The following is a 57671-nucleotide window of genomic DNA, read 5'->3' on the forward strand; positions in this document are numbered from 1 at the left end:
CGTCAGGTCGGTTATCGTCGTCGCGGTCTGAGTTTTCTATTTCAACTTCGCTGGCAATCAGTACGTCGCCGTCGTATTGACCTTCCACTTCAACTATCAATGCTTCCTGCCCGTCAGCCAGAGCAACGAATCTTTCGGCTGTTAGTTCGCCGTCGTCAGAGTCAAACTCGGTACTGTCTGTGAATGAAATAGTGATATTGGCGATTGTCATTCCGTCCAGAGTGACGTTGCTCGCACGGCCTTTAACTTCGCCTTCGCGATCTTCTTGGTTAATACGTTTTACTTTCAGCGCAAGGGTATTGCCCTGGTTATCCTGACGTGAAATAACTTTAAGCCAGTCGTTCGCTGCAATATCATCGAAGGTGAACCGACGTTCGTTTAAATCGGACTCGTCTTCGTATTGTGTTTCAGGTGTTACGCTAAAGGTAGTGTCATTAATTACGAAGGTTTCGTTTTCAGCATTCACATTTGTTACTTGCCCTTCGGTCTTACTGCGTGCGTCTTTTGCTTTAAATTCAACTTCTTCCGCAATGACTTGATCGTTATCGAAGCGTCCTTCAACCTTAACGATAATACCGTTCGCTAAGGTATCTAAGCTGCCATCTTCAAACTCGGTCTCATCGTTCAGAGCAAACTCGTAGCGGTTAACGGTAAAGCTGCCTGCATCACTGTCATAATTTTTGACAATACCTGCAATGGTGACTTCGTCAGTATCAGCATCGATATCGTTGTCATCTTTATTTTCAACGCTGGTGGCCGTCAGAGTTTGTGTGTCACTGTCATACTGCTCGCCTTCTACTTTAACAAACAGGCCATTGGCAAGGTCAGTGTCTGTCATGTCATCAAATTCTGCTGCTGAATAATTGACGGTAAGTTCTGACAAGCTGAAGGTTTGGGCATCGGTATCCAGATTGGCGACTTCACCTTTTAGTTTAATTTCAGTTTCTTCGGTTTCTAACTCAATTAGGGTTGCGTAGAAATTACCTTCATCGTTGGTATAACCACTGACTTCGATAACATTACCCACAGCTAAGGTGTCGATATCGGTGTTGTCAAACTCTGTGAGTTCATCAAAAAGGACGGTTTGACCCAGGACTTCAATTTGCCCGTCACTTCTTCCAATGAAGGAGACTGGTCCCTGAAGGTGTTCCTCGTAACGAATTTGTTGTGCTTCCGGGTCTTCGCCGTTGTCTGATGCGGAGGCGGCTATGGAGACAACCATACCTATTTTCAATTGGGCTTCATCTGCTGCGGGTGAATCACCCACGGCAATTTCAGCACTTTCTGAACGGTAACGCTGGCCGTTTACATACACACTGCCAAAACCTGTGATCACACCTTCGCTGACCACCGTCGTCGTGGTTGAGGTGTCGCCGTTATTACTTCCACCACTGGTATCGTTGCTGCCTGAGTCGCTTGAGCTTCCGCCACACGCCGTTAGCGCGCCGGATATTGCTAAGACTAAAAGAGATTGTTTAAAACGCATGGAACTACCTCACTTTATTAAAATCGAACGAAATTGAGCATATTTTCGACAATAGCCGAAAACTTTGAGCAATGCTATTAACTATTTTGAATGCTTGTTCTGTTAGGTTCTTGTTATAAGAGTTTTGGGTAGGGCAGTGAAGTGAAGTAGCCTCACGTTTACGTCAGGAACGGTATCCCACCTGACATGAATGTCAGGCTACAAGCTTATATCAGCGATATCATCGGCACACGCTTGCAACTGCAGCGTGCGAGCCTGGATGTGCTCAATTAGTCGGGCGAGATAGTGTTGTTCTTCTTTTGAAATAAGCTGTTGTTGCTCAAGCTCTTCTGACAGGCTTTGTGTGTTGATTACCTGTAGAACCTTAGTCGATAATTCACGGATTGACTCGACCACAAGCTGGCGTTTTAGACCACAACTCTCTGCAAAGTCAGCAAGCTGGTAAGCCTGTATATGATCAGGCTCAAACTCATCACCTACAGCCATGGCCAGAGCCTGTTTAAACTGAGGAAACATGGCGACGTTAACTAAGTCGTAGCTTGGCGTGAAGTCACAACTGTTGCGACCCCAGAAAAATGACACGTTTTTAGCGTGACTGTCGTAGTTACTGATCATCAGGTTAAATAGCTGCCATTGCAGAAGTTGCATGGTGTTTTGCGCTGGACTGGGTGAAGCCTGGCAAAAGTTAAAAAGTTTTGTGAGGCTGGCGCCATCGCGAATATGTTTCACGTCGCGGCTATCACCGAAATTACGTTCGTACTTATACTCGCGGGGAAGATCGAGTGCCTGGCAGCCGTCTATAACGTGTCGACGCAATACTTTCTCCGCTTTAGCCTCGTAACGTCGGTCGAAGCGTTTCACCAGGAGCGCCGGGAATTGCTCAAAGCGCATAAACTGGGTTTCTGCAGTTGGTAAGCCAGAAAGCTTAGCCAACCGCATACAAATGAATTCGTTTAGCACCAAATGTGGCAAGTTGGCTTTTTCAAACTTGAGAATATGGGTTGAAGATAACGTCCCATCGCCAAAGCCAATTTGGCCGTCAGGGCTAATATAAACATTAAGTTTGTCCTGCACACCGGCAACACTCAAGCGGGGTTTGTCGTCCCAGTGCAGTAATCCAAAATCTTCTTTTTGCTCAAGCCGCCGTATGAGTTCTTTCGATGGAATCTCTCGAAAAGTTGGTTGGTTGGGAGTCTCCTGGCTACTAAATGTAAAGGCTCCGGATACATCCTGACCCAGAGCTAAAGTCTGAGCGAAGACATTCTTTTCGTTGACACCAAGGTTCTGCGCGAGTAGCTCTCTGGCTTTTCCCTCGGGGAGTAAGTTATCCAGGTAGTTATAGACACTAGCCGGTGAGTTAGAGCTTTGGAAGGAAAGTGAAGGTGAGATGGGGAAGCCGCTTTCCTTCCAGTGTTGCTGGTACTCTATGACAGGAAGGTTGGTTTCTTCACTAAGGCCGATATGGCCAATAACCTTTTCGCCATAGCGGATATTAACGGAATGCAGCATTTACACCCACTCCTCTGTTGAAGCGTCTGCTTTTGCTGTTAATTGGATACCCAGACCTTGTAGCACAGAAAAAGTTGCCGCCAGAGTGGTATTGGGGTTGCCACGCTCAAGGCGCGACAAGGTATTGATTCCAACGCCGCACAGTGCCGCGCAGTCACGAAGCTTAAGCTTCATTCCCGTACGCTTAGCTTTGATAAGCTGACCTAATAATTCTGGACTGGCAATTGCAGATGCATTGGGAGCCTCTGTTGCTTTAACGCGTTTAGGCATACCACCTCCTTTTATTCACCGGTTTAAGTGATTATAGATAGGTTTTGGCTTTTATCAATATAAATTAACTGATATCGGGTATTAATTGCTTTTGGTGTAATTAAAATTATAAATTACCTAGTATCGGTGATTTTATTTTTCTGCCGTTGCACATATAGAAAAACATGCGCAAACAAAAGCGAGTGAATGTGGATTTTCCTGAATGGATGCTAGACTCTTTAGATGAAGAGGCTGCCCGCATTGGAGTAACAAGACAATCTATTATTAAAGTCTGGTTAGCTGAGCGGCTTGAGCAAATTGAAAAGAACCTATAGGTGAAACACATGAAACTACTTTTAGCTTTTGCAACGACGGCGCTATTGGCTGGTTGTAGTATAGCTCAGTCAGCAACAGATACTCCGGTCACTATGGACGATATTAAAGACCTTATTGGTAAGCCGGAAGCGCAAAGTATAGATAGCTGTAAGGTACTGCCGGTGGGCAAAAGAGCCTGCGGTGGTCCAGCGAGTTATGTGGTGTACAGTAGTGAAACTATTACCGATGAGAGTAAATTGCTGAATGCTGTGCATCGTTATAACGAGAAAGCCGAAAAAGATGCTCAAACAGGCTATTCTACGTGTCAGTTTATTCCCGAGCCTGAACCACAGTTAAAAGCAGGCGTGTGCTGGATACCCTGATGTGCTCTGATAACGTAGCCTGACATTTATGTCAGGTTCGATACTCAACACCCCACCTGACATAAATGTCAGGCTACGAATGTGTCAGGAACGGAATCCATGTTTTGTCGCTTGCATTCCGTGCACTAAACGGGTAAAATCCACCCGCAACATGAATCCAGTCACGGAGTGTTGCACATGCTGCGAATTGCCCAAGAAGCCTTGACCTTTGACGACGTTCTGCTCGTTCCCGGTCATTCCGAAGTTCTCCCCCATACCGCTGATTTACGCACGCAATTAACGCGCGGAATTTCTTTAAATATTCCTTTGGTTTCAGCTGCGATGGACACCGTTACTGAATCGGCACTGGCAATTGCGCTGGCGCAGGAAGGCGGGCTCGGATTTATCCACAAAAATATGACTGCAGAGCAACAAGCCGCGCACGTTCGTAAAGTTAAAAAATACGAAAGTGGCATGGTCTCTGACCCGGTTACCGTAAAACCCACTACTACTATTGGTGAAATTAAAAAACTGACTGCCGAGCACGGCTTTCAGGGTTTTCCTGTGGTTGAAGGTAATGGCGATTTGGTTGGTATTGTTACCGGTCGCGATACGCGTTTTGAAGACGACGACAGCAAAGAAATTCGTCATGTAATGACCGGCAATGACCGCCTGGTAACTGTGCACGAAACGGCAGAAAGCGAAGAGATTCTTCAGCTTATGCACAAACACCGTATTGAAAAGATTCTGGTTGTGGATGACGCGCACAAGTTGAAGGGTATGATCACCCTGAAAGACTTTGAAAAAGCCGAAAACAAACCGAACGCCTGTAAAGATGAACTAGGCTCACTGCGTGTTGGTGCTGCTGTAGGTGTTGGCGCGGGCACGGAAGAGCGTATTCAATTACTGGTTGAAGCGGGCGTTGATGTATTGCTTATTGATACTTCGCACGGGCACTCTCAAGGTGTATTAGACCGCGTTAAGAAGACTCGTAAAGACTACCCGGAATTACAAATTATTGCCGGTAACGTAGCAACGGCGGCTGGCGCTAAGGCACTGGTTGAAGCGGGCGTCGATGCTGTGAAAGTTGGTATTGGTCCTGGCTCTATTTGTACTACGCGCATTGTTACGGGTTGTGGTGTGCCGCAAATTAGCGCCATTAGTGATGCCGTAGATGCCATTAAAGGCTCGGGTGTTCCTATTATTGCTGACGGCGGTATTCGCTTCTCAGGCGATATTGCTAAAGCACTGGCTGCTGGCGCGCATTGTGTGATGGTGGGTAGCATGCTGGCCGGTACAGAAGAGTCGCCGGGTGAAGTTGAGCTTTATCAGGGGCGCTATTACAAATCATACCGCGGTATGGGCAGCCTGGGTGCTATGAACCAGCGCAATGGTTCGTCTGACCGTTATTTCCAGAAAAGTGATGAAGCCGATAAGTTGGTACCTGAGGGTATTGAAGGGCGTATAGCTTACAAAGGGCCAATTTCTGCGATTATTCATCAGCAAATGGGCGGCCTGCGTTCAGCTATGGGCTTAACTGGTTGTCCGACAATTGACGACATGCGCACTAAGCCGCAGTTTGTAAAAGTGACTGCCGCCGGCATGGGCGAATCACACGTACACGATGTGCACATTACTAAAGAAGCACCGAATTACCGTAGTTCATAATTTGATTGACGTAGCCTGACGTTTACGTCAGGAACGATATAGCACCTGACATAAATGTCAGGCTACAGGGAACACGTAGCCTGATGTTCACATCAGGTGAGATGCACAAATAGCTGCGTATGTTTGAAATATCGATATAGCACCTGACATAAATGTCAGGCTACTAACAGGATGACTAATGACTAGAGATATCCACGACCACCGAATATTGATTTTGGATTTTGGCTCTCAGTACACACAGCTGATTGCCCGCCGTATTCGTGAAATTGGCGTTTATTGTGAGCTTTGGGCCTGGGATGTTGATGAAGCTGACATCCGCGAGTTTGCGCCGAAAGGCATTATCTTATCTGGTGGCCCGGAAAGTGTGGCTGAAGAAGGCTCTCCACGTGCGCCTGAATATGTCTTTAACGCCGGCGTGCCGGTGTTTGGTATTTGCTATGGCATGCAAACCATGGCCCACCAGTTGGGTGGTTCGGTGCAGTGCTCTATGGAGCGCGAATTCGGTTACGCGCAAATTGAACTGGTAGAGCAAAGCCCATTGTTTAAAGCTATTGAAGATGCTGTGTCTGAGTCTGGCGCGCCGTTACTGGATGTCTGGATGAGTCACGGTGACAAAGTTGAAATGATTCCTGAAGGTTTCCACACCGTAGCGAAAACCTCTTATTGTCCATATGCTGCTATGGCTGACGAAGAACGCCAATTTTATGGTGTGCAATTTCACCCGGAAGTGACTCATACGCGTCAGGGCATGCGTATGCTGGAGCATTTTGTCAGCGATATCTGCGGTTGTGAGAAGCAATGGACACCGGCGAAAATCATTGATGACGCTATTGAGCGTATCCGTGAACAGGTGGGCAGTGACAAAGTTATTCTTGGGTTGTCTGGCGGTGTTGATTCGTCGGTAACGGCTATGTTGCTGCACCGCGCTATTGGTGACCAGTTAACCTGTGTGTTTGTGGACAACGGCTTGTTGCGTCTGAACGAAGCAGAGCAGGTAATGGAAATGTTCGGCGACCACTATGGCCTGAACATTTTACCAATACGTGCAGAAGACCGCTTTTTAGATGCGTTGAAAGGTGAGAACGACCCAGAGAAGAAGCGCAAAATTATTGGTAACACCTTCATTGAAATTTTTGATGAAGAAGCCGGTAAGCTGACCGAAGTAGACTGGCTGGCACAGGGCACTATTTACCCTGACGTAATTGAGTCTGCGGGTTCTAAAACTGGTAAAGCGCATGTTATTAAATCGCACCACAACGTAGGCGGTTTGCCGGAAGACATGAAGTTAGGTTTGGTTGAGCCACTACGCGAGTTGTTTAAAGACGAAGTGCGTAAAATTGGGCTTGAGTTAGGCTTGCCTTACAACATGCTGTACCGTCATCCGTTCCCGGGGCCTGGTTTGGGTGTTCGTGTATTGGGTGAAATTAAGAAAGAGTACTGTGATTTACTGCGCCGTGCCGATGCGATTTTCATTGAAGAGCTGCACAACGCCGACTGGTATAACAAAGTCAGTCAGGCCTTTGCGGTATTCCTGCCGGTACGTTCTGTTGGTGTTATGGGTGATCAGCGTAAGTACGACTGGGTTATTGCCATACGCGCCGTAGAAACTATCGACTTCATGACCGCTCGTTGGGCACATTTGCCGTATGAGTTGCTAGAAAAGGTATCAAACCGGATTATCAATGAAGTGAACGGCATTTCCCGTGTCACCTACGATATTTCAGGTAAACCACCTGCCACCATCGAGTGGGAATGATATGTAGCCTGACGTTCTACGTCAGGTGAGATATTGAAGAAGGAAGCACGTAGCCTGATGTTTACATCAGGTGAGATATCCCACCTGACATAAATGTCAGGCTACGGAATCCTTGTAACCTGACGTAAATATCAGGCTACGAAATCCTTGTAACCTGACGTAAATATCAGGCTACGAAATCCTTGTAGCCTGATGTTCACATCAGGTGAGGTCCTGCACTTTTAGAAGTGGTAAGTCACGCCTAAATGTACTTCGTTGTCGATGCTGTTGAAGTTTCCGCGGAAACCGGCGTCAGCAGAGAACTGCTCAGTGAAAGCGTAACGTAAGCGCGCGCCAACTGATGCAAAGCCATCTAAGCCCCAGTCATAACCGGCGTCCACAATAGCTGTGGTTTGCTGGCTTAACTTAGTCATGGTGCCGATACCGGCATAAGCGCTGGTGTCGTCGTAGTTGCCAAAGTCATAGTGGCTAACACCGGCTTTCAGGAAAGTATTGAATTGCTTGCCTGCGCCCATGTCCATGAAGTATTTAGCACCAGCACGAAGTGAGTAGTCACCCATATCTTGTAGCTGTACTTCACCCACCCAGTTTGGGGCGATAGTTTTGGAGCCTTCTACGTAGAAATCGGAATCGTAGAAATCGGAGAAGCCGCCGCTAACATAGTTTAGATCATCAGCTTTGCTGGCTGCTGAAAACATAAGCGAGCCGCTTGCGAGTAGAGCTGTTGTTAGTATCAATTTTTTCATCGTTTGCCTCCTTGGATATGACATTTGTATTATGGCACCCAGAAGGCTAAATAGCAGCCCTTTAACTGTAAAGGTTCAGTAAAATAAAGGGCTGCAGGGTTTTTTGTGTGCTTACCGACATTATTTTTTGTGGCGTACATTGCTCGTGGCGATAAGATCTCACCTGACATAAATGTCAGGCTACAGGGCGTGCGTAGCCTGATGTTCACATCAGGTGTGATATGGTTCCTGACATAAATGTCAGGCTACAGGGCGTGCGTAGCCTGATGTTTACATCAGGTGAGGTGTTCCCACATTAGATCATTTAACGATATCCAGCCAGACCATGCGATGGTCGGAAGAGGCGCTGCGGTTTTGCATTAGCTTGCTGCCGGCTTCATCGCCGACAGGCCAGAACACGCCGGCGTCTTTAACGACTAAATCGTTAGACGGCAACACGTAGTCTATGCGCTTGCGCCAGGCCGCAGTATGATATTTTGAACCTTGTATGTCAGGAGAATGCTGTTCGCCACCGCGGCTTTGGGGCTTAACGTCATTTACCCGCGGGTGTTGCAGTAATTGCTCAATAGCACCATCAATACCGCCAGAGCCAGCTTCAGCGTTCATGTCACCCATAACGATAAAGCTTTCATCTTCGCCGAGCCCGCCACGCGTGCCCTTATCATCGTAGATGTAGTTATCACTCCCTGGTGTCAGGTAGTCGGCAAACAAGCGAATCTCATCGAAGTTACGCATGCCATTACTGTTTTCCGGGCCGTCGAATACGGGAGGTACAGGGTGTGCAGCCAATAAATGGATGACTTTATCGTCCACCTGTACGGGAATGTCCCAATGCGACTTTGAGCTTAAGGGATACTGCGCCATTATCTCGTCTGAGTACCACGGCTCGTCGGTAGGCTGTTCCTGTTCGTTCATTACGTAAGGAATGTGGCGGCCCGGCATGTCTTTCCACAAAAAGTGCTGAAAGGTACGGGCTTTATCCGTTAGTAACGGATATTTCGATAAGATAACCATACCGTATTGACCCGGATACCAACCAAACCCCCAGGCGTCGATGCCGGTGCCTTGTGTTTTGCCGTCGCGATTTAAGTCAAAAGGCGAGGGCACTCCTGTATTTACCGGAGCAATATACGCGTAGGGGTACTCAATTGCTTTCTGCCCGTTTTGCGAAACCGATAGGTACTTTTCCTGAAAGACATTGACGCCAATTTCTTTATCAACGTAGTCAAATTCGTTCAGTAAAACGATATCAGGTCGCACACGTTGCAGTATTTCGGCAATACCGCGAATTTGTTCATGATTCTGCTGTAACACCTCCGGTACAGGAGATTTTTCCGATTGCGGGAGCTCGCTATCGCTCAGGTAATTAGATGCGTCCATACTGACATTAAAAGTCGCAACCCGAATGGTTTCTGGTTCGCCTTTGCCGGAACCGGCAGTTGCATTAAACGAGGTAGGAATCATAAGAACAACGAATGTTAAAATTAATAAAAACCGTATAAAGCCCATGGGATAACCGTTTGAGAGCAGCCTAAGACAGTGGGTGAGAATAAAGGTTCCCGGATGACTAGGCAAGAGCTAATAATTTGATTAAAATATGTCACATATCTGACACAAAAATGTCTTAGAAGCGTAATGAAATCAGCCCGATCCCATACAGCTCCGACCTCTTGCCGCGCGCTCAATGCCTTTCAGGTTATTAGCTTTCCGGTAATGAATCAGTTGTTATGTCGTGGCTCCTCATCTAATACTAAGCGAACGATCCAACTTTCCCTTCTGCGTTCGCAAAAAAGTTCCATCGCTTCTCATATTTTTTTCAGCTTTCACGAAATTGTCATAAATAAGCTTTACCCTCACTTTCGCATAAATACCCAAAACCAAAATCGGGAAGAACAAAACTATGTTTAACTCTACTTTCAAGCGTACAGCTGTTGCAGCTGCTATTGCTTTTGGCCTTAGTGGTGCGGCCATTGCACAAGATACTTCATCAGTCGTTCGCGGTAACGTTGTTACTGAGTCTGGCGAAGTTGCTGCAAACGCACGCGTTGAAATTATTCACGTTCCCACTGGAACTCGCTCAATTGCTACAACCAATGAATCTGGTGCTTTTTCGAATTCAGGTTTGCGCGTTGGTGGCCCTTACATCATTATCATTGAAGGCGAGAGTGGACGTAAAGTCTATGAAGACGTCTATTTAACTCTGGGCGAGTCTTACCGTATAAATGCTGAGCTTGAATCGACCGATATGGAGCGTATTCAGGTTTCAGGTGCTTCGATTTTAGGTGGTGATAACCGAGGAAGCAGCAGTTTCTTCGGTGAAGGTGACATTGCTAACACCCCAACTTTTAACCGAGACTTAAAAGAAGTTGCACGTTTAAATCCATACGTTAATTTGTTGTCAGGTAGTGAAGCACCAATGAGTATTGGTGGCTCAAATCCGCGTTTCAACTCTATTTCTATTGACGGTGTCGGCGTAAACGACGACTTTGGTCTTAACGGCAACGGTTATCCAACGCAGCGCTCTCCTATCTCGATTGACGCGGTAGAGCAGGTGGCTGTAGATATGGCACCATTTGACGCATCTCAAGGTGGTTTCTCTGGTGGTCGTATTAATGCGGTAACTAAATCAGGTTCTAACGAGTTCCATGGTTCATTAACTTATGAGCGCATGAGTGATGCCTGGGCTGGCGATCCAGTTAATCCTGAAAGTGGTGAAGAAGTTCCGCTAGACTATGAACGTGATACTTACAGTATTGCGCTTGGCGGTCCAATCATCAAAGACAAGCTTTTCTTCTTCGTTAACTACGAAAACGCACAAGAGCCGGCACAAATTGAGTACGGTCCTGCAGGCGCTGGCGCACCAAACGACAGCAACGTGACTCAGGAAGAATACAACCGTATTCGCGAAATTGCACAAACTCAGTACGGCTTCGATATTGGTAACTGGGACACTGTCCGCGATACCGAAAACGACAACTTGCTGGTTAAGCTGGACTGGAACGTTAGCAACGCTCACCGTATTGCATTAACTTACAACCGCACTGAAGGTAACAATCTGCGCGGTGTTAGCAGCAGTCAAAACTCATTAAACTTAGACACTAACTGGTATGATTACCAGCAGAATATGGATCTGTTCCGCCTTTCATGGTTTGGTGACTGGAGTGCTGACCTTTCTAGTGAAATTTATGTTAGTCACAAATCAGTTGAATCTATTTCCGGTTTGGTAACCAGAGACTTTGGTGACGTCAGCGTACGTACCGAAAGCGGTACGCTTAACTTTGGTCCTGATTCAAACCGTCACGCTAACCAGCTAGAAAACGATAACTTCAAAATTGGCGCGAAATTCGATTACCTGGTCGGCGACCACGAAATTGAGTTCGGTGGTGAGTATGACAGCGTTGACGTTTACAACGTATTTGTTCGTAACTCTTTAGGTTCTTGGTCATACGAGTCAATTGATGACTTTGAAGCCGGTACTGCCGATGAGTTCTTCTACGAGAATGCATACACCAATAACGCTACTGACGCAGCGGCTAACTTTGAGTTAGGTATGCTGAACTTGTACGTACAGGACAACTGGTACCTGAATGATACAATGGAATTAGGTTTAGGTATTCGCTACGAAACCTACATGGTTGACGACAAGCCAACATTGAACGAAAACTTTGTTGACCGTTATGGCTACAGCAACCAGGAAAACTTAGACGGTAAAGGCATTTTCTTACCGCGCGTTGACTTCAAATGGTTCGCTACTGACGACATGGTCGTTCGTGCCGGATTCGGGCGCTTCTCTGGTGGTCGTCCAAACGTTTGGATTTCAAACTCGTTCTCTAACGACGGCTATACTCTGGTGCAGTTTGACCGCGACCAGGTGTCAGAAGAACAGTACCTGGAAAACCAAAACCCTGCACAAATTCCGCAAGCAGTATTGGACAGCATGGAAGCCGGTGACGGTGACACTAACAGCATCGATCCTAACTACGATATTCCGTCTGACTGGATTGCTCGTGTAGGTGTTGACTACCGTTTCGACATTCCTGGTGTTGGCGACAACTTCCAGGCAACTGCTGAAGTTACTCGTAAGTGGATGACAGATAACAGCCAGTGGATTGATATCTCACGCTGTGTTGCTGATGAAACAGCAGCAGGCATCAACATTTATGAGCCGTGCGACCCAACAGCACCAAGCGGTCACTACGACTTACAGCTGACGAATGAAGATAAAACAGGTAAGGCGTGGTTGTTAACAACTTCATTGTCGAAGGCTTGGGATAGCGGCTTTAACGCATACGCGGCTTACACCTTCCAGGACATCGAAGAAGGTAACCCGGGCACGTCGTCTACTGCGACTTCAAACTACCAGTACAACATTGTTCGTGACCGTAACCAGGCATTACTGGGTACTGCTGACTACCAGGTTGAACACAGCCTGAAAATTGCTTTGGGTTACAGCACTGAATTTGTTAGCGGTTATGCGTCTAAGTTTAACTTGTTCTTCAACCGTCGGTCAGGTACTGCGTTCAGTTACACCATGGGTCTATACAACGATGGTGACTTTGGTGACCAGGCATACTTCCAGGGCGGTGGCTCTTACTTGCCATACATTCCAACTGGCGCCGACGATCCTGCATTCAGTCCTGATAGTCCATTATCGTACGAAGAAGCTATGGCTTACTTCCGTGATGCTGGTTTAGAACAGTACGCAGGTGGTTTTGCACCGAAAGGTACAGGTCGCTCACCTTGGGTTACCAACATGGACTTCCAGTTCCAGCAAGAGGTTCCTGGTTTCTCAGAAGACCATAAAGGTATCTTCTACTTTACAATTAATAACCTATTAAACCTTATCGACAGTTCGAAAGGTAAAGTACTGAGTCAAGAGTATACTAACCAGACGGTTGTAGACTTTGCAGGCCTTGATGACCAAGGTCGCTACATGTACGAAGAAGCATTTTATGGTTATAACGATTGGAGTATCTTCGAAGCTGAAGAGTCGGCTTGGCGCTTAAAATTAGGTGTTAAGTACACCTTCTAGTTTAGTGCATAGCGCAAACGACAATGATATAAGCAATGCTAAAAGCCGCGCCTTGAGTGCGGCTTTTTTTTAGCCAAAATTCACAAAAATGTCACAATTAAGCTATACCTTATTTGCAGTTAAAACCAAAACAAAACTGGGAAGAACACACTATGTTTAATGCCACTTTCAAGCGTACAGCCCTTGCCGCTGCTATTGCTATGGGTCTTAGCGGTGCAGCTATGGCTCAGGAAACTTCATCCAGCCTTCGTGGGGTTGTGACCACGGAATCCGGACAGGTTGTTTCAAATGCGACTATTCAGTTACGCGATGAGCGTACCGGAAGCACTAAAACCCTAACGACTAACCAGCAGGGCACGTTCTCTTCACGTGGTTTACCGGTTGGCGGACCATACACTATCGTAGTGGAGGGTCCTAACGGCCGTACGCAGGTTGTCGAAGATGTTTATTTGACCCTGGGCGATTCACAAAACGTGAATATAGCGCTTGTATCTCAACAAGATATGGAACGCCTAAGTGTTACCGGCTCTATGACCAGCAATGCGTTATATGGCAGCAACAGCCCTGCAGCAAACTTTAACCTTCAGGACTTAGAAAACGCTCCGGCGAGTGACCGCGACTTGCGTGACGTTGTATCGATTGACCCGCGTATTTATATCAATGAAACGAACTCTGGTGCTATTCAGTGTGGTGGTGCTAACCCTCGATTTAACAGTCTGACGGTTGATGGCGTTCGTATGAACGATAATTTCGGTCTGAACAGCAGCGGTTATCCAACTGAGCGTATGCCATTTTCTTATGACGCGATTGAGCAGGTAGCGGTAGAGTTTGCCCCGTTTGACGTTCAGTACGGTGGTTTCACTGCCTGTAATATTAACGCTGTTACCAAAACTGGCGACAACGAAATGTTTGGTGGTGTGTTCTATGACTACACTAACGATTCTTTGCAAGGCGACGAACTGGAAGGCGACAGCATTAATGTTGGTGATTTCAGTGAGAAACGTTATGGCTTTAACCTTGGCGGCGCGTTTATTGAAGATAAGTTATTCTTCTTTACTGCGTATGAGAAACTGGAAGGTTCTGACACTTTTGACCGTGGCCCTGAAGGCTCTGGTTCGGCAACAGAAGTTGTTGGCGTAAGCCAGGCGGACGTTGACCGTATCGCTCAAATTGCACAGGATATTTACGGCTATAACCCAGGTGGCTTCCCACCGAGCCTGCCCGTTGAGGATGAAAAATTCCTTGCTAAGTTAGATTGGTATATCAATGATGCGCATCGCGCGTCATTAACTTACAACTATAATGATGGCTACTCTATTGCGGAGTCTGATGGCGACGCGGATGAGTTGGAATTTTCTAACCACTTCTACGAGCGCGGCGCTAAGTTTACCTCTTATGTTGGCGAGTTATACTCTGACTGGAGTGATAACTTCTCGACTGAAGCGCGTATTGGTTACTCGGAATTAGACGCTCGTGTTAACCCATTGGGTGGCACCGATTTCGGTGAAGTACAGATTGGCGTTAATGACGCAACGGTTTACTTAGGTGCAGACGACTCTCGTCACGCGAACAAGCTGAAGTACGATACGACCTTCTTTAAATTAAAAGGTACTTACTTAGCTGGCGACCACGTTATATCTGCCGGTATTGAGCGCGAAGAATATGACGTGTTTAACCTGTTTGTTCAGGAAGCAGAGGGTGAGTACCGTTTCGGTTCTATTGATGACTTTGAAGCTGGTACACCGAGTACTGTAATTTATGAAAGCGCTGCCGGCACTAACAATCCGCAAGATGCTGCCGCTGAGTTTGCTTACGCGGTAAATACTGCTTATGTTCAGGACGAATACTACTACGCTCCAATGGACATTACCTTCACTTACGGCTTACGTTATGACTGGTACACTAGCGATGACATGCCGGTGAATAACCCGTTAAATCAAGAGCTGTATGGCTTCTCTAACCAGCAAAACATGGATGGACAGGACTTACTGCAGCCGCGTTTTGGTTTCAACTGGTTTGTTAACCAAGACTTAGAAGTTCGCGGTGGCGTTGGCTTGTATTCTGGCGGTAACCCGAACGTGTGGATTTCTAATAACTACTCAAATAACGGTGTAACTCAATACGAAGCTTCTCGTAGCTTTGCGGACGAGCCGTTATTTAATGTGCCGCACACTGGCGAAGGTCGTCCAATTTATGATATTCCTCAAGAGTTGTATGACGAGGTGGCTAACGCAAGTGGTCAGGGCCCAATCAACACTATGGATCCTAACTTCGAATTGCCAAAAGAGTGGAAATACGCTTTAGGTGCAACTTACACCTTGCCGGATAACTACATTCTGATGGCTGACTTCTTATACACTGATAAGAAAGACGCTGCGGTTATCTACAACTTGGGTCTGGAGCAGGTTGGTACAGCACCAGACGGACGTCCAATTTTTGAAGAGTTATCTACTGACGGACGTGATCAGGGTGACGACTTCATGTTGACCAACGTTGATGGCGATTCAGGCTCACAGACGACTGTTTCACTGGCGTTGAGTAAAACTCATGACTTCGGTCTGGACTGGACTTTGGGTTATGCGTATAACGAAGCGGAAGACGTAAACCCAATGACCAGCTCAGTATCGTTTTCTAACTACACTAACCTGGCAACAGCTAACGCTCAGAACCCTGGTGTTGCAACCTCTAATTACGAGATACCACATCGCTTTACCTTTAAAGCGAACTACACCAAAGAGTTCTTTGATGGTTACGACACTACTGTGACCTTGTTTGCGACTCGTAACAAAGGCCGCCCATTCTCTTATACAATGAGTGATGGTCCTTTCGGTGACATAGCTTATCAGGGACGTAGTTTGCTTTACGTACCAACAGGTCTGGATGATCCAAACTTTGCAGTCGGTACGGACCGTGACGGTAACCCATTTGAAACAGGCGCTTTCTTTGACTTCCTTGAAGAGTCTGGTTTGAGCAAATACGCAGGCGGTATCGCACCACGTAACGAGTTCAACAGCAAATGGTGGACTAAAGTGGACTTGCGTGTTGAGCAGGAACTGCCTGGCTTTATGGACGGACACAAAGCATCTGCATTCTTCGTTATTGAAAACTTAGGTAATATGCTGAATGACGACTGGGGCGTACTTTATGAAGCTCGATTCCCTCGCGCCATCAATATTGCTGACGTTGAAATCAATGACGCGGGTCAGTATCAGTTCAATAACTTCCGTGACGTATCAAACGTTCAGTCACGCCAGGGTGAACCTTCACTATGGTCTGTGCGCATAGGTGTAGAGTACAAGTTCTAACGGATGTAACCTGACGTTTACGTCAGGATTGATATCCCACCTGACATAAATGTCAGGCTACGGGATGACGCGTCAGCGTTATGAATAAACCGCCGCTGGTATTGCCCGCGGCGGTTTATTGTTTTAACCTCCCAGTATCAGACACTTATAAACGCACCCAAATGGAACTGAGCTGGACCAGTCTTTTACCTTCCTTATTGGCAATTGTATTTGCCATCGTTACCCGAAAAGTTCTGCTGGCGCTTATTGGCGGTATTATTCTGGCCAATATTCTGCTGTTCTGGCCTGCTCCTGCAAATATTGCCTACGGTACTTTAGAGAGTACCTGGGACACCCTTATTGACCCCAGTAATATGCTGGTCTGGTTTTTTACCCTGGGTATTGGTGCGTTATTCGGTGTGTTGGAAAACGGCGGTACGTTTAAACAGTTTGTGCTGAAACTAGAGCGTAAGCAGTGGATAGAGAGTAAGCGCCGCGCTCGCTTGATGACCTGGATACTGGGCGTTGTGGTTTTTATTGAGTCGAATGTGACTATTATGATTTCCGGCACCACCTCACGACCTATATACGACCGTCTGGGTATTGCCCGCGAGAAACTTGCTTATATTGTTGATTCTACTTGTGCTGCCATTTGTATTTTAATTCCGCTGAATGCCTGGGGAGCGTTTAATTTAACGCTCATTACGAACCAGGGCGTTGAGCAACCCCTGCTTGTGTTTATTCAGTCTATAGCGTTTAACTTTTATGCCATTTTTGCGGTATTGCTGGCGCTTTTTGTGGCTCTGTTCGACTGGAACATTGGACCCATGAAAGCTTTTGAGAAGAACGCTGTACCGGATCAGGTATCGCAAAACACCTGGGGCGATGGCCCGGATGAAGAGGCCAGTTTTGGCAAGGGCACGGCGGTAGTCATGACCAGCCTGATTTCACTGGTGGTGATGGTTCCGGTTATGCTGCTGGTAACCGGTAATGGTGTGCTGGTTGATGGCAACGGCACTCTAAGTGTATTTATTGCCATTTATGTGGCATTGGGCATTGCCGTAGCCGGTACTCTGATGACACAGCCGGTTGGTTTAGCCGATGTTGGGAAGTACCTGCTAAAAGGCGCCTGGAATATTCTGCCACTGGCGGTCATTTTGTGGCTGTCTATTGCGCTGGGAGGCTTAACCCGCGATTTAGGTACGGGCGAATTCCTGGCTGCAGCTCTGGATGGCTCGGTGGCGCTGTGGATGCTGCTACCGCTGATATTTGTGTTGTCGGCTATTACGGGCTTTTCTATTGGCTCCAGTTGGGGAACCTTTGCTATTATGCTGCCACTGGCGATACCGCTGGCAATGACTTTAGGTTTGCCGCCAGCTCCATTTATTGCTGCAGCTATTTCCGGTGGTATATTTGGAGACCATGCATCGCCCATTTCCGATACCACCATTATTGCCTCGATGGCGTCGGGGGTGGAGCACATTGACCATGTGCGAACTCAGTTGCCCTATGCGTTAGTAGCGGGGCTGGCAGCAACAGTGGCTTACGCTATAACGGGTATGCTTATTTAAGGTTAGCCGATTTGCGGCGGGCGCGGAAAAAACGGCGTAATATATCGCCACACTCTTCTGCCATGACACCGCTGATCACCTCAACTTTGTGGTTCATAGAGGCGTGGTTAATAACCTCAATGGCGGTGCCTGTGGCCCCGGTACGGGGGTCGGTTGCACCGAACACCAGGCGTTTGACTCGGGCATGGGTAATTAAACCCGCACACATGGCGCAGGGCTCCAGAGTGACGTACAGGGTGGCGTTGACCAACCGATAATTATCGATAGCCCGGCCGGCAGAACGAATAGCTTGTGCTTCGGCATGAGCGGACGGGTCGGACAAAGAAATAACCTGATTGTAACCTTCGCCAACAATTTTATCGTCTATGACCAACACCGCGCCAACGGGCACTTCGTCTGCGTTTTGTGCTTGTTCAGCAAGTTCTAAGGCTCGCTGCATGTAGATTTCATCGGTTGTCATGAGGGCGATTTTAGCGCAGGATATTACCCAGTACCAGAATAACAATCCGCACTTATGCAGGAGAGAACAATGAAAAAGCTCATTATTAGCTTAATGCTGGCCAGTAGCTTTGGCTACAGCGCTCAGGCTGCTGCTCAGCAGTCACCGGTAAAAGTCAGCAGTGACTTAGAAGCTCAGGTCATTGAATGGCGTCGTCATATTCATGCCAACCCTGAATTGAGTAACCGCGAATTTGAAACCGCAAAAATGGTAGCTGAGCATTTGCGCTCTCTGGGCATGGAAGTGGAAACCGGTGTGGCGCATACCGGTGTTGTGGGTATGCTAAAAGGCGGTAAGCCAGGCCCAACCATAGCGCTACGTGCGGATATGGACGCATTGCCTGTTACTGAACAGACCGATGTGCCTTTTAAGTCGACGGTAAAATCAGAGTATCGTGGTAAAGAAGTGGGTGTAATGCACGCCTGCGGACACGATACTCACGTTGCTATGTTAATGGGGGCGGCAGAAAAGTTAGCCGAAATGAAGGATGAACTGGCCGGTAACGTTATGTTTATCTTCCAGCCAGCTGAAGAAGGCGCGCCTGAAGGCGAAGAGGGCGGCGCTGAGTTAATGCTTGAAGAAGGCTTGTTTGCCGACAATAAGCCAGAAAAAGTCTTTGGTATTCATGTCTGGGCAGGTTTTCCTACAGGTCATGTTGGCTATCGTAAAGGCCCGCTGATGGCGTCTTCTGACCAGTTTGAGATTAAGGTAAAAGGTAAGCAAGCGCACGGTTCTACGCCATGGGCTGGTGTTGACCCTATTGTGACCTCAGCACAAATTATTAATAACGCACAGACCATTATTAGTCGTCAGACGAATATCACCAAAGCTCCGGCGGTTTTGTCCTTCGGTATTGTGGAAGGCGGTGTGCGTAATAATATTATTCCTGATGAAGTTACTTTAATTGGTACCATTCGCAACTTTGACATGGATATTCGTTCGGATATTCACGCTAAATTGAAGCACACAGCCGAGAAAACGGCTGAGGCGAACGGTGCAGAAGCCCATGTGCATGTCGATTTAGGCTATCCGGTAACCAGTAATGATGCTGACTTGATTGAGCAGATGCTGCCGGTAACAAGAGCGGTAGCTGGCGCTGATAAAGTACAGGAAGTGCCTTTAGTGACTGGAGCTGAAGACTTCTCTTACTATGCGCTGGAAGTACCGGGAATGTTTGTCTTTTTAGGGGTTACCCCACCGGAGCGCGATATGTCAGAAGAACCGAGTAACCACTCGCCGCATTTCTATGCCGACGAAGACGCACTGAAAACCGGTACTGAACTCTATGTGAATTGGGCTCTGGAATCTCTCTAATATGCCGAAGTCTGCAGTATCGCTGTTTGCTATTTTACTGCTGGCCGCTAGTGTAATAACGGCCTGCAGTCCTCAAACCCGCCCCGATGCCATGTCCGTAGTTCAGGAACGTCAGGTATTGCGGGTGGGAACTTTGATAAACCCAACCAGTTATTATTTTGATCATGACCGTGAGCAGGGCTTCGAATACGACCTGGCGAAACGCTTTGCCGATCGCTTAGGTGTGGAGCTGGAGATGGTGCCGCGCTTTGACGTGAACGACTTGTTCACCATGTTGCGTCGCGGTGAGGTTGATATTGTTGCGGCGGGTCTGGACCGAACCTCGACGCGCGCTCAGCTATTCCGCTTTAGTCCGCCTTACGACATTATTAGCCAGAAGGTGGTTTTCAAGCAGGGCTCACGGCAGCGCCCGCGAGACTTGCAGCAGATTACTGACGGCGAAATCGTGGTGGTGGAAGGCAGCTCTCATCATGAGTTTTTGAAAAGCCTGGGTGACAGTATTCCGACACTAAAGTGGCGCGCGACCCGCGATCACGACGCGGTCGAGCTGCTGCAGATGGTGATTAGCGACGAGGTCGATTACACCATTACCGACAGTACCGCATTAGATATTCAACGGCGGTTTCACCCCGACTTAAGTGTGGCTTTTACGGTAAAGCATGATCAGGATATTGCCTGGGCTTTACCGCAGGGCACGGACGATTCTTTGTTTTCCGCGGTTATTGAGTATTTTGGCGAAATTCGCTCCAGCGGACGCCTGGCTCATATTAAAGAGCAGCATTTTGGTCACGTAAAACAATTTAATTATGTAACGACCAGTTTGTTTATAGAAGCGGTAGAGCGTGTCCTGCCTGTTTATATAGAAACTTTTAAAGAGCACTCAGGGTCGCTTGACTGGCGTTTACTGGCCGCTATTTCTTATCAGGAATCGTTGTGGAACCCGCGGGCGGTTTCTCCTACTGGGGTGCGCGGCATGATGATGCTGACGTTGCCTACAGCCAAAGCTATGGGGGTTAAGAGCCGCTTGAATGCCGAACAAAGTATTCGTGGCGGTGCGCGCTATCTGGAGCGCATGCTGAATAGGGTGCCGGCAAGAATTCCGCAACCGGACAGAACCTGGTTTGCGTTAGCTGCGTATAATATAGGATTCGGTCATTTAGAAGACGCGCGAATTCTAACCGAACACCAGGGAGGAAACCCGGACCGCTGGGTGGATGTGAAAAAGCGCCTGCCATTGCTGAGACAAAAGCAGTTCTACCGTCATACTCGCTATGGTTTCGCACGAGGCGATGAGCCAGTGACCTATGTCGGTAACATTCGCCGTTTTTACGACACATTGAAATATTTAGATGAACAAGGGCGGCTGTAGCCTGTTCCGTACGACGTAGCCTGACATTTATGTCAGGTGGGGTATCGTTCCTGACGTGAACGTCAGGCTACGAAAGCCATAAAATTAGGTGTTTAAAATGAAAAAGACAGTCGCCGCAGTGCTAATAGTTTTAGCGCCGGTATTTGCCTTAGCACAAAGCCTGGGCGACAAAATTGAGTTATCTGTAAACAACCAGCTTATTGAAGCGACTCTGGCTGAGCGCTTGTCGTCGGAAAACAGTTACCGGCTCACTTATGAAGACCGCAATGGCGACACTCAGCATTTAGGTTTTTTGCATAAGCGTGGTAATAACCAACTTATTTCAATTACGCACCCTGATGTTGGTGAAGTGGAAATTCGTCGTGTCGATGGTAAAACTTATATTAATCAGACAAACCGAACTCCATCAGAGCCGTTAAAACCTAAGAGCCGCACAGAACCACAACAGCTGGAAAAGCAGTTTCAGCTAGCTCCGGCTACGCGTAAAGCGGCACTAACCAAAGCTAACAACGCTCAAATAACCTCTCAGGTGACTCAGTTCGATAACAGTATTGACGTGTTGTTTCTGTACGACAAAGAGTTACTGGGATACGCCGATGACGAAGGCTACGATTTGGCTTTAAGCATTGAAGCAGCGGTGAGCACAAGTAACTCAATTTTTGAGCGCTCACAATTACCCGTCGAAATGTCAGTTGCCGGTCTGGACTTTTTTAATCCTGAATCTACTACAAACTTTCCAACAGAAGACCCTAACGCGATTATTGATGAACTGGTTGATGATCAGCGGGTTCGTCGGTTGATGGATCGCTATCAGGCCGATGTGGTTCACTTTATTGGCGCTGAAAACCCCACTGTTTGCGGCCTGGCTTTTGTTGCCACTGACTTTAATGTCAGCGATAACTTAGTGAACTTTGTGAGCGGCGCCGCGGGTGCAGGGTACACCGCGTTGTCCTGTACGGGCACGGGAACCGTTGCGCATGAGGTTGGGCATAACTTCGGACTCAATCATGATCGCTACACATTAGCTGATAATTCGAGTGGCGGTGGTGGTGATCAAGAAGATTACCATATTCCTTACGGCTTTATTGAAGATAGCGGACGTTTTTATACGACGATGTCTTACGGTGGCGTCTGCCGGAGTGAATTTGGTAGTGGTGCCGCCTGTCGGGATGAAGCTGTCTACTCCAGCCCCGATATAGTAGATAGTGACTCTGGACTGCCAATGGGTAAAGCCGCGTCCGAAATAGATGCAGCAGATGCCAGCACGGCGGCTCAACGCAGTAGTGTGGTCTGGGCCAATAACGCGTCACGCACTAATGTGAATGCTATGGCGGCCAGCCGCACTGGAGACTCAGAGCTAACTTTAAGCTGGCCTACGGTTGGTAACGCCGACCGTTATGCATTAGCTGGTGGTCGCTGCGAACAGTATGAGTCTGTCAGTCGTGAAGCACTTTTGGACTTACAAAGCTTTAGTGTGAACTCGGTTGCTTTAAGCGGAATACCTAACGGCTCAACCGATATCTGCATTATTGCGATAGAGGAGTTGAGCAACGGTGCCGCGCGTTGGCGTTTTGTCAGTAATAGTAGCTTTAACGGTAATTTCTCAAATACCGGGACAAATTATTTGCTACTGGATAGCAATGTGATAGGTCTGGTAGAGGCCGGAGACCAGGCCAGCTTTACCATTGAGCTGTCTGATGCCGATACCAGTAACCAGTCATTGCAGATGGCGGTTCCAACAACGGCCAGTGGCACTTCGGTGAGTCAGGAAGTAGGCATAGCAACTGCCGAACAGTGGTTTGACTGGGTTGTCAGTGGTAATGGTAGCACTCGTATGATGACGGTAACTTTAAAGACCGATATTGAAGAGATTGCGGCGAGCCTGGATAAAGACAATATTTATAATCCTTTTCACTGGCACCTAAAAGTGGTGAATACCGACTTTAATGATTTCAATATTTCCAGCGGACTGTGGAATGACCCTTCCGATATGGTTGGCTCGCGCCCGCAGGCTTTTTTAAGTTCCGGTGATACGGTTGGCGAACTGGAGGAGCTTGATACTCAACTGAGCCTGTTTAATGTCAGTAATGATGTGGCTGTGTCAGTGGTTAATTTAGACGATGACCTGATTAGTGACTTTAGCTTTAACGAGGTGAGTGGCGCTGTTGATGGTGAACGGCGCTTTGCTATAGAAGGAACGGCCGGAGTTGTTGGTTCGGAGCAGACCGCGATACTAAGAGTTGATTTCAGTGACGGTAGTGACAGCCTGAGAGTTGCGTTAACGGTTGAACCCAGGGCTATTGCCCCGACCATAACTGGTTTTATGGCAACAGGAACAACGGAAGGACAAACGGTTCGCCTGTCAGCAACAGTGACTGATGCCGATTTGAATCTTGCCCCGGGTAGCTTGCGGTTATTCAGGGTAATGGAGAGCAGCGAAGAGGAAGTAACCGGGTTTAGTTTTAATGATGGTTCATTTAGTGCCTCATTAGGGCAACTTTCGGCGGGAACTTATCAGTACCGGTTAAGCGTAAGTGACACCGAGGGTAATATGGAATCGGCAACGGCTCGCTTCACTGTTGCCGCTGCGGATTCTGGCAGCAGCGGCGGCCATGCCGGCTGGCTGGTGGTGCTGGTCGCCCTGGCCTTAGGGCTGCGCCGACGCTGCTGATCACGTAGCCTGACATTTATGTCAGGTGAGATGCCGTCCCTGACGTAAACGTCAGGCTACTGAAATTGCAGTTCTTTGTAGCTGAAATTGGCTTTGACTTCTTTTTGCATCCATTCCAGCATAACGAAGCAGCGCGATTCACCGTCCAGTTTCACAATTTTAGCAAGGAACCCACGGAATGGACCTTGCTGAATTTCTACCGTGTCGCCTATTTGAGGTGCCTGTTCATCGGTCAGTTGGTCAACTCCTCGCATTTGGTCAATCCAGCTTTGCGGTACCTTCGGAATGTTGTCGCCAAAACGCAGAACACCAGCGACACCATAGGTGCTGCGCAACTTGTAAAACTGCTCAATAATGTCATCGGGTTTCACGAACACATAGCCCGGGAACATAGGTTCAACCACTGAGGTACGCACACCCCGACGAACCTTTTTTACGGTTAACTCGGGCGCGAAAACACCGAATCCCTGATTCTCCAGGTTCAGTATGGCGCGTTCTTCCTGCTTAGGCTTGGTCCGTACTATGTACCAAACGTCAGATTCGAGTTCATTCATAACAGGTCCTTTTGTGCGTCGGCGGGCGATCTTTCCACATTAGTCTAAGTTACGCAAATTAGGCTGGTAAGTCAGCATAAAATCGTTGCCAACAGCCAGTATGACACGGTAAGCTGATTAAGCATTTAAACGCAATAAAGGCCTAAGTCTATGCAAGCCAACCGCCTCAGACGTGAAAACAACTCTCGCCGCCGCGCCGTTATTCGTAAACGTAAACAACGTATTATTGAGCGCCGCGAAAAGTGGTTTCGCATAGTGAATCGCGAAGGTTCCCCGAAAATCGAGTAGCCTGACGTTTACGTCAGGTTCGATATTGTACCTGACATGAATGTCAGGCTACTGTATAATCTGCCAGCAAAAATCGCCCAGCTTTGGAGACCTTGCTTGTGGAAATCTACCGCGGTGCACCTGCCTTATCAGCCTTCAAAACAACGAAGCAACTTGAACAATTGAAACAGGCAGGAATTCCTGTCACAGAGCTTTATGCCGAGTATCAGCACTTTGTTGACTTGCATAATGAACTTAGCGACGAACACCGTTCCGTATTGGTGCAACTACTGAAGTACGGCCCCGAAATGCCGGCACATGAGCCTCAAGGTGCTCTGGTACTGGTAACCCCTCGCATTGGAACAATTTCCCCCTGGGCCTCTAAAGCCACTGACATTGCCCACAACTGTGGCTTGAAAAGTATCCATCGTGTTGAGCGTGGTGTGGCTTTTTATTTGCAGGGTGATTTGTCGGCAGAAGAACTGAAGCAGGCCGCGCTACTATTGCATGATCGTATGACCGAGAGTGTTTTGTACGACATGAACGACGCGCAGCAGCTATTCCGCTCACAGGAACCGCAGCCATTGTCTTCGGTAGACATTCTGGCAGGCGGTCGTGAAGCACTGGCACAGGCGAATATCAGTTTAGGTCTGGCACTGGCCGACGACGAAATTGATTATCTGGTAGATAATTTCCGCAAACTAGACCGTAACCCGAATGACATTGAGCTTTATATGTTTGCCCAGGCAAACTCTGAGCACTGTCGTCATAAAATTTTTAACGCCGACTGGACCATAGACGGCGCGGAACAGCCTAAGTCGCTGTTCAAAATGATTAAAAACACCTTTGAAACCACACCGGACTACGTGTTGTCGGCTTACAAAGACAATGCCGCCGTTATGGAAGGCCATGAAGCCGGGCGTTTCTACCCACAACCGGACAGCATGAGCTATGGCTACAGCCACGAGCCGGTGCATATCTTAATGAAGGTGGAAACGCATAACCACCCAACGGCTATTTCTCCTTACCCGGGTGCGGCAACCGGCTCGGGCGGTGAAATTCGCGACGAAGGCGCTACCGGTGTTGGTTCTAAACCTAAAGCTGGTTTGGTGGGTTTCAGCGTTTCTAACCTGAACATTCCAGGTTTTAAGCAACCATGGGAAGAGAACTACGGCAAACCAGCGCGTATTGTTTCTGCGCTGGATATTATGCTGGAAGGCCCATTAGGCGGCGCAGCTTTTAATAATGAATTTGGTCGTCCTGCGCTGACCGGTTATTTTCGTACCTACGAGCAGACAGTCGACAGCCACAATGGGCGCGAGACCCGTGGTTACCATAAGCCAATTATGATTGCCGGTGGTTTAGGCAATATTCGTGAAGCCCATGTGCAAAAAGGTGATATTCCGGTTGGTGCTAAGCTGGTTGTACTAGGTGGTCCGGCAATGAACATTGGCTTAGGTGGCGGCGCGGCTTCTTCTATGGCGTCGGGTGAGTCAACCGAAGATTTAGATTTTGCTTCAGTGCAACGTGAAAACCCGGAAATGGAACGCCGTTGTCAGGAAGTGATTGACCGCTGCTGGCAGCTAGGCGCAGATAACCCCATTGCCTTTATTCACGACGTGGGCGCTGGTGGTTTGTCGAATGCCATGCCCGAGCTGGTGAGTGATGGTGGTCGTGGTGGCCGCTTTGAATTGCGCGAGATACCAAACGATGAACCCGGCATGACACCGCTGGAAATTTGGTGCAACGAGTCGCAGGAACGCTACGTTATTGCCATTGCTCCGGAGAACATGGCGCGTTTTGAAGCCTTGTGTGAGCGCGAGCGTGCAGAGTACGCCGTTATTGGTGAAGCGACTGAAGAGCTGACTATTTTACTGAACGATGCCAAGTTCTCGAATCAGCCAATTGATTTGTCACTGGACGTATTGCTAGGCAAACCGCCGAAAATGCACCGTGACGTGGCCCGCTTGCAGGCCGAAGGTACGCCATTGCATCTGGAAGCGGTTGACTTGAATGACGCCGCTGATCGCTTATTGCGATTACCGGCTATTGCTGAGAAAACCTTCTTAATTACCATTGGTGACCGCAGTGTTACTGGCCTGGTTGCCCGTGACCAAATGGTTGGCCCGTGGCAGATACCGGTGGCTGACGTTGCGGTAACCGCGTCCAGCTATGACAGCTACCACGGCGAAGCAATGGCCATGGGCGAGCGTACGCCGCTGGCGTTACTGAACTTTGGTGCCTCGGCACGCATGGCAGTAGCAGAGTCTCTGACTAATATTGCCGCTGCTGATATTGGCGACTTAAAACGCATTAAATTATCGGCTAACTGGATGTGCGCAGCGGGTCATCCGGGTGAAGACGCTGGTTTGTATGAGGCCGTTAAAGCCGTCGGTGAAGAGTTGTGTCCGGAACTGGGTATCACTATTCCCGTGGGCAAAGATTCGATGTCGATGAAAACTCAGTGGCAGGAAGACGGCGAAGACAAAGCTGTGACCGCGCCAATGAGCTTGGTGATTACGGCGTTTGGCCGGGTGAATGACATTCGTGCGACGTTGACGCCGCAATTGCGTTCCGACAAAGGCCAGTCGCACCTGGTATTAATTGACTTAGGTAAAGGTCAGAACCGTTTAGGTGGCTCTGCACTGGCGCAGGTGTACCAGCAACTGGGGCAACACACACCAGATTTAGACGACGCTCAAGCTTTTAAAGCCTTTTTTAATACCACACAGCAGCTAGTAACCGAAGGGCGTTTGCTGGCCTACCACGACCGCTCCGACGGCGGCTTATTCACTACCGTAGCGGAAATGGCCTTTGCCGGAAACTGTGGTGCGAAAGTAGCACTGGACGAATTAGGCGAAGACAATTTAGCGGCTCTGTTTAACGAAGAGCTGGGTGCGGTAATTCAGGTAAGTGATGAGCAGTATCAGAAAGTGATGGACGCTTATAAAGCAGTTGGTTTGGGCGACTGTGTTAAACGCATTGGTGAACCCACGCATGAAGATGCCATTGTCTTTACCCGCGACGGGCACGATGTATTAGCACAGAGCCGCACGCACTGGCGTACGGTATGGGCGGAAACTACGCACCACATGCAACGTCTGCGTGATAACCCTGTGTGTGCTGACGAAGAATTTCGTTTGAAACAACGTGCGGACAACCCGGGTTTGCAGGCGGACTTAACTTTTGACCCTTCTGAAGACGTTGCAGCGCCTTATATTGCCAAAGGCGTGGCGCCAAAAGTCGCCATTCTGCGTGAGCAGGGCGTGAACTCGCACTACGAAATGGCAGCCGCTTTTGACCGTGCTGGTTTTGAAGCGGTGGATGTTCACATGAGCGATATTTTAGCTGGTCGTGTGTCGTTAGAAGACATGCAGGCACTGGCTGCTTGTGGTGGCTTCTCTTACGGTGACGTATTAGGTGCCGGTGAGGGCTGGGCTAAGTCGATTTTATTTAATGACCGTGCGCGCCAGCAGTTTGAAGCTTTCTTTAAGCGTAACGATACGCTGGCGCTGGGAGTGTGTAACGGCTGTCAGATGTTATCCACGCTGAAGCAGCTGATTCCGGGAACCGAGCACTGGCCTCGTTTTGTAACTAACCGCAGCGAGCGTTTTGAAGCGCGCTTTAGTCTGGTGGAAGTGCAGGAATCTAAGTCGATTTTCTTAGGTGACATGGCGGGTTCGCGTATGCCAATTGCGGTGTCTCATGGTGAAGGCCGTGCGGAGTTTGCCAACCCTCAGCAGCAATCGCAGTTAGAGCAAAGTGGTCAGGTTGCGCTGCGTTACATTGATAACTGGGGCGAAGTAGCTGAGCAGTATCCGGCGAACCCGAACGGTTCACCTAAGGGCATTACTGCAGTAACCAGTGACGATGGTCGTGTGACCGCAATGATGCCGCACCCTGAGCGTGTGTTCCGTACCGTTGCTAACAGCTGGCATCCTGACGAGTGGGGCGAAGACAGCCCATGGATGCGCATGTTCCGCAACGCCCGTAAGCACCTCGGGTAACGCGCCCGGCGCAAACCGCAATTCGGCTAACCGGCTGGGTTGCGGGATGTAGCCTGACGTTTACGTCAGGAACGATATCCCACCTGACATAAATGTCAGGCTACTGCTTACGGAGGCGCTACGAGTTCATCCCTGAAGGCTAGACGAAGGCCATCCATGGCCTTCGACACTCCTACAGCAGAAAGCCCACGGGTTTGATGCCTCTTGCAGCTCGCGCCGCACACCTCATCAATAGTCCCTGCAACCGTTGGGCGCTCGCTATCCTGCTATCCAGGATATCTCGCCTGATATGAAAATCAGATAAGGAATAGCGCTAGCTCAAGGGGGCTGCTACAATAGTGACAATTGCTACTTAAAAGACGCTTAAATTGTTACTATTATGACGCTTAACCTAAACACGGCATACGATACTCAACTTGATCTTAAAGAGCATATCCAGCAGCTGCGAAAAGCACAAAAGCTGTCGGTTGAAGCTTTGTCTGAAAAATCAGGTGTGCCCTACGGGACAATTCGCAAGTTTGAGCGCACAGGAAACATCTCTTTACGTCAGTTTTTAATGCTGGTCGAAGCTTTGGGTGAACTCAACCAACTCAGGGAATTTCTGGAGCAGGAAAAAGTCCCTAAAACCATAGATGAGGTTTTGAAAAATGCTTAATACGCCTCTTCAGGTAATACGAACGTTGTCGGATGGTAAACGGGTGGGTGTTGGCACTCTGGCTGAAAATAAATCGGGTGTTTATTTTCAATATCACAAAGACTATTTAGAGCAACACAAAACATCCTTGTCACCATTCAACCTAAAAGCAACAACTGAGCTTCAAAAAGCCCCACGACAACCTCATTATGGTTTACACGGTGTGTTTGCGGATAGCCTGCCTGACGGTTGGGGGCTTTATCTCATGGACAGAGTGTTTCGAATAAATGGCTATAACCCACAGAAAATATCGGCATTAGAGCGTCTGGCTGTTATTGGTTCGGACTGTTTAGGAGCGCTTTCTTATGAGCCGAAAACTCCCTTAAGGGAAGGTAGCAGTGATGATATTGCCTTACGGAGGTTGGGTCAGGAAGCGATAAAAGAGTTTGAAGGTACTGAAACGGATCTTATTGAACACCTTCAGGCTGCAGGAGGCTCGGGTGGTGCACGGCCGAAACTAAACGCAACATTGCTAGCCGATGGGCAATACTCAACTGCCCCAAAGGCGAAAGGACAGAAGCTGATTGTGAAGCTCACGTCGGAACGGTTTTTACTAAAGCACGAAGAAAGCCTGGTTGAGTACTTATATTTAACTATGGCTAAAAACGTTGGAATTCAGGTGCCTGAGTTTGAGCTTATCGACGCGGGTAACGGTCAGTTTTGGTTGCAGCAGACGCGGTTTGATTGCTCTGAAAACGGTCGCTACCACATGCTGTCAGCCGCAGGTCTACTTGATGCTTCCTTCCGGGAGCCTTCATTGGATTACGTGGACTTAATTAAGGCTACGCGGCTTATGTGCGGCGTTGATGAAGCGCAAAAACTGGTTAAGCGGGCATTATTTAATTATATGACTGTGAATGAGGATGATCACTCGAAGAATTTTAGTTTCCTTGCTAATGATAAGGACGAATGGCGGTTATCGCCGTGTTACGACATTGTTTATAGTCCGTCTTCTTATGGCGAACATATGACAGCATTTAACGGTAACGGAGCTTGTCCGGATAAAACCGCGTTAGAGCAGATGGCCGGGCAGGCTGGTTTTGCAAACAGTAAGCCGCTTTACCATATGCTGGATGAAATTTATCAACAAATCCGAAACTTCAAAATCGAAGCTAAAGCTCTAGGGGTTTCTGTTGGCCTTATTAAAACTATAGAAAATGATATGTCGGTGCGGGTGCGTAATGTACGCCCAAATGCGTAGCCTGACATTCATGTCAGGTGAGGTATCGTTCCTGACGTAAACGTCAGGCTACGAAATCGCATAGGTCAGGTGACGAAACCGCAAGTATCCGATTACAACACCACCGTATTTTTATGTGGTGGGTTGGCTGCTAAGGTTTTGCGCAGGGCTTTTTCGTTACTGGGTTTTAAGTGGGTTACCCAAAGCTCAGCGGGTTGCTGTTTCAGGCTATTCAGGGCGCTTTGCAGCAGGGTTGGGGTCATGTGCTTGGTTTTTTCTGCAACATGCAGTAACTCGTCGGGAAAGGCGCATTCCAGCATTAGGGTGTCGATGTGGCCTAAGCGGTTAAGCTGTTCGGTCAACTGCTTGCCGGCAATGGTATCGGCGGCGAAAACGAAGTGTTTGCCCTGATTTTTTACGCTGTAGCCCACTGTCGGCACGCTATGCTCTACAGCAAAAGCTTTAATTTCCAGGCCATCCAGCTTGATGCTCTGACCCGGGTGAATTTCTTTAAACTGCAATATCGCTTCAGGCCCTTCGGTCATGCTGCTGAGCTCAGGCCAGATATCGCCGTTAAAAATGTTATTCTTCAGCTTTTCCAGAGTGTGAGCCTGTGCGTAAACCGTAACAGGTAAGTGCTCACTTCCGTATTGGTTGCTTAAAAATGTGGGCAAAGCGGCAATGTGGTCCATATGCGAGTGGGTAAGAAATACATGCCTAACCTGGTGCATTTGCGCGAGACTGAGTTGATTCAGGCCGGTGCCGGCGTCAATCAGAATGTTATGATTGAGCTGAATGCAGGTGGAACCGCCTTTATTGTCGCCACTGAGTCCGCCGCTGCAGCCAAGCACTTGAATATTCACAATCTGTTCCCATCTTGGTTTACACTGTAGTGAAAGATTATCACATTAATACAGCCGAGGAGGCTACATGGAAAACACACCGACGAAAAGCTCTCCTGTTATGCCGCAACTCATTATTCTGACCTTATTTTGGGTTGGTCTGCAATTGGTTGCCTCCTGGGTAAAAGACGACTTTTCTCATGTCAGCCAGTATATAAGCGAAATTAATGCTACTGGCAGCACTGCCGCTGGCGCTTTTGGCTGGGTCGGCTTTATTCCGCTGGCGATGGTGTCTTTCGGTGTGCTGTTAACTGCGCGTCCACATTTACGCGTTAAAGGTATTAGCCATATTGGTTGGAGCCTTCTATTTTTCTACCCTGTGGCTTACCTCGGTGCGGCACTGGCACCTTGCGATTTAGGCTGCCCGACGGATGGTTCCAGTTCTCAGGCATTACATAATGTTATTAGTATGGTCAGTTACTTCGGTTTTGCGCTAGGTACGCTGTTACTGACCTTTACGCCGAAAACTACCTGGCCGGTGCGCTGTGCTTTTGTCCTTCTGTCGGTGATTATTGCTTTAGGTTTTGTGTTAATGATTAACCCCGAATTAGCTGAAGTACGCGGCGCGATACAGCGTTATATTGGCGTGGCACAGCTGGTGGTGTTCTGGCTGTTGTTGTGGCTTAAACCGGCAGAAGCCGACGGGGGCAGTAATGAGTAAATCTGTCCGTTTAAGTGTGGAAGGCATGAGCTGTGGCTCGTGCGCCAGTCGTGTCGACAAGGCATTAAATGGCTTAGACGGCGTTGAAGAAGCGTCGGTGAACCTGGCGTCGGACAGCGCTGAAGTCACTTATTCCAACAAGCTCTCCGTGGATGACTTGATTAAAGCGGTGCAAGAAGCAGGCTACGACGCCCATGAAGTAGTCGATCGCGATAAGCAAATGCGCGAACAGCGTGAGCAACAGGCAAAGGAAATGCGTGCGTTAAAAGGCCAGTTATGGCTTTCGGCTCTGCTGACGTTGCCGGTGTTTATACTGGCCATGGGCAACCATATGGTGCCGGTATTTTCCCAGTGGGTACATAACTCACTCGGCTTACAAATCAGCTGGTGGATACAGTTAGTACTTACTACGGTGGTATTGGCGGTTCCCGGCGCGCGTTTTTATAAACTGGGTATTCCTGCGTTATTCAGGGGCGCACCGGATATGAACTCATTGGTGGCACTGGGCGCAACGGCGGCCTGGGGCTATTCTGTCGTGGCAACGGTTTTCCCAACCTGGTTACCGAGCGAGTCAGTGAACGTTTACTTTGAGGCCTCGGCGGTTATTGTCACCCTGATTCTGGCCGGACGTTTTATGGAAGCACGGGCTAAAAGCCACACCTCTGATGCTATTCAGCGGCTGATGAGCCTGCAAAGCAAGACGGCGCGGGTAGTGCGCGACGGCGAAGTGACGGAAGTTGATATTGCGGAGCTGGGCAAGGGCGATGAAATTGAAGTGCGCCCGGGTGAGCGTATTGCTTTGGATGGCGAAGTATCTTCCGGTGACAGTTATGTCAATGAGGCCATGATAACCGGCGAAGCCGAGCCAGTGCATAAGCAGAAAGAAGACAAAGTTGTTGGCGGAACGCTGAATGAAAAAGGCACTTTGCGTTTTAAAGTAACGGCTACCGGCGAGGGAACCGTGCTGGCGCAGATCATCCGTATGGTCGAGCAGGCGCAGGGCAGTAAGTTACCGATTCAGGACACGGTGAACCGTATTACCTTGTGGTTTGTACCTGCAGTCATGCTGGTGGCTTTGTTGACTTTTGCGGTGTGGTATTTTGCTGCCAGTGAGTCAGCACTCACTTTTGCGTTGGTTAATGCAGTCGCCGTTTTGATTATTGCCTGCCCTTGTGCCATGGGGCTGGCGACACCGACCTCAATTATGGTGGGTACCGGCCGAGGTGCGGAAATGGGCGTGTTATTCCGTCAAGGCAGTGCTTTGCAGGCGTTACAACAATCCAAAGGCGTTATTTTTGATAAAACAGGTACACTGACCGAAGGCAAACCGACTATTACAGAGTGGATTACCCTAAGCGAGTTTGGCGAAAAAGAGGTGCTGACCTTGGCAGCCTCGGTTGAAGCTAAGTCAGAACATCCCACCGCAGAAGCTTTGGTCAACTATGCCAAAGAGCAAGACATTAAAGTCAGCGAGCCTGAGAGCTTTGAAGCTATTTCCGGTTTGGGTGCCACCGGCAAAGTGGATGGTAAAACGCTTTACATTGGTACTAGCGAGCTGATGCGGGACAACGACATTGTGCTGGATGCCAACCCTGCGGAGGCTAAAACCTGGTCAGAGAGTGGTCGCACACCGATTTATGTCGCAATAGACGGTAAGCTGGCAGCGGTATTTACTCAGGACGACCCGATAAAAGCCAGTGCCAAAGAATTGATTAAACGCTTGCACGCCGACGGTCTAAAAACCGCTATGGTCACAGGGGATGCGGAGTCCACCGCAAAACGTATTGCCAAAGAATTGGGCATTGACGAAGTGGTCGCCAATGTAAAACCTGATGGCAAAGTGGATGCCGTTAAGCGCCTGAAAAAACAATGGGGCCAGGTCATATTTGTGGGGGACGGTATAAACGACGCACCGGCACTGGCCTCCGCCGACGTGGGTTTTGCCATTGGCACCGGTACGGATGTGGCGATTGAATCCGCCGATGTGGTGCTAATGTCTGACAACCTGACCGTTGTGCAACAGGCTTTTGCTTTGTCTGAAGCCACCATGCGCAACATTCGTCAGAATTTATTCTGGGCGTTTGCTTATAATACCGCGTTAATTCCTGTTGCCGCGGGCGTGCTGTATCCGTTTTTCGGTATTTTGCTTTCGCCCATGCTGGCAGCGGGTGCCATGGCGTTGTCCAGTGTGTTCGTCATTACCAACGCGCTGCGTCTTAAAACCGTGAATTTGGAAAAGTAAATTGAAAAGGAATAGACGGGCATGAAAGTCGGAGTTTTTGATAGCGGTGTGGGTGGTTTAACCGTAGCTCGGTCGTTGCAACAAAGTGGTTGCTTCAGCGAGCTACTGTATTACGGAGACACAGCCCGGGTGCCTTACGGTAGCAAGGACAGCAATACCGTTACGCGCTATGCGCTGGAGGCGGTAGAGTTTTTTAACGGCGCCGATGTGGATTGTCTGGTAGTGGCCTGTAACACGGTGAGTGTGACCGCTCTGGAACAAATGCAGAAATTTTCCAATAAACCGGTGTACGGCGTGCTGGAACCCGGTGTCATGGCGCTGGAACAACTGCAGGGTATTGATACCAGCGCCCGGGTGTTAGTTATAGCCACTCGCTCGACGATAAACTCCGGTGCTTATCAGCAGCAGATACAGGCTTTAGGTTACAACCAGGTAAACGCTATGGCCACGCCGTTGTTTGTGCCTATTGTCGAAGAAGAGTTGTACGACGGCCCGATACTGCAGGAAACCTTTAAGCATTATTTTGGCAAGCTTGAAAAGCCCGACGTGGTGCTGCTGGGTTGTACGCATTTTCCGCTAATAGCCGAGAGCATTTCTGCGTATTTCAACGGTGCCAAAACGATTCATTCCGGCGAAGCCATGCTGGCCTGGCTAAAACAACATCTGGACTTAAGCGCCCAGTTTGACCGCACACCACTGCACATCATAGCCACCGAAAATGTCGACGCCGTCAAACGCACCGCCACCCGCTGGGGCCTGAAGCTTTAACCTGGACCCACGTAGCCTGACATTTATGTCAGGTGAGATATGGAGGACAACGCGAGTGCTGCGGTTATCAGTGGGACTTTGGAGGACGCCCGCGAGTACGTCCCTGTAGGGCTTGAGCAGCGCCATCCATGGCGCTGCACACCTCCAAAGCCCCACTGGTAACCGTTGAAGCATTCGCTATTCTACATTTCTTATAATGCAATAGCATCAGGCCACACCTCTTAGTCCATTAATTCATATGCCCTTTTAATCCTCCTCTTATTTTCTCCTTTTGAGATGCAGTTATTATCAATACATAAAAACGCAAATTTCCCGAAACGGGAATTTTATTGACAAATTCTAATTTTTCCCATAATGGGAAATGTGGGTGGGGTAAATACATTCGTTTCGTTGGTACGCATAAGCAGTACGATGCAATTAATGCAGAAACAGTTTAGAGGTGAAGGTATGAATATAAAGCCCATAAAAACAGCGGAAGATCATCAAAGTGCACTGGCCCGTATTGATGAGCTTTGGGATGCTGAACCAGATACCGAAGCGGCTGATGAACTCGATATTCTGGTGACTTTGGTCGAAGCCTACGAAGAATTTCAGTATAAAATTAATGCACCCGATCCTGTGGAAGCGATTAAATTCAGAATGGATCAGGAGGGTCTAAAAGACTCTGATCTGGTGCCATTTTTAGGTCAGCGGAGCCGGGTCAGTGAGGTTTTAAATCGAAAACGACGTTTAACGCTGCCTATGATTCGACGACTCCATAGCGGCTTACATATACCTCTGGAATGTCTGGTGACGGATTACGAATTGGATAGAACTGAAGCTTGAAGGTAACTTGATGAGCGGGTGTTAAGTTGCATGTAAGCGTCGCAGACTGACGGTATTTACGTCAGCAAGAGGCCAAGCATGACAGGCATCTCACCTGATATCCAGTTCCAGGCTATATGATGGATAGAAGAAGGGAGCAGGGCTGGTTGGTAAGAGGCGATTAAGGTAATAGAACCCGGGCTTCAGGAGTGTCGAAGGCCAGGGACGGCCTTCGTCAAGCGTTCATGGATGAACTTGCAGCGTCTCCTGAAGCCCGGGTTCTGTTATCTCAGCCGAATTACCTACCAGCCCTGCTTCCCCTGCTCTGAGCCAGCTGGAATAGCAACTAGCGTGATGTTGATGTTATGATATTCGTATTACTTTTGCTTACAGGAGTTTGTACTTATGCCGCAGACGCAGCGTCCGCTTTATATTCCGTATTCCGGCCCTAATTTGTTGGAAACCCCTTTATTGAATAAGGGCAGTGCATTTAGTAAGGAAGAGCGTGCCGCGTTTAACCTGACGGGTTTGTTGCCGCCGCGCTATGAGAGTATTGAAGAGCAGGCCGAACGGGCTTACATGCAGTACCGGAGCTTTGAAACGCCCATTAACAAGCATATTTATCTGCGCGCTATTCAGGACAACAACGAAACTCTGTTCTATCGCTTGCTTACGGATCATCTGGAAGAGATGATGCCGATTATCTACACCCCAACCGTGGGTGATGCTTGCGAGAAGTTCTCAGACATTTACCGCAGCTCACGCGGTTTGTTTATTTCCTATTCTGAACGTGATCAGATAGACGATATTCTGCGCAATGCCACTAAGCAAAAAGTGAAAGTGATTGTCGTGACCGACGGCGAACGTATTCTGGGCTTGGGTGATCAGGGTATTGGTGGCATGGGTATTCCTATCGGAAAACTGTCGCTGTACACCGCTTGCGGCGGCATTAGTCCTGCCTATACGCTGCCAGTAATGCTGGATGTTGGTACCAATAACGAAAAGCTTCTGGAAGACCCAATGTATATGGGAGCCCGCCATAAGCGTATTGAGCAGGACGAGTATGATGAATTCCTCGACAAATTCATAAAAGCGGTGACCAGACGCTGGCCGGGCGTGATGCTGCAGTTTGAGGACTTTGCTCAACCTAACGCCATGCCTTTATTGCGTCGTTATCGCGATGAAGTTTGCTGTTTTAATGACGACATTCAGGGCACCGCGTCTGTGACGGTGGGCACCTTACTGGCAGCTTGCCGCCAAAAAGGCAAAAAGCTTAGTGAACAGAAGGTGGTGTTTGTTGGTGCTGGGTCTGCGGGCTGCGGTATTGCAGAACAGATTATGATTCAGATGACCGCCGAAGGTTTAACGGAAGAGCAGGCGAAGAGACAAATCTTTATGGTCGATCGCTTTGGTCTGGTTATGGATACCATGGAAGGCCTGCGTGACTTCCAGCAGGCGCTGGCGCAGAAAACCAGCGATTTAAACGCCTGGGAATACAGTGGTGAGTACCCGTCGTTGCTGGATGTGATGCATTGTGCTGAGCCTGACATTTTAATTGGTGTGTCTGGTCAGGCGGGGCTCTTTACCGAGCAAGTTATTTCGACCATGGCAAAAAATGTCGAGCGTCCCATTATTTTCCCATTGAGTAACCCTTCTAAACATGTGGAAGCGCACCCAGCGGATGTACTGAAGTGGAGTGAAGGTAAAGCCATTGTCGCAACCGGAAGCCCTTTTGGTGAAGTAGAATATGATGGCCGTATATACCCAATAGCGCAGTGTAACAACAGTTATATCTTCCCGGGCATTGGTCTTGGGGTGTTATCGGTTAAATCCGAACGCGTTAGTGATGAAATGCTGCGTGTAGCAAGTAAGACACTGGCGAATGCGTCACCCAGCGCTAATGGTAAAGGTGAAGCCTTGTTGCCAGCCTTTAATGACTTAACTCAGTTAAGCAAAGATATTGCTTTTGCTGTGGGTAAAGTGGCTCAACAGGAAGGTTTAGCACTGGAAATTGATGACGACACGCTGCGTGAGCGCATCGACAACAATTTCTGGAAACCCGAATACCGCTTCTACAAACGCGTAAGTATTTAAGAATGCGCTAAATCGATGGCCTGCTGTAAATCGTTCAGCAGGTCATCGGCGTTTTCAATGCCTACCGATAAACGCAATAAATCCAACGGTACCGGTGTGTCTGGTCCTTCAATGCTGGCGCGATGTTCAATCAGGCTTTCTACGCCACCTAATGACGTAGCGCGGTACCAAAGCTGAGTTTTGGCTGCAACCGCAATCGCTGCTTTCTCGCCTCCCGCTAAACGAATAGATAGCATACCGCCGAAGCCGCCCTGCATTTGCTTAACGGCTATCTCGTGGCCGACAAAACTTTTCAGGCCGGGATACAATACTTCAATAACCTGTGGGTGCTGCTCCAACTGCTCGGCAATATACAGCGCACTTTGACAACTTTCCCTGACCCGTAAAAACAGCGTTCGCATGCCACGCAAGAGTTGTGCTGCGTCCTGTGGCCCCGGCACGGCTCCGGACTGGGCACGAATAGCCACTAAGCGTTGCCAGAACGCGTTATCTTCACGAGCCGCCAGTGCGCCGGAAATAACATCTGAGTGGCCGTTAAGGTATTTGGTGGCGGAGTGCATAACAATATCGGCGCCAAGATCCAGCGGCTTGGTCAGCAGGGGGGTTGCCACTGTGGAATCTATTGCAAGCAGAGATCCGCAATTGCGAGCCATATCAGCTACGGCGGCAATATCAGTTACTGTCCACAGAGGGTTACCCGGCGTTTCCAGCCAAATAAGCGTAGGTTGTCTTTCAGCAATAGCGTCGCGTAATTCATTTAAATTGGTGGTATCCACAAACCGAACATCCAGCCCGCTATCGACGCCAAAAGTTTGCAGCCATTTGCGCAAAGCCCAGTACATCACTTTTGGCGCAATGACCTTATCGCCGGGTTTTAATGCCAGAAAAACGGCGGTAGCGGCAGCCATGCCCGAGGCGAACAGGCGTGCATCTGCCGCATTTTCTAACTCTGCTAATAGCTTTTCGGCAGGACGATAAGTGGGATTGTCAGCCCTTGAATACACCCGTCCGCTACGATATTGATTGTCGTCATCACGCAGATAAGTCGTTGATGTGTATACTGGAGGGATAATTACTCCATTTTCGTTGTCAGAGTGACTACCACCCTGAGCAAGGAGTGATTGCGGCGAAAAAGGACGTTTCGTCATATAAATTCTCGTTAAAGTAATCTCAACGCGAGATATCACGTATAAAAGAAAGGAATCATTTCATACTAACCGAAGAGGTATTGCAATGCGTTACATAATTTCCGCACTACTAGGCTCTATGTTGTTTGTCGCAAACGCCGCGCAGGCTAACGAATGTGAGCTATCCATAGATGGCAATGACAACATGAGATTTGATACAAAAGAGATGTCCGTACCGGCTAGCTGTGACGAAGTAACAGTAACCTTACATCACACAGGTAAACTGGATAAAAAAGTCATGGGTCACAACTGGGTACTGAGTGAAGCTGGTGATATGCAGTCTGTTGTACAACAAGGTATGTCAGCGGGTATGGATAACAACTATGTACCAGATTCTGATGCTGTAATTGCTGCAACTGACGTTATTGGTGGTGGTGAAGAAACGTCAGTGACGTTTTCTACAGAAGGCATGAGTGCAGATACAGATTATAAATTCTTCTGCACCTTCCCTGGCCACTCAGCAATTATGCAAGGCAGCTTTGCGATTAAAGAGTAATTTTCGCAACATTGCTTAACCGCAAATTGACTAGTAATAACTGCAGCCTACGTGGCTGCAGTTTTTTTGGAGCTCCATTTGACCGTTATGAAGTTTTTACTCATTACCTTAGTGTTTTTGTTCTCGCTACAAAGTGAAACGAGCCGGGCACAACAATTTGGATCACGCGAAGCGCTGGTTTTAGCGCAACAAGTGACTTTTGAGCGTGAACGTAACCGGGTAGAAGCAGTTGGTACGGCCGAAGCTGTGCGCTCCATTACCATTTATCCTGCTGTTGGCGACAGAGTCGTCGCGGTAAATTTTAGGCCTGGCGACAAAGTTGAGAAAGACGAACTATTGGTCGAGCTGGATGCCCGTCGTCAGCAAGTGGCAGTAGAACAGGCACAAATTAACTTACGCGATGCAGAACGTACGGTAGAACGTTTACGAGCCAGCCGCGAACAGGGGGCTGTGCCCCAGTCTGAGTTAGACAACGCTATTTTATTAAGAGATTTAGCACGAGTAGAACTGGACAACGCTAAAATTGAACTGGAAGACCGTTTCATTCGCGCGCCGTTCTCTGGAATTATTGGCATTACTGACGTAGAAGTTGGTGATCGTATTGACCAACAGACGGCTATCGCAACCTTAGATGACCGTTCAACCTTATTAATTGATTTTCGTATTCCTGAAGCAGCGGTTTCCCTGTTGCAGGATGGAGCAGAACTTAAAGTAGAGCCCTGGCGCTATTCGGGTACGCCGGTAACCGCCGAAATTATTGAACTGGATTCTCGTATTAACGCGACCAGCCGTATGTACAGAGCCCGTGCTGAAATTAATAATGACAGTGACGACTTCCTGCCGGGAACCAGTTTCAGAACAGCTATAGAACTTGCCGGTGAAGAGTTCGCTTCAATACCCGAAGCGGCCTTATCCTGGGGTGTTAATAATCCTTTCGTCTGGGTTATTGAGGGCGACAAAGCGCACCGGGTTGACGTGCAAATAGAACAGCGTCTGGCTGGTCGTGTGTTAGTTTCAGGCGATATTCAACGTGATGATTTACTGATAGTTGAAGGTGTTCAAAGCCTGCGTGAAGGCCAACCAGTGACCTTTGACAGAACCACTCTTGATACGCAAGAGGCGGTTGAATAATGTCAGACCAGCAATTGAATAACCAGCAGGATGCGAACGACTTACCTTCGGTCTCCATTCGCCGTCCGGTACTGATTGTTGTTCTCAACGTACTTATTGCCATAGCCGGTCTGGCCGCGCTTATGGGGGTTGAAGTACGTGAACTGCCGGATGTCGACAGGCCTGTTGTTGGGGTGAGTGCAACACTTCCGGGGGGCGCACCAGAAACGGTCGACGCCGAGGTTACCAGCATTCTGGAAGGCGCGGCGGCTCGTGTTTCGGGTGTGGAGTCGATACAGTCTTCGAGTGAAGAAAACAGCGCACGCATTTCTATCGAATTCCGTCCCGGAGTTGATTTAGACGTGGTTGCGGCTGAAGTCCGTGAAGCGGTCAACCAGGTGCGTCGAGAACTTCCCGACGATGTTGAACAAATTAATGTGCAAAAAGCAGACAGTGACGCGCGCTCCGTTCTGGATATTGCGGTTAGCAGCGATACTCTGACGCAGGAAGAGCTCACGCGTCGGCTGGAAACCGATTTATCGCCGGCATTTTTGGCTATAAATGGTGTTGCCGATGTGCGCCTCAATGGCGACCGTGAGCGGGTACTGCGGGTGGATCTCGACCCCCTTAAACTTGTGAGCTTTGGTTTATCTGTTACCGATGTTGCTGATGCGCTTCGGCTGGCGCCTTTTGACGTACCGGCTGGTAGTTTGCGTTCAACCGACCAGCGATTAATTATACGAGCTGACGCGACAGCCATTACCGAAGAGCAAGTTGAGAACATAATTGTTCGCGATGACACACGTATTGGTGATGTCGCACAGGCTTATTTTGCACCGGCTGATGCTGGCAGCTTTGTTCGTCTTGACGGTAAACCGGTTGTTGGTTTGGGGGTAATACGTCAGGCGGGCTCCAATACTATTGAAATTTCTGATCAGGCACTTGCTGTTCTTGATCGCCTGCGTGAGCGTTTTCCTGATATGGAAATGCGCATTACTAATGATGATGCGCAGTTTATTCGTACCTCGGTAGCTGAAGTGGTGACCACCCTTGCTATTACTATTGTTTTGGTTGTGGCTACGCTGTGGGTCTTTATCGGTTCATTTCGCGCGACTATTATTCCTGCGTTCTCCATTCCGGTTGCGCTGTTCGGCGCTATTGCGGCTATTTGGCTGATGGGCTTTTCCATTAATATTCTGACCTTGCTGGCGCTGGTATTGGCGACCGGTCTGATAGTGGATGATGCCATTGTTGTTACTGAGAATATTCAACGTCGCCGCAGTATGGGGCTTGGCAGCCGTGCAGCAGCGGTATTAGCGACACGCGAGGTGTTTTTTGCGGTAGTGGCAACGACGGCGGTATTGGTTGCGGTCTTTGTTCCTATTGCGTTTTTACCCTCAACGGCGGGGCGTTTATTCCGCGAATTTGGTGGTGTGCTTGCGGCGGCAGTGGTCATTTCTTCTTTTGTTGCTTTGTCTCTGGTACCCGCTTTTACCGCTCGTTTGCCTAAATCAGCCGGACAGAACAACCGGTTTGCAGGCATTGGTAACAGCTTTAAACGGTTTTATAAACGAACGCTGCATAAAGCACTGGATTTCAGCTGGGTTGTGGTGGTGCTGTCTTTGCTGTCTGCTGGCGGTGGCGCACTGCTTTATAATGAAATTGACAGCGAACTTATGCCCAATGAAGACCGCGGAGCGGTTCGGGTGTTCTCGCGCGGACCTGACGGCGTTGGCCTTAAGTTTATGGATCGCCAGGCTCGTAAGCTGGAAGAAGTGCTGCTGGAATATAAAGAGAGCGGTGATATAGAGTCCATTTATACCGTTGTTGGTCAATGGGACCCTAACCTGGTTTTCATTACAGCTAATCTGAAACCCTGGGAAGAGCGGGATATTAGTCAGCAGGAAATTATTAATAATATTCGGGAGCCGTTAAGCCGGGTGCCGGGCGCACCGGGGCGTGCTTTTGGTGATAACAGCCTGAATTTAAGAGGTCAGGGCGGTGGCCTGGAAATGGCTATTACCGGCGAAAACTATGACGATATTTATAAAGTGGCGCGAGAATTTACTGCCATAGTAAAAGAGCGGATGCCTGATTTAGGCGACCCTAATGTGTCTTACCAGCCCACTCAGCCGCAATTGCGGGTGAAGATAGATCGTCGCCGGGCTTCGGAGCTTGGGGTTTCCTTAAATGATATATCCTCTACGTTACGTGCTGCTATTAATGGTGATGATGTCGCTGACTTAAACGTGGGAGATCAGCAAATTCCGGTTATGCTGCGCACCCGTAATAATTTAATTCAGTCGCCACAGGACATGCAGAACCTTTACGTGTCATCCAGTAGCGGCGACTTAGTCCCCATTTCCAGCGTTTCAGAAATTATTGAAGAGGGTGTGTCTGCGGAACTGGAACGTCAGGCTCAGCGGCGGGCGATAGAAATTGACGCACAGTTACCTGAAGGCTTGCCGATGTCGGAAGCTGTAGAGCAGTTGCGTGCTATTGCCGAAGAAGTCTTGCCGGGCAGCATGGGGCTGGTCTTTTTAGGCGAAGCTGCAACATTTGAGGACACCTCGCAGGAAATTGCCATGACTTATATTCTGGCCTTCCTGATTGTTCTGCTGGTACTGGCGGCTCAGTTTGAGTCATTAAACAGTGCGGTGGTTGTTATGCTGACCGTGCCTTTTGGTATTGCGGCAGCTATTTACGCCTTATTCCTGACCGGCACCTCCATGAACATTTATTCGCAAATTGGATTGGTGATGCTGATTGGTCTGCTCGCGAAAAACTCTGTATTGCTGGTTGAGTTTGCTGACCAGCTGCGTGACCGGGGACTTGCGGTTCGTGAAGCAATAGAAGAAGCTTCATTGATACGTTTACGGCCTATTATGATGACACTGGTATCCACGGTTCTGGGTGGCCTGCCGCTCATTCTTTCTTCTGGTGCGGGTGCTGAAGCGCGGAACTCAATTGGTTGGGTTGTGTTCGGTGGTCTTGGGTTGGCAACACTATTTACGCTTTACCTGACACCTGTGCTTTATTTATGGCTGGCACGCTTTACTAAACCGCGTGCAGATGAAGCTGCTCGTCTGGAAACGGAAATGGAAGCTGCAAGAGAAAGCGGCCATTAATCTTGAGTTATAATCCAGCGTTGGACATTCCAGCGCTGGCGTATTTCATCAAGTTTTCCACTTTGTTCAAGGTGAGTTAATGCTTTATTGAGTTGCGTCAGGCGCTCGGTGTCTCCATTTTTCACTGCGAAACTGACAGGGACTCTAATTTCCGGTTGCCAGAGAATGCGTATATTTAGACCCATTTTTTCAGCCAGATAAAAGCCTACCCGTTCCGGCATAATAACGGCTTCTACTTCGCCCACGCCTAACTGTTCCATGGCTTCTTTTTTTGAGTCGGCCTGCTGAATTCTAATGGCGTTATTCAACCCTAATTGTTCCAGGTGCTCTTCAAGTACTGAATGGCGGTCACCGCTAATGCGTTTGCCGACAAGCCCTCGCACGGATTCAGGGCTACTGTCCTGATCTAATACAAACAAAGTGGCCAGGCGGTGATAATAAGGTTGGCTAAAATCGAAAAACGACTGCCGCGAAGCCGTTTTTTCCATGCCTATAGCAACATCGAGTTCACCATAACGAAGTAAACTGACGACATTATCCCAGTCGTACTGATAAAGATTGAAGTCTTGCCCCAGATAGTCATACACAGCACGCGTAACATCAACGTCAAAGCCAACAGCGTCACTGTCTTGAGTGAACTGAAAGGGCGGATAGCCGGTTGCCATCCCCACTTCTTCTGCAGGACTTACCGCAGCAAAAGTAAAGCTTAATAGAGCAGAAGCCAACAACGTTGATGAAACATGCATTCAGGAGTCCATAACATTTAATTTGGTTCGAATATAGTCTGCATGACTAATATAAAGGAGGTCTGCCAGCTTGCGCAGCATGCTTTCTTCATAAGGATCAAGCTCACCATCAGCGTAGGCGACTACCCATAAACTTTCCAATAATTCGACGCGTTTTTCGTAAGCGAGAGCTTTTAGCTGAGCGGTAAACTCGTACAATGATGCGGCTTCTTTTACTGTTTTTACGGCCTTTTTAATAGCGTCTTCGGCTTGTTCACCCTTAATGTCATATTCGTGCTCAAGCTCGTGTAAAAGGTGCTGGCGTTCTTCTTCCGACAAGGTACCATCGGCAAGGCTAATCTCTGTCATTAATACCAGTGAAAGGAATGCATCGTCTGTCATACCATCTGCTTTATCCAGGCTGGCCTGTTCAGCGGCAGTATTGTTTTGAAAAAAGTTTTGCAGAGCTTTAAGCATACAACATCCTATTTAGGTAAATTAGGTAAGAAAAAAGAAAATTCTGTGCCTTTGCCAGACGTTGATTGGACAGAAATCTGACCTTTGAGTTTCCGCGTTACCAAATTATAAACAATAGATAGACCTAGTCCTGAGCCGCCAGTCTGGCGAGATGTGGTAAAAAAGGGCTCAAAAATATTTTTCATGGTTTCGCTGTCCATGCCTTTGCCGTTGTCACGAAAAGAAAAGCGCACGCCGTTATCTTCTTCTGCAGCCAGAATGTCAATTTGATGATTTTCGTCGGGCTCGGCAAAGGCATGGTCGTTGGTATTACTGACCAGGTTAGTCACAATTTGTGCCAACGCCCCCTGATAGGTATTGATAACAATATCTTCATTACAGTGAATACTGATGGTGACTTTTTTCTTTTTCACCATAGGGTTCAGGCTTAAGACTAAGGCGTGTAAATAATCGTTGAGTTGGCACTTCACCAGCTCAAAACTGGACTGGTCCACAGCCGTTTTCTTAAAGTTCTGAATTAGGGTAGCGGCGCGTTCAAGGTTGCTGCTTAGTAGCTGGTAAGCTTCAAATGTATTGTCGATGAAGGTATGCAGGTGTTTTCGTGAAATGGAACCATCAGTAAAACTTTGATTTAGCTTTTTCAGCCGGTGCTCACAATGAGTTACAGCCGTTACTGAAACGCCCAGCGGAGTATTTACCTCATGAGCAACTCCAGCAACTAATTTACCCAGCGCTGCCATTTTCTCAGTTTCAATTAATCTTTCCTGAGCCTGCTTAAAGTTATCCAAAGCTTTGGTTAATGATTCAGTGCGCTCAGCAACGATGCTTTCCAATTGTTCATTTTGACGAATAAGAAGAGCTTCGAATCGTTCGCGCTCGGACGCACTGACTGCACGACCATAGATGTCCGCCAGCATACCGACAAAAGCGACCTCAGCCGATGTCCATATGCGATTCTCTTTACGGCTTTCACAGCACATAACACCTATCATTTCGCCTTTATGACGCAAAGGAACATCGAGCAGGCCGTAAATGCCGTTTTCCTCCAGATAGCCGTTAGTCAGCTCTATAGTTACCGGATGATTACGGGCATTATTAGCAATAATGGTACGTTCGGATTCTAACGCCTGAAAGTAAGAGGGTAACTGGCTTTTATACAGTGTGGGAACTTCAGCGTTTGGTGACTTTTCGTCAATGAGCTTGGCGGCAGCCATAGCTTGCTTATCCGGCTGCAATAACCAGATACTAACCCGGGTAATATCCAACCCCTCCAGAGCAGAGGCTAGTATAAGCTCAGACGCTTTCTCTAAGTCGCCACCGTCAATTTCGGGCGACTTGGAGACGTCGAGGAGGATGTTCTCTAAGGCATCGTTCATATTCAATCCGGTTGTCTGAATATTTTCTCACTATAACCCACTGACTTTTAATGTCCATTAATCGACCTTTCCTCACCATTTAACGTTAGTGACTGGACATTTGGATCTTAACTCCTTACAAAGGTGAGACATTTTTAATGAGGCTATACCATGAAAAGAACAACACTAACCTTAGCGGTTGCATCGCTGTTAAGCTTTGCACCGGTGAGCATGGCAGAAGAACAAACCCAGGGCTGGGATGTCAGTAACCCGCAGGGTGAATTTAAAGACATTGATATATCGGTTAACTCCGGTACCTGGATGAATGTGGACGTCAGCCCGGACGGTAAATACATTGTATTTGATTTACTGGGTGACATTTATCGCATGCCCTTTGGCGGCGGAGACGCTGAAAAACTTGTGGGCGGTATAGCCTGGCATATGCAGCCGGTTTATTCGCCCAATGGACGTTACATTGCTTTTACTTCTGATCAGGGCGGTGGCGATAATATCTGGGTGATGGATGCCGATGGCAGCAACGTGCGTGCGGTTACCGAAGAAACTTTCCGGTTGTTGAACAGCCCGGCCTGGAGTCCTGATAGCGAATTTCTGGTGGCGCGTAAGCATTTTACCGCCAGCCGTTCATTAGGGGCAGGTGAAGTCTGGATGTATCACCGCAGCGGCGGCTCGGGCGTGCAGTTAACGGAACGTCCTAACGACCAGAAAGACTTAGGCGAGCCGGCCTTTTCACCGGACGGTAAATACATCTATTTTTCGCAGGATGACACACCGGGAAAGACTTTCCACTACAGCAAAGACTCGCTGGAAGGTATCTACACCATTAAGCGTTTTGAGCGTGAGAGCGGTGAAATTGAAACTCTGATAAGTGGTGCCGGTGGGGCAATTCGTCCGACACCGTCACCTGATGGGCGTTATCTGGCCTACATTAAGCGTGAAGACTTTGACAGCGTGTTGTACGTGCTGGACCTGAAGACCGGCGAACACAAGCGGGTTTACGGGAAAATGGAACGCGACATGCAGGAAACCTGGGCCATTCATGGTGTCTACCCGACCATGGACTGGACCCCGGATTCGAAGCAGTTAGTGTTCTGGGCCGGTGGCCATATTCAGAAGCTAAACATTGATGACGGCAACGCGCGCATTATTCCGTTTAAAGTCGAAACCGAAAAGAAAGTACAGCATGCGTTGCGCTTTAAACAAAACGTTGAGGCTGACCAGTTTGACGTGAAAATGCTGCGTATGGCGCAGGTGTCGCCACAGGGTGACGCGGTGATTTACGAAGCATTGGGTAGCTTGTATCAGCGTTCGCTGCCAAATGGTGAACCACAACGTTTAACCAACAGTGAAGAGTTTGAGCTGTACCCGCAGTATTCACGTGACGGTGGAAAAGTCGTGTTTGTACGCTGGAACGACGAAGCGCAGGCGCAGGTCATTGTTCGCGATATTAGCTCAGGTAACGAGCAGGTATTGAATACCGGGCAGGGCAATTTTGTTGAACCTACATTCTCTCCGGACGGTAAGCACGTGGTTTACCGAAAAATACGTGGGGGTTACTTAATTTCCGATAAATTTGGTCTGGAAAACGGTATTTATCGAGTTGCGGTGTCAGCCGATGCAGAGCCAGAGCAAATTGCCGAAAGTGGGCATTTACCGCAATACGGCGCACGTAACGACCGGGTTTATCTGATGACTCCGGGCGAAAAACCAACGTTAAGCGCTATCGATTTACGCACGCTGGAGCAGCGCGAGTTGTATCAGTCGGAGTTAGCCACTGAATTCCGCGTGTCTCCGGATGGCAAGCAACTGGCTTTTGCAGAACGTTTTAAAGTCTTTGTTACGCCTTTAGTCGAGCGCGGCAGCGTTATCAACGTAGGACCGGGTGATAAACAAATGCCGGTGCATCAACTCTCCGTTCGTGCCGGTGAAAACTTATCCTGGACGGCAAACAGTGACCAGATTTACTGGACACTGGGGCCGGAGCTTTACCATACGTCGGTGGCTGAAGCCTTTAATGCTGAAACCGACAGCGAAACCCTGAAAGTAGAAAATGGCCAGAACATTGGTTTTGAACAGGACGCTATGGTACCGGATACAACCGTTGCCTTTGTTGGTGGCCAGGTCATTACCATGAACGGCGATACCGTTTATGAGCAGGGTACTGTGGTCGTGCGCAATAATAAGATTGTTGCGGTTGGCCCAGAAGCTGACATTGATGTGCCAGCTGGTGCTGAAGTGATTGATACCAGCGGTAAAACGGTTATGCCCGGTTTGTTCGATGCGCACGCGCACGGTGGTCAGGGCCAGGCGGAAATTATTCCGCAGCAGAACTGGGGACAATACGCGAACCTGGCATTTGGTGTGACCTCAATTCACGATCCGTCTAATGACACGACCGAATTCTTTGCGGCCTCAGAACTGCAGAAAGCGGGCAGAATTGCCGCGCCAAGACTGTTTTCAACCGGTACTATTTTATACGGTGCTAACGGCCCGGGTTACACTTCACATGTGGATAGTTTAGAAGACGCTAAGTTTCATTTAGAGCGCCTGAAGAAAGTGGGTGCGTTTTCTGTGAAGAGTTATAACCAACCTCGCCGTAACCAGCGTCAACAAGTGGTTGAAGCCGGGCGCGAGCTGGAAATGATGGTGGTGCCTGAAGGTGGCTCGTTGTTGCAGCATAACTTAAGCATGATCATGGACGGACATACCACGGTGGAGCACTCACTGCCGGTCGCCAATATTTATGATGATATTCGTCAGCTATGGCAGCAAAGTGACGTAGCTTATACACCAACTCTGGGTGTGGCTTATGGTGGCATTTGGGGAGAAAACTACTGGTATGCGGAAACCGATGTGTGGAAGCACCCCAAGCTGACTCAGTATGTCCCTATGGACTTTTTAGTGGGTAAGGCGATGCGCCGTGAAAAAGCGCCACATAACCATTACAACCATTTTAATAATGCGGAAGTAGCTACTGAGCTGCAGGACTTAGGGGTTGAAGTTCTCGCCGGTGCTCACGGGCAGCGTGAAGGCTTAGCGCAACACTGGGAAATCTGGATGATGGCGCAGGGTGGTATGGAACCGCTGGAAGCTCTGCGTACAGCGACCATTGACCCTGCTAAGGTCTTTGGTATGGATCACGCGCTGGGCTCACTGGAAGAAGGTAAATTGGCGGATATTATTGTTATTGACGGTAACCCGCTGGAGAACATCCGTGACACCGATAAAGTGACTCATACCATGGTTAATGGCGTACTCTATGACGCCACCACCATGGATCGCTTGCTGCCGGAGCCACTCAAACGTAAGGACTTTTTCTGGGAAGAATAAGCCCTTATTAAGGAAGCTAGGAAGCTGCCGCGGTTTCGGCGACCACTTGTCGGAACCAGCGGTGGCCTGCATCGTGCTGCAGTAGCGGTGACCAGATCATGGTCAGAGTTAACCCTGGTATCTCAAACGGCGGAGCTTTCATAACTAACTGACTGTCTTGTGAATACAGTTCCGCTGCCCGTGTTGGCAAGGTAGCAACCAGCCCCTGGCGTGCCAGATACATAGCAACATGATAATTACGGGTAAACACCTTAATTTTACGGCGTTTGCCCAGTTTATCTAAAGCGTCGTCGACCCAGCCAAGTTTTTGTACGTCATGCGGGTCCATCCCCACGCCCACACCAAAGCCCGTTTTACTCACCCACACGTGCTGAGCCTTTAAGTAATTGTCCAGCGTGTAGTCTTCCAGCAATGGATGATCTTTGCGGATCAAACAGGAAAACTCGTCACTCCATAAGTTCTTTTGATGAAACGACTGTGGCAGTTGTTCAAAGCGGTTAATGGCCAGGTCCACCTTGCCGTTCTCCACGTCGTGAAAGCTGATATCGCTGGGGGTCATGATATCCAGTGATACGTGAGGCGCCTGCTCATCGAGCTTTTCCAGCAGTTTCGGCATGAGTGTCGAGGCGGCGTAATCGGACGCCATAATACGAAAGACCTGATCGCTGGTGGGGGCGTCAAACTCACGCACGGGCTGGATCATTTCTTCAACCGAGTACAATACGCCGCGCAGCGCTTCCTGCATGTCTAACGCACGTTGGGTGGGCACCATGCCTTCGCTGGTGCGCACTAAAATAGGGTCATTCAGCAGGTTGCGCAAACGCTTCAAGCCGTTACTCATGGCCGGCTGGGTAATGTTAAGCTGAGCCGCGGCACGGGTAACGTTCTTTTCCCGCAGCAGAACATCAAGGTAAACCAGCAGGTTCAGATCAATGTCTTTAATGGTATTCATAGCTATCCAGAATAAGTGGAATATGAAAAATCTATCGGGATTATAAATAGGGTGAATGTATAACGCCAGCCTTGTTTTGTTGTCCTGGATTTTGAAACAGGACTTGCTTATTTTAATTAATCCACCATAATTAATTTGTTAAGTGCTAATAAATTATATTTGGTGGTTAAGATGAATGAAGCAGATGGCTTTTTAAAAACGGTTGGTGATCTCATTAAGCGTCAGCGTTCATTAACAATGGATCAGCAGGATTTCGCTAAGCGGCTGGGCTGCGGTGTTAATACTGTTTATCGTATGGAAAACGGCCATCCAGTTAACTCGCTGACATTATTTACTGCACTGGATTTGCTGGGGCTGCTGGAATATTTTACTCCGGTTCTGGATGATCAATACGCAAGGGTAGCGAACGCTCCTCAGCGCAAACGCCGAAAAACCTCAGAGGATTTTTCTAATGACTTCTAAGGCTTATGTTTTTATCGAAGGGTTAGAGAATGAGCCGGTTATTTGTGGTGTTATTTGGTATGACCCGGAAAATAGAATTGGTCGTTTTCGATACGGTCAGTCCTATTTAGCCCGAGACGATGCTTTTGCGCTGGACCCTGTTCATTTACCCTTAACCGGCGAGCTATTTGAGACACGCGCTAACAGAGGGCTGTTTGGTGTTTTAACGGATGCCGGGGCTGACGCCTGGGGACGAAAGCTGATCACCCAGTTGCGCACAACCAAACCCGAAAATGAGTTGGAGTTTTTAATTGCCGGTGCATCCATGGGTGTCGGTGCTATTAGTTTCAGTCTTTCTCAATCTAAGTCAAAAGCTAAGGTATCCAGGAATACACTGGATGATATCGATTTGTTGTTGGCCGGGAAAAACGCAATTCTGAATTCAGAAAATGTCTCTGCTGAGGTGAAAAAGGCATTTCAGTACGGCGAGTCGATGGGCGGTGCCAGGCCAAAAACCTTGCTTCAGCATAAAGGACAAGCTTATTTATTAAAATTTAACCGCGCCGACGACCTCTACAACGTAGCCAGAGTAGAAAGCGCAACAATGGCAATGCTAAATGAAGTGGAAGGAGTCAATGTTGCCAGCACCCGGTTGCTTACCGGTGAAGAAGACGTGCTGATGAGCGAGCGGTTTGACCGTCGTGGTCTGGATGTTTCGCATCATTTTATTAGTGCGAACTCTTTGCTGACCGGAGGAAATGTCAGCGAAGCCATGCTAAAGACAACATACTCCTATGGCGCACTGGCGGAGCATCTGAGGAAAACCAGCCAGCGCGCTGAGGATGCCATCGAACTTTATAAACGCATGGCATTTAATGTGTTAATTGGTAATACGGACGACCATGGCAGAAATCATGCCTTACTCTGGGATTTAGAATCCGGCGGCTGGAAGCTGTCGCCCGCCTATGACGTACTGCCTATTAATAATAGTCAGCAACATGCTTTGGGTATTGGTGAATATGGACGTGCAGGCAGTATTGATAATGTGTTGTCGCAATGCCGACGGTTTGGTGTTACCCCTAATAAAGCGAAGAATTTACTCAAGAACATTCAGGAGCTGGTGGTTGAGTGGCCTGCTTACTACAAGAAGAATGGTGTCGCGGAAGGTGATATTGAGCGATTAAAAGCCGTTATTCCGGATACTTTCAGGTTAAACACCTGAATTCAGGAGATGTGACCATGACAATTAGCCCCGAGACCCTGGCAAAAAGTATTCTGGATGGCTTTCATAGCCATTATCGGCGTTTTCAATTGCTAACTCAGGGGGCACGTGAACGTTTCTTACAGCGTGACTGGACTGCAGTGGTGTCGGCGGCTTCAGAGCGGATTCATTATTACGACCACCAGGTGGGCACAACGGCGAAAAAAGTCGAGCGCCGTGTGGGGAATGAGCTTGATGAAAACCTGTGGAGGGCAACCCGGCAACGTTACCAGCAACTGCTGAAGTTTCACCCGCAGGCGGAGCTTGCCGAGACTTTTTACAATTCCGTGTTCTGCCGGGTGTTCGACCGAGCCTACTTTAATAACGACTACATTTTTGTGGAAACCGTGCTGGCCAACCACATTCCGGTGCCGGTGGAGAACGAATGCCACTCTTACTTTCCGGTGGTTGACGGGTTGGAGGGAACACTGACCCGGGTGTTTGAGGATATTGGCCTGGGTGGTGAATTTGAAAGCTTCGAAAATGATATTGAACAGCTACGCGATAAGTTCTTTGAGCGCGCAACAGAAACGGATATTGAAGCCCACAACCTACGCATAGACGTACTAAAGTCACCATTCTACCGCAACAAAGCGGCGTATATTGTCGGCCGGGTAGTGACTGAAAATAACCATTATCCTTTTATTGTACCGGTGCTGATCAACTCGCAGGGTAAGCTTTATGTTGATGCCTTTATTACCCGGTCGGATCGCATGGCGACCATTTTCGGCTTTGCCCGTTCATACTTTATGGTCGAAACCGAGGCACCTTCTGCCCTGGTCAGGTTTTTAAAGGACTTAATGCCGCACAAAACGCTGGCTGAACTTTATTCGTCGGTGGGTTTTCATAAGCAGGGAAAAACCGAGTTTTATCGCGAGTTTTTGCACCACTTGCGCCGTACAGACGACCAGCTCTCTGCTGCTCCCGGTGTCAAAGGTATGGTTATGACGGTGTTTACGCTGCCGTCTTTTCCTTATGTGTTTAAAGTCATTAAAGACCGGTTGGGCGGCACCAAGGAGTTTGGTCGGCAGACCGTTATTGACCGTTACCGCATGGTTAAGCGGCACGATCGGGTGGGGCGTATGGCCGATACTCTGGAATTTGTCGATGTGGCATTGCCGCTTAAGCGTATTTCTGCGGACTTACTGGAGGAATTTAAGCAAACCATTAGCAATTCTATTTCGATAGAAGATGACACTCTGGTGATTCACCAGTTGTTTGTTGAGCGCCGAATGACGCCACTGAATTTGTACTTAGAATACGCCAATGACGAAGAAATAGACGCGGCGATGGATGACTACGGCCGGGCCTTAAAAGAAATGATGGCGGCGAATATTTTCCCCGGTGACATGTTGCTGAAAAACTTTGGTGTCACGAGGCATAAACGAGTGGTGTTCTATGACTACGACGAAGTGCGCTACTTAACGGACATGAGTTTCAGACGTTTACCGGAAAACGACTGGGAAGTATCTATTGCCCCGGACGATGTGTTCCCGCAGCAGCTGGCGCAATTTGCGGTGCCGCAGACGAAGTACCGTGACAAATTATTGAAGCGCCACCCAGAATTGATTGATCCGGCGTACTGGTGCCGGGTACAAAAAAACATCCGCAAGGGTGAGCTTACGGATGTTTTTCCTTATGATGCCGACTTACGCTTTACGCGGAGGTTTTAAACTGGTCTTCCTCGGTCGAGCCTTTCAGGGCGGTGACTGAGGATAGCCCACCCTGAATAACGTTGGTTAGCTCGTCAAAGTAACCGGTACCCACTTCCTGCTGGTGCGCCACAAAGGTATAGCCTTTGTCTGCTGCGTCAAACTCCTGCTGCTGTAGTTTAACGTAGGCTGACATATCGTTGCGGGCATAGTCATGCGCCAGTTCAAACATGTGGTACCACATATTGTGCACACCGGCTAAGGTAATAAACTGGAATTTGTAACCCATTGCGGCAAGCTCGCGCTGGAACTTAGCTATGGTGTCGTCGTCCAGGTTGCGTTTCCAGTTAAACGATGGCGAACAGTTGTAGGCCAACAGTTTGCCTGGGTATTTGGCATGAACGGCTTCAGCAAACTGGCGCGCTTCGTCTAAATCAGGCTTAGCGGTTTCACACCAAATAAGGTCGGCAAACGGGGCATAGGCTAAGCCGCGTGAAATAGCCTGCTCAATGCCTGGTTTAACCCGGTAAAAACCTTCAGCGGTGCGCTCGCCGGTAATGAAAGGTTTGTCGTTCGGGTCAAAGTCAGAAGTCAGCAGATCGGCGGCGTTGGCGTCGGTACGGGCCACAATCAGTGTTGGTGTACCCGCAACATCGGCAGCTAAGCGCGCAGCGGAAAGCTTCTGTACCGCCTCCTGCGTGGGTACCAGCACTTTGCCGCCCATGTGGCCGCATTTTTTCACTGATGCCAGCTGGTCTTCAAAATGCACGCCGGCAGCACCGGACTGGATCATGCGCTTCATCAGTTCGTACGCATTGAGCACGCCACCAAAACCGGCTTCCGCGTCGGCGACAATCGGCGCGAAGTAATCAATATAGCTATCGTCTTCTGGCGTAACACCTTTCGACCATTGAATTTGGTCGGCACGGGCGAACGAGTTGTTAATGCGCTCAACCACCGTCGGTACTGAGTCGACCGGATATAACGACTGATCCGGGTACATGCTGCAGGCCGAGTTGTTGTCAGCTGCCACCTGCCAGCCGGAAAGGTAAATGGCCTGAAGACCCGCTTTAACTTGCTGCACCGCCTGACCGCCGGTTAAAGCACCCAGCGCGTTCACATAGTCTTTGCCAAATTTTTCCTGTGCTTTGCCGTGAATGAGCTGCCATAGCTTATCGGCACCATTGCGGGCATAGGTGTATTCCGGTTGTACACTACCACGCAAACGTACCACATCTTCTGCGCTGTAAGGGCGTTCAACACCTTTCCAGCGTGGGTCGGTGTCCCATTGCTTTTGTAATTCTTTAACCTGTTGTGCAAATGAAAGGTTCTGGGTTGTCATAAATAATTCCTTGTTGTTCTTTAATAGTCATTACTTGAGTTGTTGGTAGCCGGGCAGGGTCAGAAAGTCGACCAGCTTGTCGGCTGTGGTAATTTCTTCTAAAAGCTTTAATGCCTGCTCAAAAGCTTCGTTGTTCCAGCGCTGTTCACCGACTTCATTTTTCACTACGTCGGCTTCTTCTTGCAGGTACTGTCGGAACAGCTCTTTGGTAACAGGGGTGTTATCGGAAAGTGTTTTGCCGTGGCGGATCCACTGCCAGATAGAGGTACGCGAAATTTCAGCGGTGGCGGCGTCTTCCATCAGGCCGTAGATAGGCACGCAGCCTTTTCCGTTCAGCCAGGACGCAATGTATTGCAGCGACACCCGAATGTTGGTGCGCATGCCAGCTTCGGTACGCTCGCCGTCACAGGGTTGCAGGAGTAAGTCTTGTTCAATCGGACTGTCGTTTTCACGCAGTACGTGCAGCTGGTTGTCGCCTTCAATACCGTCGACAAAAATTTCGCGTACGGTGTCAGCTAAACCCGGGTGAGCAATCCAGGTGCCGTCGTGGCCGTTATCACGCTCCATGGTTTTGTCGGCATGAACTTTAGCGAGTATTTTCTTGTTCTCGGTTGGATCTTTGCTGGGAATAAAGGCCGCCATGCCGCCCATAGCCAGAGCTCCGCGCTGATGACAAGTTTTCACTAACAAGCGTGAGTAAGCATTAAGGAAGGGTTTGTCCATGCTCACCACCTGACGATCGGGTAAAACCCGCTCCGGATGCTCTTTCAGGGTTTTGATGTAACTGAAAATGTAGTCCCAGCGGCCACAGTTAAGTGCGGCAATATGATCTTTCATAGCGTGTAATATTTCATGCATTTGAAAAACCGCCGGCAGGGTTTCAATAAGTATAGTGGCGCGAATAGTGCTGGTTTTCAGGCTGAATTTTTTCTCGGTGAAGTGAAAAACATCGGCCCACCATTTGGCTTCGTCACTGTGCTCCAGCTTGGGCAGATAGTAATACACGCCTGAGCCTTGCTGAAGTCGCTGCTGGTAATTCAGTAAAAAGTACAAAGCAAAGTCCATTAGCGCGCCTGGAATAGCCTGGCCGTTACGCTGTACATGTTTCTCCGGTAAGTGCAGGCCACGTACCCGGGCAATCAGTAATGCGGGATCAGTGCCAACCTGGTAGTGTTTGCCACTGTCTGGGTCGGTATAGGTCATGCCGCCAATGTTGGCGTCACGCAGGTTAATTTGACCGTTAACCATGCCGTCCCAGGTGGGCGATTGTGAATCTTCAAAGTCGGCCATGTAACAGTCGACATTGGCATTCAGCGCGTTGATGACCATTTTGCGATCCACCGGTCCGGTAATTTCCAGGCGGCGCTTTTTTAAGTCGACCGGCAGTTCGGCAATGCGCCAGTTTCCCTCCCGGATGTCTTGAGTTGCAGAGTCAAAATCAGGCAACTGACCCTGATCAAATTGCGCCTGACGTTGTTGACGCCTCTTTAACAGCGACTCTAACCGTGGTTGAAAGGTATCGACTAACTCAGCGAGAAAAGACTGATTCTCGTCGCTGAACAAGGCTTTTGCATCGTCATCAAGCGGTTGACTGAAGTTGAATAGGTTGTTCATTTTTGAATCCGTTGTTATTAGTTTGTTAACACGGATTAAGGTTAGACTCTGGTCTCACCATTAGCCTAATTTATGCTGTTAATTAGCAGTATTCAGGAAGGTTATTATTGTAGCCTGACGTTTACGTCAGGAACGGCATTGGACCTGACATAAATGTCAGGCTACGTGCACCCTGTAGCCTGATGTTCACATCAGGTGAGATACCCCAGCTGACATAAATTTCAGGCTACATAAGCCTACGGCATTTAAATTTTAAAGCGTTCAACCAGTCCGTTCAGGTCAACCGCCAGACGAGATAACTCTTCGCTGGACGCGTTAGTCTGTTCGGAGCCAGAAGCCGTTGAATTAGACAGGTCACGAATGCTGACCAGGTTCTTATCAACGTCGCGCGCCACGTTTGCCTGTTCTTCTGCGGCACTGGCTATGGACGTATTGTGATTGTTTATTTCACTTACGGCCGTGGCAATTAACTGCAGTGCTTCACCGGCTTCTCGTGCTACGTCCAGAGTCTTAGTAGCACGCTCTAAACTCTTGTCCATGGTGGCGACAGAGCGGTCGCTGGACTCATTAATAGCTTTA

Annotated in this window: 41 protein-coding genes and 1 pseudogene (2 of these 42 running past the window's edge); 26 read left to right on the forward strand and 16 right to left on the reverse strand. The window is 48.7% G+C overall.

Annotated features, from left to right (window positions below):
• The 3 genes from ACN0RF_RS12200 to ACN0RF_RS12210 all read right to left on the reverse strand — a co-directional run.
• Positions 1-1486 carry the 5' portion of a DUF5666 domain-containing protein gene (locus ACN0RF_RS12200; protein ID WP_417439226.1) on the reverse strand. It extends 245 nt beyond the left edge of the window, so only the first 1486 of its 1731 coding nucleotides appear in the window; the start codon lies at positions 1484-1486; its stop codon lies off the left edge, out of view.
• Positions 1487-1684: 198 nt separating this feature from the next.
• The gene (locus tag ACN0RF_RS12205) at positions 1685-2995 is read right to left on the reverse strand and encodes a HipA domain-containing protein (RefSeq protein WP_417439227.1); all 1311 of its coding nucleotides are present in this window, start codon (positions 2993-2995) and stop codon (positions 1685-1687) included.
• Positions 2996-3265, reverse strand: coding sequence for a transcriptional regulator (locus tag ACN0RF_RS12210; protein WP_417439228.1), 270 nt, complete (start codon positions 3263-3265; stop codon positions 2996-2998).
• 167 nt (positions 3266-3432) lie between these two features.
• Here ACN0RF_RS12210 and brnA point away from each other — a divergent pair.
• The 4 genes and pseudogenes from brnA to guaA form a co-directional block, all read left to right on the forward strand.
• A pseudogene (brnA, locus tag ACN0RF_RS12215) lies at positions 3433-3579 on the forward strand (type II toxin-antitoxin system BrnA family antitoxin); the annotation flags it as partial.
• Between the two features lie 9 nt (positions 3580-3588).
• Positions 3589-3942 (forward strand): hypothetical protein, encoded by a 354-nt coding sequence (locus tag ACN0RF_RS12220; RefSeq protein WP_417439229.1) that lies wholly within the window; start codon positions 3589-3591, stop codon positions 3940-3942.
• A 177-nt stretch (positions 3943-4119) separates the two neighbouring features.
• The gene (guaB, locus tag ACN0RF_RS12225) at positions 4120-5589 is read left to right on the forward strand and encodes an IMP dehydrogenase (RefSeq protein WP_253617674.1); all 1470 of its coding nucleotides are present in this window, start codon (positions 4120-4122) and stop codon (positions 5587-5589) included.
• A 178-nt stretch (positions 5590-5767) separates the two neighbouring features.
• Complete coding sequence (gene guaA, locus ACN0RF_RS12230; RefSeq protein WP_417439230.1) at positions 5768-7345, forward strand: glutamine-hydrolyzing GMP synthase; 1578 nt, start codon at positions 5768-5770, stop codon at positions 7343-7345.
• A gap of 221 nt (positions 7346-7566) precedes the next feature.
• Here guaA and ACN0RF_RS12235 read toward each other — a convergent pair whose 3' ends face one another.
• Entirely contained in the window at positions 7567-8091 is a 525-nt protein-coding gene (locus ACN0RF_RS12235; protein ID WP_034818364.1) for a hypothetical protein, read from the reverse strand.
• Positions 8092-8391: 300 nt separating this feature from the next.
• Positions 8392-9600 (reverse strand): endonuclease/exonuclease/phosphatase family protein, encoded by a 1209-nt coding sequence (locus ACN0RF_RS12240; RefSeq protein WP_417439231.1) that lies wholly within the window; start codon positions 9598-9600, stop codon positions 8392-8394.
• Between the two features lie 391 nt (positions 9601-9991).
• Between ACN0RF_RS12240 and ACN0RF_RS12245 the strand changes: the two genes are divergently transcribed.
• From ACN0RF_RS12245 to ACN0RF_RS12255, 3 genes are all read left to right on the forward strand, one after another.
• Positions 9992-13123 carry a TonB-dependent receptor gene (locus ACN0RF_RS12245; RefSeq protein ID WP_417439232.1) on the forward strand — a complete coding sequence of 1044 codons (3132 nt, stop codon included), beginning with the start codon at positions 9992-9994 and terminating at the stop codon, positions 13121-13123.
• A 152-nt stretch (positions 13124-13275) separates the two neighbouring features.
• Entirely contained in the window at positions 13276-16428 is a 3153-nt protein-coding gene (locus tag ACN0RF_RS12250; protein WP_417439233.1) for a TonB-dependent receptor, read from the forward strand.
• Between the two features lie 80 nt (positions 16429-16508).
• Complete coding sequence (locus tag ACN0RF_RS12255) at positions 16509-17978, forward strand: Na+/H+ antiporter NhaC family protein (protein ID WP_417439234.1); 1470 nt, start codon at positions 16509-16511, stop codon at positions 17976-17978.
• Here the strand turns inward: ACN0RF_RS12255 and tadA are convergent.
• A complete protein-coding gene (gene tadA / locus ACN0RF_RS12260; RefSeq protein WP_417439235.1) occupies positions 17971-18438 on the reverse strand; it encodes a tRNA adenosine(34) deaminase TadA in 468 nt (155 codons plus the stop codon). The two genes, ACN0RF_RS12255 and tadA, sit on opposite strands and share 8 nt — an antisense overlap.
• 69 nt (positions 18439-18507) lie before the next feature.
• Between tadA and ACN0RF_RS12265 the strand changes: the two genes are divergently transcribed.
• The 3 genes from ACN0RF_RS12265 to ACN0RF_RS12275 all read left to right on the forward strand — a co-directional run bounded on the left by ACN0RF_RS12265 (position 18508) and on the right by ACN0RF_RS12275 (position 23831).
• A complete protein-coding gene (locus ACN0RF_RS12265) occupies positions 18508-19791 on the forward strand; it encodes an amidohydrolase (protein WP_417439236.1) in 1284 nt (427 codons plus the stop codon).
• Position 19792: 1 nt separating this feature from the next.
• Entirely contained in the window at positions 19793-21160 is a 1368-nt protein-coding gene (gene mltF, locus ACN0RF_RS12270) for a membrane-bound lytic murein transglycosylase MltF (protein ID WP_417439237.1), read from the forward strand.
• 97 nt (positions 21161-21257) lie between these two features.
• On the forward strand, positions 21258-23831 hold the full coding sequence (locus tag ACN0RF_RS12275; RefSeq protein WP_417439238.1) for a zinc-dependent metalloprotease family protein: 2574 nt from the start codon (positions 21258-21260) through the stop codon (positions 23829-23831).
• Positions 23832-23887: 56 nt separating this feature from the next.
• Here the strand turns inward: ACN0RF_RS12275 and rfaH are convergent, their stop codons facing one another.
• Entirely contained in the window at positions 23888-24385 is a 498-nt protein-coding gene (rfaH, locus tag ACN0RF_RS12280; RefSeq protein ID WP_417439239.1) for a transcription/translation regulatory transformer protein RfaH, read from the reverse strand.
• A gap of 150 nt (positions 24386-24535) precedes the next feature.
• Here rfaH and ACN0RF_RS12285 point away from each other — a divergent pair, with 150 nt between their 5' ends.
• From ACN0RF_RS12285 to ACN0RF_RS12300, 4 genes are all read left to right on the forward strand, one after another.
• Complete coding sequence (locus ACN0RF_RS12285; protein ID WP_404398488.1) at positions 24536-24673, forward strand: hypothetical protein; 138 nt, start codon at positions 24536-24538, stop codon at positions 24671-24673.
• A 98-nt stretch (positions 24674-24771) separates the two neighbouring features.
• Positions 24772-28659, forward strand: a complete 3888-nt coding sequence (gene purL, locus ACN0RF_RS12290; RefSeq protein ID WP_417439240.1) for a phosphoribosylformylglycinamidine synthase — start codon at positions 24772-24774, stop codon at positions 28657-28659.
• A 379-nt stretch (positions 28660-29038) separates the two neighbouring features.
• Positions 29039-29314 carry a helix-turn-helix domain-containing protein gene (locus ACN0RF_RS12295; protein WP_417439241.1) on the forward strand — a complete coding sequence of 92 codons (276 nt, stop codon included), beginning with the start codon at positions 29039-29041 and terminating at the stop codon, positions 29312-29314.
• On the forward strand, positions 29307-30554 hold the full coding sequence (locus tag ACN0RF_RS12300) for a type II toxin-antitoxin system HipA family toxin (protein WP_417439242.1): 1248 nt from the start codon (positions 29307-29309) through the stop codon (positions 30552-30554). The genes ACN0RF_RS12295 and ACN0RF_RS12300 overlap by 8 nt, the downstream gene beginning before the upstream one ends.
• Positions 30555-30646: 92 nt before the next feature.
• Here the strand turns inward: ACN0RF_RS12300 and ACN0RF_RS12305 are convergent, their stop codons facing one another.
• Positions 30647-31396, reverse strand: a complete 750-nt coding sequence (locus ACN0RF_RS12305) for a 3',5'-cyclic-nucleotide phosphodiesterase (protein WP_417439243.1) — start codon at positions 31394-31396, stop codon at positions 30647-30649.
• Between the two features lie 67 nt (positions 31397-31463).
• Here ACN0RF_RS12305 and ACN0RF_RS12310 point away from each other — a divergent pair, with 67 nt between their 5' ends.
• The 5 genes from ACN0RF_RS12310 to ACN0RF_RS12330 all read left to right on the forward strand — a co-directional run bounded on the left by ACN0RF_RS12310 (position 31464) and on the right by ACN0RF_RS12330 (position 38004).
• A complete protein-coding gene (locus ACN0RF_RS12310) occupies positions 31464-32096 on the forward strand; it encodes a DUF998 domain-containing protein (protein ID WP_417439244.1) in 633 nt (210 codons plus the stop codon).
• Entirely contained in the window at positions 32089-34338 is a 2250-nt protein-coding gene (locus ACN0RF_RS12315) for a heavy metal translocating P-type ATPase (RefSeq protein ID WP_417439245.1), read from the forward strand. The genes ACN0RF_RS12310 and ACN0RF_RS12315 overlap by 8 nt, the downstream gene beginning before the upstream one ends.
• A gap of 21 nt (positions 34339-34359) precedes the next feature.
• Positions 34360-35106 (forward strand): glutamate racemase, encoded by a 747-nt coding sequence (murI, locus tag ACN0RF_RS12320; protein ID WP_417439246.1) that lies wholly within the window; start codon positions 34360-34362, stop codon positions 35104-35106.
• A 447-nt stretch (positions 35107-35553) separates the two neighbouring features.
• On the forward strand, positions 35554-35931 hold the full coding sequence (locus ACN0RF_RS12325; RefSeq protein ID WP_417439247.1) for a helix-turn-helix domain-containing protein: 378 nt from the start codon (positions 35554-35556) through the stop codon (positions 35929-35931).
• Between the two features lie 384 nt (positions 35932-36315).
• Positions 36316-38004, forward strand: a complete 1689-nt coding sequence (locus ACN0RF_RS12330) for an NAD-dependent malic enzyme (RefSeq protein ID WP_417439248.1) — start codon at positions 36316-36318, stop codon at positions 38002-38004.
• Here ACN0RF_RS12330 and ACN0RF_RS12335 read toward each other — a convergent pair.
• Positions 38001-39152, reverse strand: a complete 1152-nt coding sequence (locus ACN0RF_RS12335) for a trans-sulfuration enzyme family protein (protein ID WP_417439249.1) — start codon at positions 39150-39152, stop codon at positions 38001-38003. The genes ACN0RF_RS12330 and ACN0RF_RS12335 overlap by 4 nt on opposite strands.
• 85 nt (positions 39153-39237) lie before the next feature.
• On the opposite strand from ACN0RF_RS12335, the gene azu reads away from it, so the two are divergent.
• From azu to ACN0RF_RS12350, 3 genes are all read left to right on the forward strand, one after another.
• Entirely contained in the window at positions 39238-39687 is a 450-nt protein-coding gene (gene azu / locus ACN0RF_RS12340; RefSeq protein ID WP_011233856.1) for an azurin, read from the forward strand.
• 87 nt (positions 39688-39774) lie between these two features.
• Positions 39775-40818 carry an efflux RND transporter periplasmic adaptor subunit gene (locus ACN0RF_RS12345; RefSeq protein WP_417439250.1) on the forward strand — a complete coding sequence of 348 codons (1044 nt, stop codon included), beginning with the start codon at positions 39775-39777 and terminating at the stop codon, positions 40816-40818.
• The gene (locus tag ACN0RF_RS12350; protein ID WP_417439251.1) at positions 40818-43925 is read left to right on the forward strand and encodes an efflux RND transporter permease subunit; all 3108 of its coding nucleotides are present in this window, start codon (positions 40818-40820) and stop codon (positions 43923-43925) included. The genes ACN0RF_RS12345 and ACN0RF_RS12350 overlap by 1 nt, the downstream gene beginning before the upstream one ends.
• On the opposite strand, the gene ACN0RF_RS12355 is transcribed toward ACN0RF_RS12350, so the two are convergent.
• Genes ACN0RF_RS12355 through ACN0RF_RS12365 form a run of 3 tightly spaced genes read right to left on the reverse strand, consistent with a single transcriptional unit; the run spans position 43922 to position 46503 of the window.
• Positions 43922-44671: a transporter substrate-binding domain-containing protein gene (locus ACN0RF_RS12355; protein ID WP_417439252.1), complete on the reverse strand. Its 750-nt coding sequence runs from the start codon at positions 44669-44671 to the stop codon at positions 43922-43924. The two genes, ACN0RF_RS12350 and ACN0RF_RS12355, sit on opposite strands and share 4 nt — an antisense overlap.
• Positions 44672-45127 (reverse strand): TerB family tellurite resistance protein, encoded by a 456-nt coding sequence (locus ACN0RF_RS12360; RefSeq protein ID WP_417439253.1) that lies wholly within the window; start codon positions 45125-45127, stop codon positions 44672-44674.
• A gap of 8 nt (positions 45128-45135) precedes the next feature.
• Positions 45136-46503, reverse strand: coding sequence for an ATP-binding protein (locus ACN0RF_RS12365; protein WP_417439254.1), 1368 nt, complete (start codon positions 46501-46503; stop codon positions 45136-45138).
• Between the two features lie 150 nt (positions 46504-46653).
• On the opposite strand from ACN0RF_RS12365, the gene ACN0RF_RS12370 reads away from it, so the two are divergent.
• Positions 46654-49830 carry an amidohydrolase family protein gene (locus ACN0RF_RS12370; RefSeq protein WP_417439255.1) on the forward strand — a complete coding sequence of 1059 codons (3177 nt, stop codon included), beginning with the start codon at positions 46654-46656 and terminating at the stop codon, positions 49828-49830.
• 16 nt (positions 49831-49846) lie between these two features.
• On the opposite strand, the gene ACN0RF_RS12375 is transcribed toward ACN0RF_RS12370, so the two are convergent.
• Positions 49847-50782: a LysR family transcriptional regulator gene (locus ACN0RF_RS12375; protein WP_034818340.1), complete on the reverse strand. Its 936-nt coding sequence runs from the start codon at positions 50780-50782 to the stop codon at positions 49847-49849.
• A 171-nt stretch (positions 50783-50953) separates the two neighbouring features.
• On the opposite strand from ACN0RF_RS12375, the gene ACN0RF_RS12380 reads away from it, so the two are divergent.
• The 3 genes from ACN0RF_RS12380 to aceK are packed head-to-tail and all read left to right on the forward strand — an operon-like array spanning position 50954 to position 54157.
• Positions 50954-51244, forward strand: a complete 291-nt coding sequence (locus ACN0RF_RS12380) for a helix-turn-helix domain-containing protein (RefSeq protein ID WP_417439256.1) — start codon at positions 50954-50956, stop codon at positions 51242-51244.
• Complete coding sequence (locus tag ACN0RF_RS12385; protein ID WP_417439257.1) at positions 51234-52445, forward strand: type II toxin-antitoxin system HipA family toxin; 1212 nt, start codon at positions 51234-51236, stop codon at positions 52443-52445. The genes ACN0RF_RS12380 and ACN0RF_RS12385 overlap by 11 nt, the downstream gene beginning before the upstream one ends.
• Positions 52446-52462: 17 nt before the next feature.
• On the forward strand, positions 52463-54157 hold the full coding sequence (aceK, locus tag ACN0RF_RS12390) for a bifunctional isocitrate dehydrogenase kinase/phosphatase (protein ID WP_417439258.1): 1695 nt from the start codon (positions 52463-52465) through the stop codon (positions 54155-54157).
• On the opposite strand, the gene aceA is transcribed toward aceK, so the two are convergent.
• From aceA to ACN0RF_RS12405, 3 genes are all read right to left on the reverse strand, one after another.
• A complete protein-coding gene (gene aceA / locus ACN0RF_RS12395) occupies positions 54141-55478 on the reverse strand; it encodes an isocitrate lyase (RefSeq protein WP_417439259.1) in 1338 nt (445 codons plus the stop codon). The genes aceK and aceA overlap by 17 nt on opposite strands.
• Before the next feature lie 30 nt (positions 55479-55508).
• Positions 55509-57092: a malate synthase A gene (gene aceB / locus ACN0RF_RS12400; RefSeq protein WP_417439260.1), complete on the reverse strand. Its 1584-nt coding sequence runs from the start codon at positions 57090-57092 to the stop codon at positions 55509-55511.
• A 245-nt stretch (positions 57093-57337) separates the two neighbouring features.
• Positions 57338-57671, reverse strand: the end of a protein-coding gene (locus ACN0RF_RS12405; protein ID WP_417439261.1) for a methyl-accepting chemotaxis protein. It continues 1292 nt past the right edge of the window; 334 of the gene's 1626 nt are visible here — the last part of the coding sequence; the start codon falls outside the window, past its right edge; it ends in the stop codon at positions 57338-57340.

The organism is Idiomarina sp., assembly GCF_048260185.1.
Lineage (GTDB): Bacteria > Pseudomonadota > Gammaproteobacteria > Enterobacterales > Alteromonadaceae > Idiomarina.

What these genes read in the sequence shown, in the direction of transcription:
- mltF (WP_417439237.1), top strand. Translation starts at nt 19,793, where the DNA reads ATGCCGAAGTCTGCAGTATCGCTGTTTGCTATTTTACTGCTGGCCGCT.
- guaB (WP_253617674.1), top strand. Translation starts at nt 4,120, where the DNA reads ATGCTGCGAATTGCCCAAGAAGCCTTGACCTTTGACGACGTTCTGCTC.
- ACN0RF_RS12205 (WP_417439227.1), bottom strand. Translation starts at nt 2,995, where the DNA reads ATGCTGCATTCCGTTAATATCCGCTATGGCGAAAAGGTTATTGGCCAT.
- ACN0RF_RS12250 (WP_417439233.1), top strand. Translation starts at nt 13,276, where the DNA reads ATGTTTAATGCCACTTTCAAGCGTACAGCCCTTGCCGCTGCTATTGCT.
- ACN0RF_RS12350 (WP_417439251.1), top strand. Translation starts at nt 40,818, where the DNA reads ATGTCAGACCAGCAATTGAATAACCAGCAGGATGCGAACGACTTACCT.
- ACN0RF_RS12245 (WP_417439232.1), top strand. Translation starts at nt 9,992, where the DNA reads ATGTTTAACTCTACTTTCAAGCGTACAGCTGTTGCAGCTGCTATTGCT.
- ACN0RF_RS12375 (WP_034818340.1), bottom strand. Translation starts at nt 50,782, where the DNA reads ATGAATACCATTAAAGACATTGATCTGAACCTGCTGGTTTACCTTGAT.
- ACN0RF_RS12380 (WP_417439256.1), top strand. Translation starts at nt 50,954, where the DNA reads ATGAATGAAGCAGATGGCTTTTTAAAAACGGTTGGTGATCTCATTAAG.
- aceA (WP_417439259.1), bottom strand. Translation starts at nt 55,478, where the DNA reads ATGACAACCCAGAACCTTTCATTTGCACAACAGGTTAAAGAATTACAA.
- ACN0RF_RS12285 (WP_404398488.1), top strand. Translation starts at nt 24,536, where the DNA reads ATGCAAGCCAACCGCCTCAGACGTGAAAACAACTCTCGCCGCCGCGCC.
- ACN0RF_RS12355 (WP_417439252.1), bottom strand. Translation starts at nt 44,671, where the DNA reads ATGCATGTTTCATCAACGTTGTTGGCTTCTGCTCTATTAAGCTTTACT.
- ACN0RF_RS12210 (WP_417439228.1), bottom strand. Translation starts at nt 3,265, where the DNA reads ATGCCTAAACGCGTTAAAGCAACAGAGGCTCCCAATGCATCTGCAATT.
- ACN0RF_RS12360 (WP_417439253.1), bottom strand. Translation starts at nt 45,127, where the DNA reads ATGCTTAAAGCTCTGCAAAACTTTTTTCAAAACAATACTGCCGCTGAA.
- ACN0RF_RS12235 (WP_034818364.1), bottom strand. Translation starts at nt 8,091, where the DNA reads ATGAAAAAATTGATACTAACAACAGCTCTACTCGCAAGCGGCTCGCTT.
- ACN0RF_RS12330 (WP_417439248.1), top strand. Translation starts at nt 36,316, where the DNA reads ATGCCGCAGACGCAGCGTCCGCTTTATATTCCGTATTCCGGCCCTAAT.
- ACN0RF_RS12300 (WP_417439242.1), top strand. Translation starts at nt 29,307, where the DNA reads ATGCTTAATACGCCTCTTCAGGTAATACGAACGTTGTCGGATGGTAAA.
- ACN0RF_RS12255 (WP_417439234.1), top strand. Translation starts at nt 16,509, where the DNA reads ATGAATAAACCGCCGCTGGTATTGCCCGCGGCGGTTTATTGTTTTAAC.
- rfaH (WP_417439239.1), bottom strand. Translation starts at nt 24,385, where the DNA reads ATGAATGAACTCGAATCTGACGTTTGGTACATAGTACGGACCAAGCCT.
- ACN0RF_RS12325 (WP_417439247.1), top strand. Translation starts at nt 35,554, where the DNA reads ATGAATATAAAGCCCATAAAAACAGCGGAAGATCATCAAAGTGCACTG.
- ACN0RF_RS12265 (WP_417439236.1), top strand. Translation starts at nt 18,508, where the DNA reads ATGAAAAAGCTCATTATTAGCTTAATGCTGGCCAGTAGCTTTGGCTAC.
- ACN0RF_RS12385 (WP_417439257.1), top strand. Translation starts at nt 51,234, where the DNA reads ATGACTTCTAAGGCTTATGTTTTTATCGAAGGGTTAGAGAATGAGCCG.
- murI (WP_417439246.1), top strand. Translation starts at nt 34,360, where the DNA reads ATGAAAGTCGGAGTTTTTGATAGCGGTGTGGGTGGTTTAACCGTAGCT.
- ACN0RF_RS12345 (WP_417439250.1), top strand. Translation starts at nt 39,775, where the DNA reads ATGAAGTTTTTACTCATTACCTTAGTGTTTTTGTTCTCGCTACAAAGT.
- ACN0RF_RS12370 (WP_417439255.1), top strand. Translation starts at nt 46,654, where the DNA reads ATGAAAAGAACAACACTAACCTTAGCGGTTGCATCGCTGTTAAGCTTT.
- aceB (WP_417439260.1), bottom strand. Translation starts at nt 57,092, where the DNA reads ATGAACAACCTATTCAACTTCAGTCAACCGCTTGATGACGATGCAAAA.
- ACN0RF_RS12220 (WP_417439229.1), top strand. Translation starts at nt 3,589, where the DNA reads ATGAAACTACTTTTAGCTTTTGCAACGACGGCGCTATTGGCTGGTTGT.
- ACN0RF_RS12335 (WP_417439249.1), bottom strand. Translation starts at nt 39,152, where the DNA reads ATGACGAAACGTCCTTTTTCGCCGCAATCACTCCTTGCTCAGGGTGGT.
- tadA (WP_417439235.1), bottom strand. Translation starts at nt 18,438, where the DNA reads ATGACAACCGATGAAATCTACATGCAGCGAGCCTTAGAACTTGCTGAA.
- ACN0RF_RS12315 (WP_417439245.1), top strand. Translation starts at nt 32,089, where the DNA reads ATGAGTAAATCTGTCCGTTTAAGTGTGGAAGGCATGAGCTGTGGCTCG.
- ACN0RF_RS12240 (WP_417439231.1), bottom strand. Translation starts at nt 9,600, where the DNA reads ATGGGCTTTATACGGTTTTTATTAATTTTAACATTCGTTGTTCTTATG.
- azu (WP_011233856.1), top strand. Translation starts at nt 39,238, where the DNA reads ATGCGTTACATAATTTCCGCACTACTAGGCTCTATGTTGTTTGTCGCA.
- guaA (WP_417439230.1), top strand. Translation starts at nt 5,768, where the DNA reads ATGACTAGAGATATCCACGACCACCGAATATTGATTTTGGATTTTGGC.
- aceK (WP_417439258.1), top strand. Translation starts at nt 52,463, where the DNA reads ATGACAATTAGCCCCGAGACCCTGGCAAAAAGTATTCTGGATGGCTTT.
- ACN0RF_RS12295 (WP_417439241.1), top strand. Translation starts at nt 29,039, where the DNA reads ATGACGCTTAACCTAAACACGGCATACGATACTCAACTTGATCTTAAA.
- ACN0RF_RS12310 (WP_417439244.1), top strand. Translation starts at nt 31,464, where the DNA reads ATGGAAAACACACCGACGAAAAGCTCTCCTGTTATGCCGCAACTCATT.
- ACN0RF_RS12365 (WP_417439254.1), bottom strand. Translation starts at nt 46,503, where the DNA reads ATGAACGATGCCTTAGAGAACATCCTCCTCGACGTCTCCAAGTCGCCC.
- ACN0RF_RS12275 (WP_417439238.1), top strand. Translation starts at nt 21,258, where the DNA reads ATGAAAAAGACAGTCGCCGCAGTGCTAATAGTTTTAGCGCCGGTATTT.